The organism is Streptomyces sp. NPDC029956 (genome assembly GCF_055574655.1).
In genome coordinates, this window is sequence record NZ_JBVHZJ010000007.1 from 82703 (window position 1) to 139080 (window position 56378).

Genomic DNA, 56378 nt, shown 5'->3' on the forward strand with positions numbered 1-56378 from the left:
CCATCCAGGAGACAACCGGCCCGACAGACAGGATGGGGCGGGAAGAGTGGGTGGCTGCCACGTCTCCTCCTCCCCCCCCCCCCCCCCCCCCCCCCCGCCCATCTCGTCACGTCGAAGTCACTCGCGACCGGGAGGGTCGCTCAGCCGATCGCTCGGCCGACGACTCAGCCGATCACTCGGCCGCCGCGCGGGCGGCCATGCGGGCCTTGCGGGCGGCGAGCTTCTCGTCGAACTTGCTGGCCTCGGAGTCCAGGCCGTTCATGTACAGCCCCAGCTCCTCCTGCGCCTGCAGGCCCTCCGGCCCGAGGCCCTCGATCTGGAGGACCTTCAGGAAGCGGAGGACGGGCTGGAGCACGTCGTCGTGGTGGATGCGCATGTTGTAGATCTCGCCGATCGCCATCTGCGCCGCCGCCCGCTCGAAGCCGGGCATGCCGTGTCCGGGCATCCGGAAGTTGACCACGACGTCCCGCACGGCCTGCATGGTCAGGTCGGGGGCGATCTCGAAGGCCGCGCCGAGCAGGTTGCGGTAGAAGACCATGTGCAGGTTCTCGTCGGTGGCGATCCGGGCCAGCATCCGGTCGCAGACGGGGTCGCCGGACTGGTGGCCGGTGTTCCGGTGCGAGATGCGGGTGGCGAGCTCCTGGAAGGCGACGTACGCCACGGAGTGCAGCATCGAGTGGCGGTTGTCGGACTCGAAGCCCTCGCTCATGTGCGCCATCCGGAACTGCTCCAGCTTGTCCGGGTCGACGGCGCGCGAGGCGAGCAGGTAGTCGCGCATCACGATGCCGTGCCGGCCCTCCTCGGCGGTCCAGCGGTGCACCCAGGTGCCCCAGGCGCCGTCACGGCCGAAGAGGCTGGCGATCTCGTGGTGGTAGCTCGGGAGGTTGTCCTCGGTCAGCAGGTTGACGACGAGGGCGATCTTGCCGATGTCGGTCACCTTGGACTGCGCCGGGTCCCAGGCCTCCCCGTCCTCGAAGAAGCCGGGGAAGTTGCGGGCGTCGGACCACGGCACGTACTCGTGCGGCATCCAGTCCTTGGTGACCTTCAGGTGCCGGTTGAGCTCCTTCTCCACGACCTCTTCCAGCGCGTAGAGCAGCCGCGCGTCGGTCCACCCTGTCGAGCTGCCGAGGTGGGGAGAGGTGAGCGTCACGGGGACTCCTGGGGACGGAGAGGGGGCATACGGGCATACCTACGAATCCGTAGGTTACGAGACCGTAGGTTAAGGCTCCGTAAGGCGTCGGCCAAGCCCGTCCAGGCGATGTCCGGTTACGTTCCGTTATGTTCGCTGCTCCGGTGGGGTGCCGGAGACGCAGGTCACGTCCCGGGTGCTGTGTTTCGGGCCTTCGGACGACTACGCAGAGCGGATGCCCGGCGGCTCGGCGCAGTCGGCCGATGGCCCGAAGCGGATGGCTTTCCGGCGCTGGGACGGTGGTTCACGGCCCGAAGCGGATGGCTTTCCGGCGCTCGGACGGTGGTTCACGGCCCGAAGCGGATGGCTTTCCGGCCCTCGGACGGTGGCAAGCCGTCGGTCGGCGCGGACGGTCCGCCGTGGCGCGGTTCGACCCGCTCGGAGCGCGCCGGGACGAGCTCCGGCGGGGAGCCGAGCCCAGGGCGGGGCTCGGGGACGGGCTCCGCATCGGTCCTACCGCGTGCCCGACACCGCACCCCGCACGTCCTCCGCCGTCGTCGGCCGCAGCTCGCCGTCGAGCAGCAGCCAGCGGGTGATCCCCAGCGACTCCAGGAACGTCACGTCGTGGCTCGCCACGATCAGTGCCCCTTCGTACGCGTCGAGGGCCGCCGTCAGCTTCCGTACCGACGCCATGTCGAGATTGTTCGTCGGCTCGTCCAGCATCAGCAGCTGGGGAGCCGGCTCCGCGAGGAGCAGCGCCGCGAGCGTCGCCCGGAAACGCTCCCCGCCCGACAGGGTGCCGACGGGCTGATCCGCCCGGGTCCCCCGGAACAGGAACCGTGCCAGCCGCGCCCGGATCGTGTTCCCCGTCGCCGTGGGCGCGAAGCGTGCCACGTTCTCCACCACGCTCAACCCGTCGTCGAGGACGTCGAGCCGCTGCGGCAGGAAGCGGAGCGGCACCCGCGCCTCCGTCTCGCCCGACACCGGGTCGAGCTCCCCGGCGATCGTCCGCAGCAGCGTCGTCTTCCCGGCGCCGTTCCTGCCGACCAGCGCGATCCGCTCCGGTCCGCGCAGCTCGAACCCGCCTGCCACCCGGGCCCCGTACCGCAGCTCCAGGTTCCGCAGGAACAGCACCTCACGACCCGGTGGCACCGAGGTGCGCGGCAGTTCGACGCGGATCTCGTCGTCGTCCCGCACCGCCTCCACCGCGGCGTCGAGCCGCTCCCGGGCCTCCGAGAGGCGCTCGGTGTGCAGCGCCTTGTGCTTGCCGGCCGAGACCTGGGCCTCGCTCCTGCGGTTGTTCGCCACGATCTTCGGAACGACCTTGTTCTCGAAGCTCTTCTGCCCGTACCGCTTCCGGCGGGCCAACTTCATCTGGGAATCGGCGAGTTCCCTCTTCTGTCGCTGCACGTCCGCCTCGGCGACGCGGACCATCCGCTCCGCCGCGTCCTGTTCGGCGGCGAGCGCGGCCTCGTAGTCGGAGTAGGCGCCGCCGTACCAGGTGACGGCGCCGTCGCGGAGATCGGCGATCTGGTCGACGCGCTCCAGGAGTTCACGGTCGTGGCTGACCACGACCAGGACGCCGGACCAGTTCTCCACCGCCTCGTACAGCCGTGCGCGGGCCTGCAGGTCCAGATTGTTGGTCGGTTCGTCGAGGAGCAGCACATCGGGCCGGGCGAGCAGCAGAGCGGCGAGGCGCAGCAGGACGGACTCGCCGCCCGACACCTCGCCGACGGTCCGGTCGAGACCGACGGCGCCGAGCCCGAGCTGGTCGAGGGTGGCGCGCGCCCGTTCCTCGACGTCCCAGTCGTCGGCGAGGGCGGTGAAGTGCTCCTCGGCCGCGTCGCCCGCCTCGATGGCGTGCAGGGCCGCCCGCTTCGCGTCGATGCCGAGGATCTCGTCCACGCGCCGGGAGGTGTCCAGAACCAGGTTCTGGGGGAGGTAGCCGAGTTCGCCGGTCACCCGGACCGTGCCGGATGCCGGGGTCAGCTCGCCGGCGATCAGCTTCAGGAGCGTGGACTTGCCGGAACCGTTGAGTCCGACGAGCCCGGTGCGGCCGGGGCCGACGGCGAGCCGGAAGTCGTCGACGACCTCGGTGCCGTCGGGCCAGGAGAAGGAGAGCGAGGTACAGGTGATGAACGTGGGGTGATGCGCCATGGAGGCCTCCCGGATGCGTGAGCGCAGACGTGACGTGATGCGACGCGTGGAGACACCGGGGCGCGGGCTGTCTGTCGTCAGAACGGCTCGTACGCCGAGGTCGAGATCGGCACACGCGGCACAGGGGGCACGCGCGGCACGGTGTCTCGCAACCTCAGACGAGCAACGTCCTTCTCCGATCGGACGACGACGTGGACGTGATGAACGGTAGGCCGGGAGCGGGGGAGTGGCAAACGAATTACGGGCGGGGCCGTGGGTGGCGCGGGAACGGGTGCCTCCGCATGGACGCGCTGGGTCCTGACGCACGGACGCGCCGAAGTGCTGATGTTGGTGCCGGTGCCGGTGCCGGTGCCGGTGCCGGTGCCGGTGCCGGTGGCAGTGCCAATGCCGGTGCCGATGTCGGTGCCGGGTGCCCCGAGGGAGTCGCTACGGATGCTCGCGCAGCAGCTCCGCCAGATCCTGGTCCCAGTCCAGGTACTGGTGCTCGCGCCCGGCAGGCACCAGGTGCTGCGAGCGCTCCAGGAAGAGGCGCAGTTCCGACGTCCGGACATGGACCATGGCCACGCCCTCCGGGGCGTGGAACTCGACGACCGTGCGGTCGTACCCGTACGGACGGAGGCGTACGTCTCCGACGCCGGCCGGGCGCTCGACGCCCTGGACGAGCAGCTCGCGCGCGAAGGCCCAGGAGACCTCGACGCCCTCCAGGGTCGCCGGAGGAGGGAACGCCATGCTCACGGCGTACGGGTCCTCGCGGTCGTACCGCAGGGTGGCGGGGACGGTCTCCATCCGCGGAGCGGATGCGACCAGACGGGCCTGGACGGCCTGCTCGATGACGGCGGACACGACCGGCTCCTTTCACGCGGACTTCGGATCCCATGCGTCTCCCCGACACCAGGGCACCTGACACCTGACAAGACGAGCGGAGCGGCCGGAACGTGCACTCCGGATGTGCGTGAGCTGCGTCACGGAGGCGGCGGGGGCCGTGCACGGCGGCGCGCCGAACGGATCGCCGCAGGCCGGAAATGGCCGGAAGAGGTCAGCGCTCTTCGGGTTCGCCGTCGTCCGGCTCGGCGCAGGGACCGGAGTGGTCGCAGTACGGCTGGTTTCCGGAGGCTCCGCAGCCGCAGAGCATCACCCGCGTCTCGTGCCGGTCGCCGTACGCGCCGCTCACGAGCAGGTCCCCGCGCATCACGAGCTGACCGGGCGGCGACCGGCGGACGGAGGTGGGGGAGTCGGGGTGTTCGACGGAGCCGTCCGCCGGGTGGTACTGCAGCGCCCCGGAGGGGCAACGACGGACGACCTCCGCCACCAGACCGGCCTCGGCGGCGTCGGGCAGCACCCACGGACGCCGGGAGAGATCGAAGACCTCGGGCAGCCCGTGGACACATTCGGCCGCGTGCAGACACCGGCGCGGCTCGAACGTGACGGTGATGCCCTCGCCCTCGTACTCCTTGAGCTTCGGCGTCTCGTCGGGCGTCCGCTCGCTCGTACGGTCGGTCATGGCATCCAGCCTAGGAACGCCCGGCGGAGGACGCACCCTGGACGGGGAGGGGCCGGGGGGACTAGCTTCCGGCGCCATGACGTCCATGGGGAACACGAGACGAATGATGTCGGTGGGACTGATCGGGGCGGCGCTCGCGCTGACCCTGGCCGCGCCCGCGCGAGCCGGGGAGACCCCCACGGCAGCGGCCGACACGAACACGGCGGGCTGGCAGCTGACGCCGACCGGTACCGACGCGCGCTTCCGCGGGCTCGCGCCCGTCGACCGCAGAACCGCCTGGGCCGCAGGCTCCAAGGGCACGGTGCTGCGCACCACCGACGGCGGCCGGAGCTGGCGAGACGTCTCGCCGCCGGGCGCGGCCGAGCTGGAGTTCCGTGACGTGGAGGCCTTCGACGCCCGCAGGGCCGTCGTCCTCGCCATCGGGGAGGGCGAGGCCTCGCGGGTGCTGCGCACCGAGGACGGCGGTGCCACCTGGACCGAGTCCTTCCGCAACACCGATCCGCGCGCCTTCTACGACTGCATGACCTTCTTCGACCGCCGGCACGGACTCGCCATGAGCGACCCGGTCGACGGCAGGTACCGCATCCTCTCCACCCGCGACGGCGGCCGCTCCTGGCAGGTGCTGCCGAACGCCGGGATGCCGGACGCGCTCCCCGGAGAGGCGGGCTTCGCCGCGAGCGGCCAGTGCCTGGTGTCGTCCGGGCCGCGGGACGTATGGCTGGCGACGGGCGGCGGCGCCACCGCGCGCGTGCTCCACTCCGCCGACCGTGGGCTGACCTGGACCGCCACCGACACGCCGATCCCGGCGGGGGACCCGGCCCGAGGTGTCTTCGGCCTCGCCTTCCGCGACCGTGCGCACGGCATCGCCGTCGGCGGCGACTACCGCAAGGACCAGCCGTCCCCGCAGGCCGGCGCGGTCACCGGGAACGGCGGGCGCGGCTGGCGCGCCTCGGACACGCCGCCGCCCGCGTACCGCTCCGGCGTCGCCTGGCTCCCGCACAGCAGGAACGCGGCGCTCGCCGTGGGCCCGACCGGCACAGACCTCACCACCGACGGCGGCCGCACCTGGCGCACGGTCGACACCGGCTCGTACGACACGGTGGACTGCACGCCGGACGGCTCCTGCTGGGCGGCCGGAGAGAAGGGCCGGATCGCCCGACTCGGCCGTCGCTGAGGGGCGAGGCCGTCAGGAGGGAAGCTGCTCCCGGAACGCGGCGAGCTCTTCGGCGGTCCTGGTCGCGTAGAACTCCGTGATCCGGTACGCGCAGACGCCCTCGACGCTGAACGGGTCGGCCGCCACGATCTTCTCGATCTCCGCGCGGTCGACCCCGGCGGCCAGGATCACGCCGCCGTCGCGCGGGTTCTTACGCCCCGAGGCGACGATGACGCCGGCGGCGTACTGCGCGTCGAGCCACTCGATGTGGGCGTCGAGCAGCGCGTCCACGCGCTCGACCGGCGCGGTGTAGGTCAATTCCAGAACGAACATGGTCGCCAGGCTACCGGGGGAGGTCCGGCCCCCGGCGGCCCGTCCCAGCCCCCGGACGCCGTTCGGAACGCGCCACCCCGCGTCGCCCCGCGCTCTCCGAGCATGGTGCGACACGGGGCTGGGAGCGGGGCGACGGGCGAACATAGGGTGGCCCGCATCATGACGATCATCGAGATTCCGGCGGGCTGGCCCGCCGACGAGCCCGCCGCCCGGGCCGTCCAGCAGGAGTTGCGCGGACGCCTCGTGCGCGACGAGGAAGGGCCCGCGGTCGGCGTAGGCCATGTCACGGGGCTCGACGTGGCCTACGACGACGAGCGCGATCTCGTCGCCGCCGCGGCCGTCGTCCTGGACGCGCGGACCCTGGAGGTGGTGGAGCGGGCCACGGCGGTGGGCCGGGTCTCCTTCCCGTACGTCCCCGGGCTGCTCGCCTTCCGGGAGATCCCGACGGTCCTCGCCGCCCTCGACCGCCTGACCGCCGACCCCGGCCTGCTCGTCTGCGACGGCTACGGCCTGGCCCACCCGCGCCGCTTCGGCCTCGCCAGCCACCTCGGGGTGCTCACGGGCCGGCCGTCGATCGGCGTCGCGAAGAACCCGTTCACCTTCACGTACGAGCAACCCGGCCCGGAACGCGGCGACTTCGCCCCGCTCCTGGCCGCCGGCGAGGAGGTCGGCCGCGCCCTGCGCACCCGGGCCAAGGTGAAACCGGTCTTCGTCTCCGCAGGCCACCGGGTCTCCCTGCCCAACGCCTGCGCCCACGCTCTCCACCTCACCCCTCGCTACCGCATCCCGGAGACGACCCGTCACGCGGACTCCCTGTGCCGCAGCGCACTGAAGGCCGCCCTCGACGAGGCCTGACGCCCGAGGGGTCGCCGTCGCCCGCGCCCTGTCGGGCGGTGCCGGGCCGGTGAGCGGGTTTCAGAGGGGTCTTGCCGGACGCGCGACCACGCGGGCCCGGGAACCGTGCGCACCACGGGCTCCTGCCCGGCCGCACGTCACACCTCCCGGGTACGTCGAACGGCAAGCTGAGTACCTGTACGGATGTCGGCTCGTCCGGGGGAACGGCAGAGTGGGGCGCATGACAACACCCCTTTCCGTTTCGTCGCGTTCCGCCGACCGCGGCCCGAACCCGATCCTCGGCGGCGCCGTTCCGGCCGTCCCCGCCCGGGTCGGCCCCACACCGTACGTACGCGCGGACGGGGCCTCGATGTGATCGGTCGTCTGCGGTGCCTCGTTCTGGACTGTCCCGACGCCTGGGAACTCGCCGACTTCTACCGGCAGTTGATCGGTGGAGAGGTGGAGGACCCCGAGCCCCGGTGGGCCGTCGGCGAGGGGGCCGCCGTGTTGCGTGGCGGCGGCGGTCCCGTGCTCGCCTTCCAGGGAGTGGCCGACCACCGGCCGCCCGTCTGGGGTGCGCCCGAGCAGCAGTTCCATCTCGACGTGCGGGTCGACGACCTCGACGCCGCGCACGAGGCCGTCCTCGCGCTCGGGGCCGAGCCGCTCGACGACGGCGGTGATGACGCGGCCTGGCGGGTCTACGCCGACCCCGCCGGTCACCCCTTCCGTCTCGTACGGCCCTGACCCCTTCCCGTACAGCCGGCCCGCCCCGCTCAGCCCCGGTACGCCACCCGGAAGCGGATGCCCGCAGCCCGCAGCCGCTCGATGAGCGCGTCGCCCATCGCCACCGCCGTCGTCACCTGGCCCGATGTCTTCGGCAGCGGGTCGAAGGCGAGGCTGAGCGCCGACTCGGCGAGCATCTTCGCCGTCTCGTCGTACCCCGGGTCACCGCCCGAGACCTCGGTGAACACCCGGCGTCCGCCGCCCTCGCCGACGAAACGCACCGAGAACCAGCTGCGGGCCCGCCGCTCGGCGGACGGGCCCTGCCCCGCCTGGTATCGCTCCATCAGCCACGAGCGGACCGGGGGCAGTTGGGCCGCCGCCACGCTCGCACCGATGGCCGCGGTGCCCCCGAGGGCCATCGGGAGCGTCTTCACGGAGGCGTAGTGCCGGTAGCGGAAGTCCGGACCGTACCGGTCGAGGGCCGCCGCCGAACGGGCCACGACCTGCGGGTCGAGCGTCGGCAGCGGCAGCGCCCAGGTCCCGGTCTCCCGGCTGAACCGCGGCCCGCTCAGCGGCGCGCGGGCCCTGCGCCCGACCAACCGCGGTTCGTGCAGCCGCCGTTCGTGTGCCGCCCGCAGAATCTCCCGGCCCCGGCCGAACGCGGTCAGTGCGGACGCGAAGGTGCCGCCGGAGAACTGCGCCCCGGCCCGGACGAAGCCGTCCACCCGGAGCGGTACGTCCTCCGGCAGTTGCTGGACGGTGAAGTACGCGCCCAGGTCGTGCGGGACGGAGTCGAAGCCGCAGGCGTGCACGATGCGGGCGCCGGTCTCCCGGGCCCGCGCGTCGTGCCGCACATACGTCAGGTCGACGAACTCGGCCTCGCCGGTCAGGTCCAGATAGTCCGTTCCCGCCTCGGCGCACGCGCCGACGAGCCCGTCGCCGTACCAGATGTAGGGGCCGACCGTCGTGGCCACCACCCGGGCGGACTCGGCGAGTTCACGCAGCGATCCGGGGTCGGCGGCGTCCGCGACGACCAGCGGCAGCTCGGCGCAGTGCGGCCACCGGGCGGCGAGCCGCTCGCGCAGCGCAGTGAGCGCGGCCCGGTTGCGCCCCGCGAGCGCCCAGCGGCACTCCGCCGGCGCGTGTGCGGCCAGATACCCGGCGGTGAGCTCGCCGACGAATCCGGTCGCGCCGAAGAGGACCACGTCGTGAGCCCTGACCGCGTCGGCTCCGCCTTCCCGCCCCGCTCCTGTGTCCCGCCCCGCGTCCGCCCCTGTGTCCATACAGCCCCTCGTTTCGGCCGTACCGCGCCGCCGTGCGCGGTTCTCGTCGTCGGCGGAGGATAGCGGGTCCCACGCCGTCCCTCACCGTCGCCCTACTCCCGAGTACCCCTCTCGGGTAACCGTGAGTACGACCGTCTTCCCGCTCCGGTTATTTCCAAGCGCTTGCTCGGCCGGGGGGCTTGTGCCGAGTGGAACACGTTCCTAGCATCTCCGGTGTTACATCATTGGTGTCACACAGGCCTGGGGGCTCGATGAGCACGACGCACACCGCCGGGAACGGCCCGCTCACCGGGGTACGCGTGGTCGAACTCGCCGGCATCGGCCCCGGCCCCTTCGCCGCGATGCTCCTCGCCGACCTCGGCGCCGACGTCGTCCGCGTCGACCGCCCGGGCGGCCCCGGCCTGGGCATCGACCCGGCCCGCGACCTCACCAACCGGAACAAGCGCTCGGCCGTCGTCGACCTCAAGGCGGCGGACGGCCCCGCCACCGTCCTCGACCTCGTCGAACGCGCCGACATCCTCGTCGAGGGCTACCGGCCCGGCGTGGCCGAACGCCTCGGCGTCGGCCCCGACGTCTGCCTCGCCCGCAATCCGCGCCTCGTCTACGGCCGGATGACCGGCTGGGGTCAGGAAGGGCCCCTCGCCGCGACCGCCGGACACGACATCGGCTACATCGCGATCACCGGCGCCCTCGGCATGATCGGTCCCGACCCCGACGGACCGCCCACCATCCCCGCCAACCTGGTCGGCGACTACGCGGGCGGCTCCCTCTACCTCGTCGTCGGCGTCCTCGCCGCCCTCCAGCACGCCCGCGCGCACGGCGAGGGCCAGGTCGTCGACGCGGCGATCGTCGACGGCACCGCCCACCTCACCACCATGATCCACGGCATGCTCGCCGCCGGCGGCTGGCAGGACAGGCGCGGCGTCAACCTCCTGGACGGCGGCTGCCCCTTCTACGGCGTCTACGAGACCTCCGACGGCGGACACATGGCGGTCGGCGCCCTGGAGGAGCAGTTCTACGCGGAGTTCGTCCGCCTCCTCGGCATCGAGGAGGTCGCCCCCGCCCGCCGCGACTTCGGCCGCTGGCCCGAACTGCGCACGGCCGTCGCCGACCGTTTCCGGAGCCGTACCCGCGAGGAGTGGACGGCCGTCTTCGAGGGCAGCGACGCCTGCGTCGCCCCCGTCCTCTCGATGCGCGAGGCCCCGGCCCACCCCCACCTCGCCGCCCGGGGCACCTTCACCGAGCACGGCGGCATCGCCCAGCCCGCCCCCGCGCCCCGCTTCTCCGCCACCCCCGGCACCCTCCGCAGGGGACCCGCCCTGCCCGGCGCCGACACCGCCGAGGTCGCCCGCGACTGGGCCGTACCCGCCCTCGAGAGCCCGGGCAGGACCCAGGAGTCCGACGCGTGAACCGCCGGGCCCGGACTACCGGGGCAGTCCACCGCGTGAACCGACCGACCCAGACCCAGGAGACCGCCGTATGAAGCGCCAGCTCTACACCGCCGACCACGAGGCCTTCCGGGCCACCGTCCGCACCTTCCTGGAGAAGGAGGTGCTGCCCCACTACGAGCAGTGGGAGAAGGACGGCATCGTCTCCCGCGAGGTCTGGCTCGCCGCGGGCCGGCAGGGCCTCCTCGGCCTCGCCGTCGACGAGGAGCACGGGGGCGGCGGCAACCCCGACTTCCGCTACGCGTCGGTCCTCGCGGAGGAGTTCACCCGGGCCGGCACCCCCGGGTTCGCCATCGGCCTGCACAACGACATCATCGGCCCGTACCTCACCTCGCTCGGCACCGAGGAGCAGAAGCGGCGCTGGCTGCCCGGCTTCTGCTCCGGCGAGACCATCACCGCCATCGCCATGACGGAACCCGGCGCGGGCTCCGACCTCCAGGGCATCCGTACGACCGCCGAGGACCACGGCGACCACTGGATCCTCAACGGTTCCAAGACCTTCATCTCCAACGGCATCCTCGCCGACCTCGTGGTCGTCGTCGCCCGGACCACCCCCGAGGGCGGCGCCCACGGCCTCTCGCTCCTCGTCGTCGAGCGCGGCGCGGAGGGCTTCGAGCGCGGCCGGAACCTCGACAAGATCGGCCAGAAGTCCCAGGACACCGCCGAACTCTTCTTCAACGACGTCCGCGTCCCCAAGGAGAACCTGCTCGGCGAGCTCAACGGCGCGTTCGTCCACCTGATGACCAACCTCGCCCAGGAACGGATGGCCATCGCCGTCGCCGGCATCGCCGCCGCCGAGCACCTCCTGGAGATCACCACCACGTACGTCAAGGAGCGCGAGGCCTTCGGACGTCCGCTCTCCCGGCTCCAGCACATCCGCTTCGAGATCGCCGAGATGGCCACCGAGTGCGCCGTCACCCGTACGTTCATCGACCGCTGCATCGAGGAGCACAGCGATCCGGACGGGGCCGGACTCGACGCCGTCCACGCCTCCATGGCCAAGTGGTGGGCGACCGAGCTCCAGAAGCGGGTCGCCGACCGCTGTCTGCAACTGCACGGCGGGTACGGCTACATGAGCGAATTCCCGGTCGCGCGCGCCTACACCGACGGCCGGATCCAGACCATCTACGGCGGCACGACCGAGATCATGAAGGAGATCATCGGCCGTTCCCTCCTCGGCTGACGTCCCGCCTCCCCGTTCCACCCACCCTCATCGCCCTCATCGCGAAAGGCTTCCCGTGAGCACCGAAGCGTACGTGTACGACGCGATCCGCACCCCGCGCGGACGCGGCAAGGCCAACGGCTCCCTGCACGGCACCAAGCCGATCGACCTGGTCGTCGGCCTCATCCGGGAGATCCAGACCCGGAACCCCGGCCTCGACCCGGCCACCATCGACGACATCGTCCTCGGCGTCGTCGGCCCCGTCGGAGACCAGGGCTCCGACATCGCCCGGATCGCCGCCATCGCCGCAGGACTCCCCGACACCGTCGCCGGCGTCCAGGAGAACCGCTTCTGTGCCTCCGGCCTCGAAGCGGTCAACATGGCCGCGATGAAGATCCGCTCCGGCTGGGAGGACCTGGTCCTCGCCGGCGGCGTCGAGTCCATGTCCCGGGTGCCGATGGCATCCGACGGCGGCGCCTGGTTCGCCGACCCGATGACCAACCTGGACACCAACTTCGTCCCGCAGGGCATCGGCGCCGACCTGATCGCCACCATCGAGGGCTTCACCCGCCGCGACGTCGACGAGTACGCCGCCCTCTCCCAGGAGCGTGCCGCGGCCGCCGTCAAGGACGGCCGCTTCACCCGGTCGATCGTCCCCGTGAAGGACCGTGCCGGACTGACCGTCCTCGACCACGACGAGTTCCTGCGGCCCGGCACCACGGCCGACTCCCTCGCCCGGCTCAAGCCCTCCTTCGCCGACATCGGCGAGCTCGGCGGCTTCGACGCCGTCGCCCTGCAGAAGTACCACTGGATCGAGGAGATCGACCACGTCCACCACGCCGGCAACTCCTCCGGCATCGTCGACGGCGCCTCCCTCGTCGCCATCGGCTCGAAGGAGGCCGGCGAGCGCAACGGCCTGACCCCGCGCGCGCGGATCGTCTCGGCCGCCGTCTCCGGCTCCGAGCCGACCATCATGCTGACCGGCCCCGCGCCGGCCGCCCGCAAGGCCCTCGCCAAGGCCGGCCTCACCATCGACGACATCGACCTGGTCGAGATCAACGAGGCCTTCGCCGCCGTCGTCCTGCGGTTCGTCAAGGACATGGGCATCACCCTGGACAAGGTCAACGTCAACGGCGGCGCCATCGCGCTCGGCCACCCCCTCGGCGCCACCGGCGCGATGATCCTCGGCACCCTCGTCGACGAGCTGGAGCGGCAGGACAAGCGCTACGGCCTGGCCACCCTCTGCGTCGGCGGCGGCATGGGCATCGCCACCGTCGTCGAGCGCGTCTGACCGTCCCGTCCGAACCCCTCTTCACGGATCCACGGAGAAGCAGAGACATGAGCGAGAGCACCACCATCCGCTGGGAGCAGGACGCGACCGGGATCGTCACCCTCGTCCTCGACGACCCGAACCAGTCCGCCAACACCATGAACCAGGCCTTCCGGGCCTCGATCACCGCGATCGCCGACCGCATCGAGGCCGAGAAGGACTCCATCCGCGGCATCATCTACACCTCCGCGAAGAAGACCTTCTTCGCCGGCGGCGACCTCAAGGACATGGTCCAGGCGGGCCCCGAGCACGCCCAGGACATCTTCGACGGCGCCCTGGAGATGAAGAACGCGCTGCGCCGCATCGAGACCCTCGGCAAGCCCGTCGTCGCCGCCGTCAACGGCGCCGCGCTCGGCGGCGGCTACGAGATCGCCCTCGCCTCCCACCACCGCGTCGCCCTCGACGCCCCCGGCTCCAAGATCGGCCTGCCCGAGGTCACCCTCGGCCTGCTCCCGGGCGGTGGCGGCGTCACCCGTACCGTCCGCCTCATGGGCATCACCGACGCCCTGCTGAAGGTGCTGCTCCAGGGCACCCAGTACGCCCCGAAGCGCGCCCTCGACAACGGCCTCGTCCACGAGGTGGCCACCACCCCCGAGGAGATGATGGCCAAGGCCATCGCCTTCATCGACGCCCACCCCGAGTCCCGGCAGCCCTGGGACGTGCCCGGCTACCGGATCCCCGGCGGCACCCCGTCGAACCCGAAGTTCGCCGCCAACCTCCCCGCCTTCCCCGCCAACCTGCGCAAGCAGCTCAACGGGGCGCCCTACCCGGCGCCGCGCGCCATCATGGCCGCCGCCGTCGAGGGCTCCCAGGTCGACTTCGAGACCGCGGCCGTCATCGAGAGCCGCTACTTCACCGAGCTCGTCGTCGGGCAGACGGCGAAGAACATGATCCAGGCGTTCTTCTTCGACCTCCAGGCCGTCAACTCCGGCGCCAGCCGCCCGAAGGGCATCGAGCCCCGCCCGGTCCGCAAGGTCGCCGTCCTCGGCGCGGGCATGATGGGCGCCGGTATCGCGTACTCCTGCGCCCGCGCCGGCATCGAGGTCGTCCTCAAGGACGTCTCCGCCGAGTCCGCGGCGAAGGGCAGGGCGTACTCCGAGGCGCTCTGCGCCAAGGCGGTCAAGCGCGGCCGTACGACCCAGGAGAAGGCCGACGCCCTCCTCGCCCGGATCACCCCGACCGCGGAGGTCCGGGACCTCGCGGGTTGTGACGCGGTCATCGAGGCGGTCTTCGAGGACACGGCGCTCAAGCACAAGGTGTTCCAGGAGATCCAGGCCGTCGTCGAGCCCGACGCGCTGCTCTGCTCCAACACCTCGACCCTGCCGATCTCCGTCCTCGCCGAGGGCGTGGAGCGGCAGAGCGACTTCATCGGGCTGCACTTCTTCTCGCCCGTCGACAAGATGCCGCTCGTCGAGATCATCAAGGGCGAGCGGACCGGCGACGCGACGCTCGCCCGAGCCTTCGACCTGGTCCGGCAGATCAACAAGACGCCGATCGTCGTCAACGACTCGCGCGGCTTCTTCACCTCCCGGGTGATCGGCCACTTCATCAACGAGGGCGTCGCCATGGTCGGCGAGGGCATCGAGCCCGCCTCCGTCGAGCAGGCCGCCGCGCAGGCCGGCTACCCGGCCAAGGTCCTCTCCCTGATGGACGAGCTGACCCTGACCCTCCCGCGGAAGATCCGCAACGAGACGAAGCGGGCGATCGAGGAGGCCGGCGGAACCTGGACCAGCCACCCGGGCGAGGCCGTGATCGACCGCATGGTCGACGAGTTCGGGCGGCCCGGACGCAGCGGCGGCGCGGGGTTCTACGAGTACGGCGAGGACGGCAGGCGCGGCAAGCTCTGGCCCGGCCTGCGCGAGCACTTCGCCAAGCCCGGGTACGAGATCCCGTTCCGCGACATGCAGGAGCGGATGCTGTTCTCCGAGGCGCTGGACACCGTCCGGCTCCTGGAGGAGGGCGTTCTCGCCTCGGTCGCCGACGCCAACATCGGCTCCATCATGGGTATCGGCTTCCCGGCCTGGACGGGCGGCATCCTTCAGTACATCAACGGCTACGAGGGCGGGCTGCCCGGCTTCGTCGCCCGCGCGCGCGAGCTGACGGAGACGTACGGCGAGCGGTTCACCCCGCCCGCGCTCCTGGTGGAGAAGGCCGAGCGGGGCGAGGTCTTCACCGACGCGTGACGTCCCCCGGGGTCGGCGCCCGGCCGACCCCTTCACCGGCGCCCGAACGCCGTCCTCACCGGCGCCTGAACGCCGTCCTCAGCTCCTCGCTCAGCGAGCGCTGGAAGGCCGTGAGGAGGGCCTGGACCACCATCGGCTGCATGTGCGCCGAGAGCGACCTCATCGCGCTCAGGTGGTCCGGGTCCTCCCCGCTCTCCCGGTACGGGCTCCACACCTCGTCCCGGAAGAGCCGGGAGAGCTCCTGCGCGGCCGCGCGCGCGTGCTCCAGGAGAACGGTGCGGGAGGCGAGGATCGTCTCGTGCTCGATGGGCACGTCGAGCAGCTCGACGCCGAGCCTCAGCAGGGCCCCGTCGAGACGGAAGGTGTCGTCGTCGGCGGTCCGGTCGAGCACCCCCATCGCGGCCAGCCGGTCCACGTCCCGCTCGGTCAGCTCCCGCCCGGCCCGTCGCTCCAGCTCCCGGCGGGTGATGGACTCCGCGGACTCCGGCGCCCAGGAGGCCACCAGGGCCCGGTGGATCGCCAGGTCCTGCGCGCTGAGGTCGGGCGGCAGCTGCTCCAGGTACCGCTCGATCGCGGCCAGCGTCATCCCCTGCCGCTGGAGCTCCTCGATGAGCGCGAGCCGCGACAGATGGCCCTGCCCGTAGTGCCCGACCCGGCGCGCCCCGATGACGGGCGGCGGCAGGAGTCCGCGGGTCCCGTAGAACCGTACGGTCCGCACCGTGACGCCGGCCCGTGCGGCCAGCTCGTCGACGGTGTAGCTGGGCCCGCCCTCCTCGTCGCTCCCGACGTCCATCCGAGGTGCCTCGCTTCCGATCCACAGCCGAATCCGGCCGCTGAGGCCGACCGGGACAGTATTGCTGTCTCACCAGAGCTGTAAAAGACCGTTCACGGTTCCGTCCACGGTTCCGTCCGTGGTCGTCGTCCGCCGGCTCGAGGTCGGCCACATCCTCGGCGTGGGCCGGGAACGGGGCGCTGTCGGACCCACCCCGTAGCGTGATCGTCATGAACGGGATCACGTACGTCCGGGGGGACGCGACCGCGCCGCACGGCAAGGGCATCAAGATCGTCGCGCACGGCTGCAACGATCTCGGGGGCTGGGGGAAGGGCTTCGTCCTGGCGATCTCACGCCGCTGGGTCGAGCCGGAGACGGCCTACCGTCGGTGGCACCGCGAGCGCGCGCACAACGACTTCGGCCTCGGCGCCGCGCAGTTCGTCCAGGTCGAGCCGTACATCTGGGTGGCCAACCTGGTGGGCCAGCGAGGGATGCGCACCGGGCGCAGCACCGGCGTGCCCGTCCGGTACGAGGCGATCGACTCCGCCCTCGGGCTGCTCGCCGACAAGGCGGCCGCCCTGGGCGCCTCCGTGCACATGCCGCGCATCGGCTGCGGGCTCGCGGGAGGCTCCTGGGAGCGGGTCGAGCCCCTCGTGGTCCGGCGGCTCGTGGAGCGGGGGACACCGGTCACCGTGTACGACTTCGGCGCGTAACGGGCGGTGGGGCGGGGTGTCGTGGGGAACGTCGGTGCAGGGGGCTAGAGTCGGCCGCTGTTCGAACTGGGGGAACGGGAACAGGGGAGTCAGATGTACACGCAAATCAGGGAGACGGCCGACGAGTTGGCCAGAATCCTGTGGCGGGAGCACACCGTCTACCGGGAGCGGGGCGGCGGTGTGGTCATCCGGGGCGAGCATGTGCGCCGCTGGATAAGCCTCGGTCCCACCGGGGGCAAGGACCAGGCGCTGCTGCGTGCCGGGCGGCTGCTCGACGGGGGCACCACCGCGCCTGCCCGTACCGAGGTGGTCGTGGACCTGAAGGCCGGGACCGCCGAGCTCGCGGCGGTCTGCCGGCGGATGCTCGCCGAGGTCGCCGCGGCCGCCGAGCCCGCCCCGGCGCAGACGGCGCGCGCGGGACGGACGGTCGGGTCCGGCAGGCCGGGAAAGCCGGGTCGCGCGGCGCGGGCCGCGAGACCCGGCCGGCCCCGCAGAGGGCGTCACACGAGCCTGGGTTCCTTCGTCGTGCTGCTCTGTGTCGCCGGGGTCCTCGGTGCCTGGCTCTACAGCCTCTTCGGCGGCGGATACGGGTACTGACGTCCGTATCCGCCGCCCGCCGGTCGGCTCAGAAGCCGGTGACCGGGTAGTGGTCGCTGAGGTTGGTGTACGTGTAGCTCGTGCCCCAGCTGGAGACCGTCCACGGGGCGCTCTTCTCCAGGACCACGTGGTTGGTCCAGTTCGCGGGCCGGGCGTTCCCCGAGCGGTAGAGGACGTAGTCGAGGTCCTCGCGGGGGTCGTCCGGGTAGCGCTCGGAGGCGATCGAGTTCAGGTCGGTGTCGAAGGAGTACGGGTGGCCGGTGCGGGCGTCGGCCCCCGCCAGGCCCGCGTCGGCGAGCATCGTGCCGTACTCGGGCGTGTGCGAGTCGACGTTCATGTCTCCGGCGACGATCACCTGCTCGTTCGCCGGGATGTTCCGGGCGTCGAGGAAGGCGTCGATCGCCTTGAACTGCCGGCTGCGCATCTGCGCCGCCTCGCCCGCCGAGCAGCCCGGGTCGGTGGACTGGGCGTGGGTGCCGACGACGTGGACCTTGCTGCCGTTCACGTCGAGCACGGCGTACGCGAAGCCCTTGTTCGACCACCAGTCGGCGCCGCAGGCGTCCTTGTAGACGTGCTGCTCCTTGCGGACGATCGGCCACTTGCTGAGGATCGTCACCCCGCCGTCCTCGGGGGTGGTCGAGGAGTAGGAGCCGCCGGTGGCGTCCCAGCCGCTCTTGCTGCGGCCCACGATCGGGGTCTGGTAGGGGTACTGACCTGCGGAGTTCGCCTTGAGAGCGTCCGAGGCGGAGTTGTCGAAGGCCTCCTGGACGACGACGACGTCCTGCCCCTGGTACCAGGGGGCGGCGGGGATCGCCTTGGCCCGGTGGTCCTGGCCCCAGTTCGGGTACAGCGTCTTCGAGAACAGGAACGCGTTGTAGGTGAGCACCTTCAGCCGTGGGGCCTCGGCGGCCGCCCCGGCGGAGGCGGCGGTCGCGCTCGGGGCGGTCGCGGCCAGAGTGGCGGCGGCGAGGGCCAGGGACAGGGCGGCGCCAGGGGCGCGGCGGAGCGCGGCGAGCGACACAGGAACTCCCATGAGGGTGTGGGGGGTTGTGCTGGCGCGGCACATACAATCAGCCGTGGTTACCTTCCGGTAGCCTTTGGGTGCCGGGAATCTGGCCGGGTTCGCACGAAAACGACAACTCTCGTCAGGCAGCCCGAAATGTCGCTTTTTCTAGCAGGTAGAATGCGCGCATGACCCTCGCTTCGAACTCGACTGTCTTCAATATGGACCTTGGTCCGCTCAACCCTGTCTGGGCGGAGCTCATCCTCGGCCTGGTGCTGTTCGCCCTCACCTTCCTCATCCTGGCGAAGGGCATCCTGCCGAAGATCCGGCGCACCCTCGACGAGCGCGAGGACGCCATCGACGGCGGCACCGAGCGCGCCGACGACCTGCGCTCCGAGGCCACGCAGATCCGTGAGCAGTACGAGGCGGAGCTGGCCGAGGCCCGCCACGAGGCCGCCCGTATCCGCGCCAAGGCCGTCGAGGAGGGCTCGGTCGCCATCGCCGCCGCCCGCGCCGAGGGCAACACCGAGCGCGAGTCGATCATCGCCGCCGGTTCCGCGAAGATCGCCGAGGAGCGCGCCGCCGCCGAGCGCGAGCTCAACGCCGATGTCGACGCCTGGGCCCACGCCCTCGCCGCCCGTATCGTCGGCGAGCCGGTCGGCGCCGACCGCGGCTGACCCGTACTCCCCGGAAGGGGCCGTCACCAGGGGCCGAAACGCCCCGGTGACGGCCCCTTCGTCGTGGGTGCAGCCTGGAGTGTGAGGAGAGAGCCCCATGGAGCATGTGACATCAGGCGATCAGGTACCCGTCGGCGGCGATCCGGTGCCGCCGCCCGTCGGCGGCGTGCTGTGGAGCGTCGCCGGAGACGTCCGGGCGCTCCTGATGCTGCCCGCCGCCCTCACGATGCAGGTCGCCCACCCCGCCATCGGCGCCGGCGTCGACGCCCACTCGGTCTTCCGCACCGACCCCTGGGGTCGCGGCGAACGCTCCCTGCGCTCGGTCCAGCTGTGGATCTACGGCGGCGAGGACGCCGCGCGGGAGGGGCGGCGCCTCCGGCAGCTGCACCGAGACATCCAGGGCACCGACGCCCACGGGCGCCGCTACCACGCGCTGACCCCCGCCTACTACTCCTGGGTGCACGCCACCGGCTTCCCCGTCTACGCGCACGGCCTCCGCCTCCTCGCCCGCCCCCTCACCGAGGCACAGGAACGGCAGCTGTACGCCGAGTGGCTCCAGGTCGGCAGGATCCTCGGCATCCACGACCGGGACATGCCACAGACGATCGAGGAGTTCTGGCCGTACTACCGGAAGGTCCTCGCGGACGAGCTGGAGGCGACCGTCGTCGTCCGCGAGCTGCTGGACCCCGACCAGCCCGTGCCCGCCCCCGACCGGGGCCCGCTGCCGCTCCGGCTCGCCCTCCGGCTGCTCTGGCCGGTCCTGCGCCGGCCGTTCCTGCGGCTGCGCGCCTTCCTCACCGTCGGCATGATGCCGCCGGACGCCCGGGAGGCCATCGGACTCACCTGGACGGACGCGCAGGAGCGCGCGCTGCGCCGGTTCGCCCGGGTGGTCCGGCTGGTGGTCCCCGTCCTGCCGGAGCGCCTGCGCTATCTGCCGCAGGCCCGGAAGGCCCGAGCGGCCGCCCGCCGCGCGAGGCGCTGACGGACGGCCGCGGTGACCGGGCCCGACTCGGCCGGGGTGACCGTACGAGCCGGGGTGTCGAAGCCGTACGGCCGGGATGACCGGGTCCGTACGGCGCGACCGGTACGGACCCGGTCACCGCACTCCTCAGTGGCCGCCGTGGCGCTCCGACTCGTGGACCGTGTTCGTCGCCGCGATCTTCTTCCACGACTTCGGCTGGGCCGGCTTCGGCTGTGCGGCCCGCGGCGCCGCCGCACGCGCGGCCGGCGCGGACAGACCGGCCGCCGCCGCGGTCGACGCGGCCGGCTTCGACGGTTCGTACAGCCAGGTGTCGAAGAGCTCTGCCAGCGGCTTGCCGGAGACCTTCTCCGCGTACCGCACGAAGTCGGCGACCCGCGCGTTGCCGTGGGCGAACTTCTGCGGCCAGCCCTTCAGGACGGCGAAGAAGTCCTCGTCGCCGATCTCGTTGCGCAGCGCCTGGAGGGCCAGCGCGCCCCGGTCGTAGACGGCGATGTGGAACTGGTTCTCCGGGCCGGGGTCACCCGGCTTCACCGTCCAGAACGGGTCCTCGGCCGTCCGCGTGGCGTACACGTAGTCCGCCAGCTCCTGCGCCGTGCCCTCGCCCTCCTTCTCCGACCACAGCCACTGGCTGTAGCGGGCGAAGCCCTCGTTGACCCAGATGTCCTTCCAGTCGCGGACGGACACGCTGTCGCCGTACCACTGGTGCGCCAGCTCGTGGACGACCACCGACACGTTGGCGCCGTTGGCGAACTGCCGAGGGCTGTAGAACGGACGGGTCTGCGTCTCCAGCGCGAAGCCGCTCGTCACGTTCGGCACGTACCCGCCGAGGGCGTTGAAGGGATACGGCCCGAAGACCCCCTCCAGCCACTCCGCGACCTCGGTCGTGCGCTCGATCGAGGCGCGTGCCGCACCGTCGTTGTCGCCGAGGTCCTTGCTGTACGCGTTGAGGACCGGCAGCCCGTTCGCCGTCCTGTCCGTCGTGATGTCGAACTTGCCGACGGCCAGCGTGGCCAGGTACGTCGCCTGCGGCTTGTTGGAACGCCAGTTGAAGCGGGTCCAGCCGAGGCGCGAGGACTGCGACTGCAGCACGCCGTTGCTGATGGCCTGCGTGCCGTCCGGCACCGAGACGGAGACGTCGAACGTGGCCTTGTCCAGCGGGTGGTCGTTGGACGGGAACCACCAGGCGGCCGAGTCCGGCTCCTGCGCGGCGACACCGCCGTCGGGGGTGCGGGCCCAGGCGGTCCAGCCGTCGATCTTCACCTCGGAGGGCTTGCCCGCGTAGCGGACGACGATCGAGAGGGACCTGTCCTTCTCCAGCGGGGCGGCCGGGGTGACCTCCAGCTCGTGGGAGCCCGAGGTGGCGAACTTCGCCACGCGGCCGTTGACCCGCACCTCGCTGACCTTCAGACCGAGGTCGAGGTTGAACCGGGAGAGGTTCTGCCGGGTGGTGGCGACGATCGTCGCCGTGCCCTCCAGCAGGTCCGTCGCGGGCTGGTACGTCAGACGCAGGTCGTAGTGGGAGACGTCGTAGCCGCCGTTGCCACTGGTGGGGTAGTAGGAGTCGCCGATGCCCGGGGCCCCAGGTGTGAAGTCGGCCGCCGATGCCGGGATCGCCAGCAGCAGGGAGGCCGCGAGGGCGCTCGGAACGATGATTCTGCGGTGCACAGGTGCTCCCCAAGTCATAAGAAAGTAAGACGCGCGGGTGGTCGTCGGTCCTTAGTCCGGACACTATTCAGAGCCCCGACGCACCGTCACGTCCAGAGGACCCCCTGTCACACGATCGCCATTCGGCCGACATGAACCCATCCGGCTCTGGAATCAACCGGAATCACCCCTGATTGCCTCCGGCACTCTTTTGCACGGGAGTTGACCGGGGTACGTTCCCGCCCATGCCGATGCGAATGCGGAGAACCCGCGGAGCCCGACTGCCGTACGGAACCCTTGTGGCCGCGGCCACGGCCGCCCTCCTCGCGACCCTGGTCACGCCCGCCGGCGCGCAGCCGGAGCCCGCCGGGTCCGTGGCGTCCGCCGGGTTCGCGGGGCAGCCCGCGACCCTCGCGACGGCGGCACGGGAGTCCCGGCCCGTCCACTCGTACTCCGACGCCGTCCGCGAGTCCGTCTGGGTCGACACCGGGCTCGACGGCGACGGCGACGGGCGGGCGGACCGGGTCGCCGTCGACATCGTCCGCCCCCGGGAGACCGCCGCAGCCGGCCGGAAGGTCCCGGTCATCATGGACGCCAGCCCGTACTACGCCTGCTGCGGACGGGGCAACGAGAGCCAGAAGAAGACCTACGACGCCGACGGGAACCCGGTCGGGTTCCCGCTGTTCTACGACAACTTCTTCGTCCCGCGCGGGTACGCGTTCGTCGCGGTCGACCTCGCCGGCACCAACCGCTCCGACGGCTGCGACGACGTCGGCGGCCGCTCCGACGTCCAGTCGGCCAAGGCCGTCGTCGACTGGCTGAACGGCCGGGCCCGCGGCTACACCTCCCGTACCGGTGAGGCCCGGTCCCGCGCCACCACGTGGAGCACCGGGAACGTCGGCATGATCGGCAAGAGCTGGGACGGCACCATCGCCAACGGCGTCGCCGCCACCGGCGTCGAAGGGCTGAGAACGATCGTCCCGATCGGCGCCATCTCCTCCTGGTACGACTACTTCCACTCCCAGGGCGCCCCGCTGTACGACGCCAACCCGAGCTGGCTCTCCGCGTACGTCAACAGCCCCGAGGCGCAGGCCCGCTGCGGGGCCGTCCAGGACCGCATCACCGCCGGCACCCCGTACAGCGGCGACCGCACGGCCGCCTGGACCGAGCGTGACCACGTACGGAACGCCGCCAGGGTGAAGGCGAGCGTCTTCGTCGTGCACGGCCAACAGGACCTCAACGTGCGCGCCAACCAGTTCGGCCGGTGGTGGGACGCCCTCGGTGCCCAGGGAGTCGAGCGGAAGATCTGGCTCTCCCAGACCGGTCACGTCGACCCCTTCGACTTCCGGCGCGCCGACTGGGTCCGCACCCTGCACCGCTGGTTCGACCACTACCTCCTCGGCTACGAGAACGGCATCGACCGCGAACCGGTCGCCGACATCGAGCGCGCCCCGGACCGCTGGACCACCGACCGCCAGTGGCCGCCGCGCGGCACCACCGACACCACCCTGCGCCCCGCCCCCGGCGCGGCGCCCGGGCCCGGCGTCCTCGGCCGTGTGCCCGCCGCCTCCGGCTCCACCGCCGCCTTCACCGACGACCCCGGTCTCGGCGAGCTCGACTGGGCGGCCGGGATCGACGGCGCGACCCCCGAGAAGGCCGGGTTCGTCACCCGTCCCCTCTCCCGCGACCTGCGGATCTCCGGCTCCTCGAAGGTGACGGTCACCGCCACCCCGACCACCGCCACCGCGCACCTCTCCGCCGTTCTCGTGGACCTCGGACCGGACACGATCCGCGACTACGGGGCCGCGGGCGAGGGCATCACCACCCTCACCGACCGCACCTGCTGGGGCGCGAGCACCGCCGGTGACAGCGCCTGCTTCAAGGAGACCGAGGCGCGCACGACGGACGTCAAGTACACGGTCGTCAGCCGTGGCTGGGCCGACCTCGGGACCTGGGCCGACCCGGGCAGGGAACGCCCGCTGACCCCCGGCAGGACGTACGCGATGACCCTGGACCTCGCCGCCGCCGACCACGTCGTCCCGGCCGGCCACCGGCTCGCCCTGATCGTCGGCGGCACCGACAAGGACCTGCTCGACCCTCCGTCGACCACCCCGACCCTGACCCTCGACCTCGCCCGCACCTGGGCGAAGCTGCCGCTGGTCGGCGGCGCCGCGGCCTTCGGCCGGGCCACCTCGGGTCCGTACCAGGCCGTGCCCTCGCTCACCCCCGTCGCCCCCTCGCTGATCGGTGCCGCACCGCCGGCCGCCGTCGCCGGTCCGCGCCTGCCGGGAATCGGAGTCGCCCGATGAACCCCCGTACCGCACACCGGAGTTCCCGGCGTGCCCTCGCCCTCGTGGCGGGCGCCGCCGCCCTCGCGCTGCCGCTCGTCACCGTCCCGGCGAAGGCGGCGGACAGCGCGCCCGTGAAGCCGCTGCCGCGCACCGGGTTCGAGAGGAGCGGGGGCGCCCGATGGACCACCGAGGCCGAGGAGCGGGACTTCCTCGCGGCCGTCGACCGGGCCGGTGCACGGCTCTCGATGCGGGTCGTCGGCACCACCGCCCAGGGGCGCCCGCTCCGGCTCGCCACCCTCGGTACGGGCCGCACCACGGTGCTGCTCGTCTGCAGCCAGCACGGTGACGAGCCCGCGGGCCGGGAGGCCTGTCTGAGCACGGTGCGCGACCTCGCCCACGCCCAGGACCGGGAGACCCTGCGCTTCCTCGCCCGGACGACCCTCCTCGTCGTGCCCACCGCCAACCCCGACGGCCGGGAGGCCGACACCCGGGGCAACGCCGACGGCATCGACATCAACCGGGACCACATCGCCCTGCGCACAGCCGAGGCGCGCGCGGTCGCCGCCGTCATCCGCGACCGGCGCCCCGAACTCGTCTACGACCTGCACGAGTACGGTGCCACTCCCCAGTACTACGACAAGGACCTGCTCGCCCTCTGGCCGCGCAGCCTCGACGCCGACCCGCACGTCCACGACGAGTCCCGGACCCTCTCCGAGGAGTACGTCCGCCCCGCCGCCGGGCTCGCCGGATACAGCAGCGGTGTCTACGGCATCTGGACCGATCCCCTCACCGGCAAGCCGATCAAGCAGGTCGCGGGCGACGGGCAGGAGCGGATCCTGCGGAACACCGTCGGGATCAAGCACTCCGTGGGCCTGCTCGTGGAGACCCGGGTGGACGCCTTCGACGAGGCCGAGCAGAACGACCCGGCCCTCAACCACCGACGTCGGGTCGCCACCCAACACGCAGCCCTGGAAGGTGCCTTCGACTACCTCGACGAGCGGCGCGGACCCCTCACGGCGGCCACCTCCGCGGCCCGGCGCGCCGGATACGCCGACCAGGGCCCGGTCTTCCTCGGCGGAGCCGACAACGACCCGCCGGAGCCGTCGGAGATCCTCGCCGACCCGCCCTGCGGCTACCGGCTGTCCGCCGCGCAGTACGGGGAGGTGGGCGACGAACTCGCCCTGCACGGAGTCGCCGTGCGGCACCAGGGCGAGGGAGTGCTGGTCCCGCTCGCGCAGTCGCGGCGCGCGCTCGTGCCGCTGCTCCTGGACGGACGGGCGACCTATCACCTCGTCAGTGGGAGTCCTGCGGAGGAGTGTTGACGATCACGTGCCGTTCGGACCGAGGTGGCGTGAATCGATCGTTTGCCGAGGTAAAGTTACCCACTGGTACTGACCATGCCTCGAACAGGTCCCCACGGCCTGGAAGTTGGAGAACACCATGCGCACCACCACGACCGCACGTCGTGTCCTCACGTCCGTGCTCGCCACGACGCTGCTCGCCGGCGGCGTGCTGCTCGGCCAGACGGTGACCGCCGAGCCCGCGGCTGCGGCCAAGATGACCTGCAACATCGGCCAGCTGCGGCACGACGCCAACAAGGAGCGCAACCGCGCCGCGCAGCTCAGGGGCCTCGGCGCCCACGCGGAGGCCCGCAAGGCCCTCGCCCACGCCAACGCCCTGGAGACGCGCGCCCGCCAGTGCGAGGACGCGGAGAACAACAACAAGCCGCCGCTCTGGAAGTAGGAGAACGCACCGGGGAAGCGATCCGGTGAGCAAACGCGGGGCGGGTGCTGTCCGAATCGACAGCATCCGCCCCGCGGCCGTTCTCACGCCTCCACGAGCTCCGCCGCCCGCTCCGCGCAGCCCCAGGCCACCGTCACGCCCGCGCCCCCGTGCCCGTAGTGGTGCACCAGGCGCCCGCCGCCCGGCAGCGGCACCGCCTCGATCCGGACCCCGCCCACCCGCGCAGGCCGCAGGCCCACCCGGTGACCGAGCACCCGCGCCCCCGCGATCTCCGGCCGCACCCGCGCGCACCGCGCCACGATCGCCGCCGCCGTGGCCGGATCGGGCTCCGTCCGCTCGTCGTCCTCCTCGGCCGTCCCGCCCAGGATCAGCCGGCCCGGCTGCGGGAAGAAGTACGTCGTCTCGCTGGACCCCGCGTCGGCCGAGGTGAACCACTCCTCGATCCCCGGGTTCTCGACCAGGACCAACTGCCCGCGCACCGGACGCAGTCCGGGATCCGGTGCGAGCTCCCGCGCCGCGGCGCCCGTGCAGTCCACGACCACCCGCGCCCCGGCCGCCGCCTCCCCGAAACCGGTGACCGTACGCCGCTCGAAGACCCCGCCCGCCGCCTCGAACCGGCCCCGCAGCCACGCCAGATGGACCGGCATGTCGATCAGCGGCAACCGCGCCGCGAGACCCACGTCGTACGGCCCCGGCACCTCGTCGGGCGCCAGCTGCCGAAGGCCCGGCACCTCCCGCGCCCAGGAGCCGAGCCCGTCGAGGACGGTGTCCGCGTGGACCCCGTCCACCCACCGCACCCCCGTGCGCTCCGGATCGGCGGCCAGTTCCCCGTACACCCGCAGCGAGACCGAGGCCCAGGCGCCCGCCTCCTCCACCGGCTCGATCCGATAGGGCCACCACAGCGCTCCCGCCACCGCCGAGGTCGTCGCCGACACCTCGTCCCGCGACCAGACCCGCACCCGAAGGCCGCGCTCCGCCAGCGTCACCGCGGTCGTCAGACCGACGACCCCGCCACCCACCACGATCACGTCGCTCTCCATGCCCGGGACCGTACCGGGACCGGGACATTTCCGGGACGGACCAGCCATGGAACGAGGACCCCGACGGGGGAATGCTGGAGGCATGCCGGCCGTGTACACGACTCTCGACCTCGCCCCCGCCGTCCTCCCGGACGGTGGCGGTGTCCATCCCGGGGCCTTCGCCCGCCCCCGCCCCCGCCCCGAGGACGTCGACCTCGTCGTCGACGGCAGGGCGCTGCTCCACCGGCTCGACGAGGCCGAGGGCGTCGACACGGTCTCACCGCTGGCGGGCGACCTCCCGCCCGCCCTCCGCGCCGAGCACGTCCGCGCGCTCCTCGAACCGGACGAGGCCGCCGGCCCCGGGGCCCCGCTCCCGGGCGGCCGCCGGGTGATCTACTCCTGCCCCGACTGCGAGGACCTCGGCTGCGGAGCCGTGACCGCCGTGGTCGAGCACGACGGCGAGGACGTCGTCTGGCGCGACTTCGCCTGGCAGACGGGCCCCACCGCGGACCCGGCCCGCGAGGGCTACCCCGGCGTCGGCCCGTACCGCTTCCGCGGGGCGGCCTACCGGACCGTGCTGGGGCGCCTCGTGACGGAACCCCGCACGGAGCCCCCCACCGAGCGCCGCCCCGGGCCGCCGACCGAGCCCAGGACGGCGGCGTCCACGGGGCGCCTGACCGAGGCCCGCAGGTAACCACGACGGAGGCCGCGGGGGAGCCCCGCGTCGAGGCCCGGACCGCGACGTCCGCGGAGCGCCTGACCGAGGCCCGCAGGTAGTCCCGGACGGAGGCCCGCGGGGAGCCTCGCGTCGAGGCCTGTGTCCTTCCTGGGACGGAGGCCTCGACGGAGTGCCCGACCCAGGCTCGCGGTGGTCCCGGACGAGAGGCCCGCGCGGCCCCGGGCCGAGTCCCGGCGGAGGTCTCCGCGGAGCCCCTGAGGGGACCTCGCACCCGTCCCCGGGCGGAGTCCTGCCCGGGGGACGCCCGTCCCACGCCCCTGACCGGGGCGGAGCCGGTCCGCCGTCGCCTAGGATTCGTACCCTGATGACTGCAACCCTCGTCGCCAAGGACCTCGCCGCCGGCCACGGCGAACGCACCCTCTTCGCCGCGCTCGACCTCGTCGTCGCCCCCGGCGACGTCATCGGCCTCGTCGGCGTCAACGGCGCCGGCAAGTCGACCCTGCTGCGGCTGCTCGCCGGGCTCGACACCCCGGAGGAGGGCGAGCTCCGGCTCTCCCCGCCCACCGCCGCCGTCGGCCACCTCCCGCAGGAGCCGGAGCGGCGCGTGGGGGAGACCGTGCGGGAGTTCCTCGCCCGGCGCACCGGCGTCGCCGCCGCCCAGACGGCGATGGACGAGGCCACCCAGGGCCTCGTCGACGGCACGCCCGGCTCCGACGACGCGTACGCGATCACCCTGGAGCGCTGGCTGAACCTCGGCGGCGCCGACCTCGACGAGCGCGCCGAGGAGGTCGCCGACTCGCTCGGTCTCACCGTCGGCCTCGACCAGCCGATGACCTCGCTCTCCGGCGGCCAGGCCGCCCGCGCCGGTCTCGCCTCCCTCCTGCTCTCCCGCTACGACGTCTTCCTGCTCGACGAGCCCACCAACGACCTCGACCTCGACGGGCTCGAGCGCCTCGAAGGCTTCGTGAAGGGGCTGCGCGCCGGAACGGTCGTCATCAGCCACGACCGCGAGTTCCTCACCCGTACGGTCACCAAGGTCCTCGAACTCGACCTCGCCCAGCAGCAGATCACGCTGTACGGCGGCGGATACGAGGCCTACCTGGAGGAGCGCGACAGGGCCAGGCGGCACGCGCGCGAGGACTTCGAGGAGTACGCCGGCAAGAAGGCGGCCCTCGAGGCGCGCGGTCACATGCAGCGGTCCTGGATGGACAAGGGCGTCAGGAACGCCCGCCGTAAGTCCACCGACGGCGACAAGCTCGGCCGCAACGCACGCAGCGAGGCCAGTGAGAAGCAGGCCTCGAAGGCCCGCCAGACCCAGCGCATGATCGAGCGCCTCGACGTCGTCGACGAGCCCCGCAAGGAGTGGGAGCTCCGCATGGAGATCGCGGCCGCTCCGCGCTCCGGCTCGGTCGTCGCGACCCTCCGCGAGGCCGAGGTGCGCCGCGGCGACTTCTCCTTCGGCCCCGTCACCCTGCAGATCGACTGGGCCGACCGGGTCGCCGTCACCGGTGCCAACGGCGCCGGGAAGTCCACGCTGCTCGCCGCCCTGCTCGGCCGGCTGCCGCTGGACTCCGGGGACGCGGTCCTCGGCTCGGGCGTCGTCGTCGGCGAGGTCGACCAGGCCCGCAAGCTCTTCCACGGTACGGAGACGCTCCTGGAGGCGTTCTGCGCGGCCGTGCCGGAGACCGAGCCCGCCGAGGTCCGTACCCTGCTGGCCAAGTTCGGCCTCAAGGCCGTCCACGTGATGCGGCCGGCCACCACGCTCTCCCCGGGCGAGCGGACCCGCGCCGCGCTCGCCCTGCTCCAGGGCCGGGGCGTGAACCTGCTCGTCCTCGACGAGCCGACGAACCACCTGGACCTGCCGGCCATCGAGCAGCTGGAGTCCGCGCTCGACTCGTACACCGGCACGCTGCTGCTCGTCACCCACGACCGGCGGATGCTCGACGCGGTCCGCACCACGCGGCGCGTCGAGGTCGCCGACGGCAAGGTCACCGAGCTCTGATGGCGTCCTCGCACACGGCGGGCCGGGGACGCGCGACGTCGGCCGCACACGCGGCGCGGCGGGCCGCGAAGGCGGTCCCGAGCGCCCGCCGGGGGCCGGCGATGACGGGCTCGTGCGCCGATCGGGGCTCGCGGTGACCGTCTCACGCTCCGGCCGGGGCTCGCGGTGCCCGTCTCGGTGCGCCGGCCGGGTCTCGCGGTGACCGTCTCGTTCGGCTGGGGCCCGCGGTGACCGTCTCGTTCGGCTGGGGGCCCGTCGAGGCGCGGGTCCTCGCCCCCTCGGCCGCCTGCGTGGTCGTCGTCGACGTGCTGTCCTTCACCACCGCCGTGGGCGTCGCCGTCGAGGCCGGCACGGCCGTCCACCCGTACCGGTGGCGGGACGCGACGGCCGTCGCGTACGCGGAGAGCGTCGGCGCGACCCTCGCCGTCGGGCGCCGCGAGGCGACCCCCGAGCACCCGTGGTCGCTCTCCCCGGCGGCCCTGCGCGCCGCCCCGGGGCCGACGCGCCTGGTCCTGCCCTCGCCGAACGGCTCCACCATCGCCGCGGAGGCCGGTGACGCGACCGTCGTCGCCGCGTCCCTGCGCAACCACTCGGCCGTCGCCCGCTGGCTCGCGCGCCAGGGCTACGGCTCCGCCGAACGCCCGGTCGCGGTCATCGCGTCCGGCGAGCGGTGGCCGGACGGTTCGCTGCGCCCGGCGCTGGAGGACCTGCTCGGCGCGGGCGCCGTCCTCGCCGGGCTGCGGGCGTCGGGCCCGCACACCCTCACCCCGGAGGCGACCGCGGCGGCCACGCTGTGGGCGGCCACCGAGGACCCGGTCGCCGCCTTGCACGGCTGTGACTCGGGTCGTGAACTGTACGAGTACGGCTTTCCGCAGGACGTGGCCGTGGCCGCCGAGAACGACAGCTCGACGACCGTCCCCGTTCTCGTGGACGGCGCATTCCAGGAGGCACCATGACCGACCTACTGACCCGGCTGACCGAGATGCTGGACGATCTCGACTCCGACGTGGACGAGACGATCGACCTCGCCGACGAGATCGCGGCCTCGGGTGACGCCGGCCTCCTGCCGCGTCTGCAGGCGGAGCTGGATCGCGCCCTCACCGAGCGGAACGCCTACGCCCGTGAGCTCCTCGGCGGTGTCCTCGCGGCGATCGGCGGCCCGGAGGCCCTGCCGACCCTGATCCGGGCCTCCGCCGTCGACCTCGGTGACGACCAGGACGGTCTGGCCGCCGAGATCGTCGATCTGGTCCAGGCCGACCCGAAGGCGGCCCGGGACCTTCTCCAGCCGCTGACGGAGGACGGCGACCTCTCCGTCGCCAACCGCGCCGACTGGGCCCTGCGCTTCCTGCCGTAGCGGGTGCCACCGGAGGAGCCGGTGACACGGACCCGGGGGCCTGACACGCGGGATCGCCCGCCCCGCCGAGGAGGCCGGGGCCGATCCCGGTCGTCCGGCGTGTGCGCGTCGCCGGACGAATCGGGCGACTCGACGGCGGGCTCGCCGGGCGGAGGCCGTCCCCGCGGCCCGAACGGGGCACACGGGGACGACTCCGACGACGCGTCCGGTCAGCGGCGCTTGCCGCCGCCCTCGCCCAGCAGACCCGCCTTGCGGAGGGCGTCGGCCATCGCGCTGTTCGCGGGCGCGGGAGCGGACGACCGGTCACGCCCACCCCGTTCGGGCTGTTCGCCGCGACCGCCCTGACCGCCCTGACCGCCCTGGCCGCCCTGGCCGTTCCGGCCGCCGCGGTCCCCCTGGCCGCCACGGTCCCCGCGCTCGGCCCGGCGGCCACCGCCGCCACCGCCGCCGCCCTGCCGCTGCTGCGGCGGCCGGCCGGAACGCTCGCCCCGGTCGCCGCGCTCGCGCTTGGGCGCCCCGTCCGCGGTCTCCGCACCGGACTGGTCGTCGAGCCGCAGCGTCAGCGAGATCCGCTTGCGCGGGATGTCGACGTCGAGGACCTTCACCTTGACCACGTCGCCGGGCTTCACCACGTCGCGCGGGTCCTTGACGAAGGTCTTCGACATCGCGGAGACGTGCACCAGACCGTCCTGGTGCACACCGATGTCCACGAACGCCCCGAACGCGGCCACATTGGTGACGACGCCCTCCAGCACCATCCCGGACGCCAGGTCGCCGATCTTCTCGACTCCCTCCGCGAAGGTCGCGGTCCGGAACGCCGGACGCGGGTCGCGGCCCGGCTTCTCCAGCTCGCGCAGGATGTCCGTCACGGTCGGCAGACCGAAGGTCTCGTCCACGAAGTCGTTCGCCCGCAGCGAGCGCAGCGTCCCCGTGTCGCCGATGAGCGCCGCGACCTCGCCGCCCGTCGCCTTCACCATCCGGCGCACGACCGGATACGCCTCCGGGTGCACGGAGGAGGAGTCGAGCGGGTCGTCGCCGCCCCGGATGCGAAGGAAGCCCGCGCACTGCTCGTACGCCTTCGGGCCCAGTCGGGCCACGTCCTTGAGCGCCCGGCGGGAACGGAAGGGGCCGTTGGCGTCCCGGTGCGCGACGATGTTCTCCGCGAGGCCCGAGCTGATGCCCGAGACCCGCGAAAGGAGCGGCGCAGAGGCGGTGTTGACGTCGACGCCGACACCGTTCACACAGTCCTCGACGACCGCGTCGAGCGAGCGGGAGAGCTTCACCTCGGCCAGGTCGTGCTGGTACTGGCCGACGCCGATGGACTTCGGGTCGATCTTCACCAGCTCGGCGAGCGGGTCCTGGAGTCGGCGGGCGATGGACACCGCACCGCGCAACGACACGTCCAGGCCCGGGAGTTCCTGCGAGGCGAACGCGGAGGCCGAGTAGACGGAGGCGCCCGCCTCCGAGACCATCACCTTGGTCAGATTCAACTCGGGGTGTTTGGCGAGGAGTTCGGCCGCCAGCTTGTCGGTCTCGCGGGAGGCCGTGCCGTTGCCGATCGCGACCAGCTCGACCGCGTGCTCCTTGGCGAGGCGCGCGAGACTCTCCAGTGCCCGGTCCCACTTGTTGGCCGGCACGTGCGGGTAGATCGTGTCGGTGGCCACGACCTTGCCGGTCGCGTCGACCACGGCGACCTTCACGCCGGTACGGAAGCCGGGGTCGAGGCCCAGGGTCGCCCGGGTGCCGGCCGGTGCGGCGAGCAGCAGGTCGCGCAGGTTCGAGGCGAAGACCCGGACCGCCTCGTCCTCGGCGGCCGTCCGCAGCCGCAGCCGCAGGTCGATCCCGAGGTGCACGAGGATCCGGGTCCGCCAGGCCCAACGGACCGTGTCCTGCAGCCACCTGTCCCCGGGGCGTCCCCGGTCGGCGACCCCGAAGCGACCCGCGACGATCCCCTCGTACGAGGAGGGGCCGGGGAGCTCGGAGGGCTCCTCCGGCTCCAGGTCGAGGCTGAGCACGTCCTCCTTCTCACCGCGCAGCATGGCGAGGATCCGGTGCGAGGGCAGGGCCGTGAAGGGCTCGGTGAAGTCGAAGTAGTCGGCGAACTTCGCCCCCGCCTCCTCCTGCCCGTCCCGCACCTTCGCCACCAGCCGGCCCCGGCCCCACATGCGTTCGCGCAGCTCGCCGATGAGGTCGGCGTCCTCGGAGAACGTCTCGGCGAGGATCGCCCGCGCGCCCTCCAGGGCCGCGGCGGCGTCCGCGACGCCCTTGTCCGCGTCCACGAAGGCCGCCGCGGCCGCCGCCGGCTCCACGGAAGGGTCGGCGAGCAGCCCCTCCGCCAACGGCGCCAGACCGGCCTCACGGGCGATCTGGGCCTTCGTCCGGCGCTTCGGTTTGAAGGGCAGGTAGATGTCCTCCAGGCGCGCCTTGGTGTCGGCGGCCCGGATGCTCGCCTCCAGCTCCGCCGTCAGCTTGCCCTGCTCGCGTACCGAGTCGAGGATCGCCGACCGGCGGTCCTCCAGCTCGCGCAGATAGCGCAGCCGCTCCTCCAGGGTGCGGAGCTGCGCGTCGTCGAGCATCTCCGTCGCTTCCTTGCGGTAGCGCGCGATGAACGGCACGGTCGAACCGCCGTCGAGCAGCTCGACGGCTGCCTTCACCTGTCGCTCGCGTACGCCGAGTTCCTCGGCGATCCTTGCTTCGATGGACGTCGTCACGGTGTCCCGACTCGCCTTCTCGTGCCTCAAGCTTGCGAGTGCATTGTGCCGGGTCGGTCACCCGTACGCGGTAACCGACCCGTCCCGCGCGCGTCCCGGGCGCCCCGAGGTCACCCCTTGCCGACGAGATCCGCGGGGAAGGCGCCCGCGACGGCGGCCGTGACCAGGAAGCCTCGCCCCAGCTCGGTGAGCCGCTCGACCCCGGCCGCGCCGAGGTGCTCGTACGGTGCGGCGTCGAGCCGGTCGGTGTGCTCCTCGAGCTCGGCACGGAGGGCCGTGCCCGCCTCGGTCAGCTCGCCCTCTGCGTCGAGCAGCCCGCGGCCGCGCAGCCGCTCCGCCGCGGCGTCCCAGTCGGCGCGCCGCCAGCCGCGGGAGCCGAGCACCCAGCGGGGGGCCATGCCCTTGCCGGTGGCGGTGTGGGAGACCAGGGCCTCGACGGGGTCGAGCCCGGCCGAGAGCAGGGCCGAGAGGTGCCCGTCGCCCCGGTGCTCGCGCAGCAGGGTGGCGGCGTGCCAGTAGGCGAGGTGGGGCTCCTCGGGCACCGGCAGGTCCGCGTGGGCCGAGTAGAGCGGCCGGGCGTGCCGGGTGCAGGCCTCCGTGGCGCGCAGCGCGAGCTCCGCCGCCTCGGCCATCTCCGCGGAGGCGACCGTCTCCTCGCCGAGCAGCCGGCGCAGGGTGGCGTCGGCGGTGCGCAGCCGCGCGTCCAGGACCTGGGCGGGGGAGGCGGTGTCCCAGACGGCCGGGAGGTGCCGGGCCAGCAGCTCGTGGTTGTAGTTGTAGAAGGTGGCCGCGACGGTGCCGGGGCCCACCGCGCCGAGTGCGGCGCTGCGCGAGGCGAGCCGCATCGCGCTCTGGTCGGTGAAGCCCAGGGCGCCGAACTCGCGGTCCAGATCGGGCGAGAAGTAGACCGTGGAGTGCAACGGGTTGAGGGCGTTGTGGCAGCGGCGTCCCGCGCGGGGCGGCAGAGCAGTCGTCGTCATGCCCGAAGGTTACCGACTGGTCGGTACGACGGGAACAGCCGGGAAGGGGCGGGACCCGTTCCGGTACCGCGCCCAGGTGGCGCCGCCGCGATGGCAGAAAAGGTGGGGTCAGCGTCATTGCGGCCGTCCCGCACCCCTCCCAGGATGGAGGCATGACGCAGCGACCCGTACTCGTCGTCCTCTTCGACGGCGTGCAGAGCCTCGACGTCACCGGCCCCTACGAGGTCTTCGCCGGTGCCGGCCGCGCCTCCGGCGACCCGGACGCGTACCCGATCCGCACCGCCTCCCTGGACGGCGGACCCGTCCGCACCCACAGCGGACTCCGTCTGCTCCCCGACACCACCCTCGCCGAGGCGGTCGCCGACGGTGCACCGCACACCCTCGTCGTCCCCGGCGGCGAGGGAACCCGGGAACCCGATCCGGCCCTGATCGACTGGCTCCGCAGCCGAGCCCCGGGCGCCGGGCGGCTGGTCTCCGTCTGCACGGGGGCGCTGCTCCTCGCCGAGGCGGGGCTGCTCGACGGGCACCGGGCGACCACCCACTGGGTGGCCTGCGACCACATGGCCCGCTGCTACCCCGAGGTCGAGGTGGACCCGGACCCCATCTTCGTCCGGGACGGACGGCTCTCCACCTCTGCCGGGGTCACCGCCGGCATCGACCTGGCCCTCGCGCTGGTCGAGGAGGACCTCGGCCGGGACGTCGCCCTCACCGTCGCACGCCACCTGGTCGTCTTTCTGCGCCGCCCCGGCAACCAGGCCCAGTTCAGCGTCCAGCTCGCCGCCCAGACCGCCCGCCGGGAGCCGCTGCGCGACCTCCAGCAGTGGATCGCCGAGCACCCCGAAGGAGACCTCTCCGTGGAGGCGCTCGCCGCCCGTGCCCGGCTCTCGCCCCGCCACTTCGCCCGCGCCTTCCAGGCGGAGACGGGCACGACCCCCGGCCGCTACGTCGACCGGATCCGGCTCGAACACGCCCGCCGCCTCCTGGAGGAGACCTCCCGCGGCGTCGAGGAGGTCGCCCGCGCCTCCGGCTACGGCACGCCCGAGGCGATGCGCCGCGCCTTCACCAAGACCCTCGGCACCGCGCCCGCCGACTATCGCCGTCGCTTCCACTCGCCCGTCAACTGAAAGGCAGCAGCATGCAGATCGCCGTCCTGCTCTACCCGGGCTTCACCACGCTCGACGCCGTCGGCCCGTACGAGCTCCTCGCCCGCATCCCCGGGGCCGAGACCGTCTTCGTCGCCAAGGAGAGCGGTCCCGTCCGCAACGACCAGGGCAGCCTCGCCCTCGTCGCCGACAAGACCCTCGCGGAGGTACCGCGCCCCGACATCGTGCTCGTCCCCGGCGGACCGGACTCCCGCGAGGCCATGAACGACCCGGAGACCCGCGCCTGGCTCCGTACGGCCGACGAGACCAGCACCTGGACGACCTCGGTCTGCACCGGCTCCCTGATCCTGGCCGCGGCGGGCGTCCTCGACGGCCGCCGCGCGACCACCCACTGGCTCGCCTTCGAGGAGCTGCGGCAGCTGGGCGTCGAGCCCACCGGCGAGCGGGTCGTCTTCGACGGCAAGTACGTCACCGCCGCCGGGGTCTCCTCCGGTATCGACATGGCGCTGCACCTGATCGGCCGGATCGCCGGGGACGAGGCCGCCCAGACCATCCAGCTCCTCACCGAGTACGACCCGCAGCCGCCCTACGACGCGGGCTCGCCGGAGAAGGCCCCGGCCGAGATCGTCGCGCGGTGGCGGGGCGTGAAGGCGGAGGACCTCCCTCAGGGGCGCTGAGCGAAGGCCCTCCGGGCCGAGGAGCTGTCCGGTGGGTCGAAGCCGTCACCGCGGCGCCCGCCGGAGCCCTGCCCTAGCTCCCGTACGTGAAGCGGGGCGTCCTGCGCTCCAGGAAGGCGGCGACCCCCTCCGCGGTGTCGCCGCTGCCGCGTGCCTGCTCCGCCCAGTGGGCGTCCCGGTCCAGGCGCCCGTCGGCGAACTCCTTGGCCGCCGACTGGGTCAGCAGCGAGCGCGAGGCGAGCACCCGGGCGAACTCGGCGACCCGCTTGTCCAACGCGCCCACCGGGTGCAGCTCGTCCACGAACCCGGTCCGCAGGGCCCGCTCCGCGTCGATCAACTCACCCGAGAACAGGAGGTACTTGGCGGTCGAAGGACCCACCAGGGCGGCGAGCCGCCGGGTCGACGAGGACGGATAGACGATGCCGAGCTTCGACGGGGTGATCCCGAAGCGGGCGCCCTCCTCGGCGAACCGCAGATCGCAGGCGGCGGCGAGCTGGCTGCCGCCGCCGACACAGAAGCCGCGGACGGCCGCCAGGGTCGGCCGGGGGAACGCGGCGAGCGCCTCCTCGGCCCGTACCGCGAGCGTCTGCTGCTCGTCGCCGGGCTCCCGGAGCGCCGAGATGTCGGCCCCGGCGCAGAAGGTGTCGCCCTCACCGGTCAGCACCAGGACCCGGACGGCGGGGTCGGCGGCGAGCCGGTCCAGGACGCCGGGCAGCGCGCGCCACATGCCGGCGCTCATCGCGTTGCGCTTGGCGGGGTTGGCGATGACGACGGTGGCGATCCCGTCCGTGACGCTGTCCTTCAGCTGCGGCTCCATGGGCCGGATGCTATCCGCCGTATCCGAACGTACGACCAGGAAGGGGTCGTCCCGAGGAGGCGCGCACGGCCGGGGACGCCCACGAGCCGGACGTACTCGGGGTCTTCTTCTCGCTCCGCTGCTCTTCGCCGGCCTCGGTCGATCGCCATCGGAGTGGGCGGGCGGCGGATCGTCGGTAGGGTGGCGCCGACTCCCGTGGCCGGCGTGCCCCCGGAGCGGTCGAAAGGCGTGCCCGATCAGTCGAACAACTGACATCGGCATACTCACCCGATCGGAAAGCGGCCGATAAGTGTCGACTTCTGGTCAGTAGGCCGGTCCGCCTGCGCGCATTGCCAAGACTCGATCCGTGGCGAGAATCGAGCACGAGGGTGGGAACCGTACCGTGGAGAACCACGGAGGTGGCCCCGCCCGGCAACCGTCCTACGAAGGAGTCTGGCGCTTCACCGCTGCCGCGGTCGACGTCTCCGTCCCGCAGGCCCGGCACGCCGTACGCGACCTGCTGGTCCGCCAGGGCGTCCCCGTCCATGAGGAGATCATGGACGGCCTGCTGCTGATCGTCTCCGAGCTGGTGACCAACGCCGTGCGGCACGCGGCGCTGCTGTCCCCGGAGATAGCGGTGGAGGTGGCCATCGGGCCCGAGTGGATCAGGGTGTCCGTCGAGGACAACCATCCGTACCGTCCCAAGGCCCTCGAGGCGGACTACGGGCAGACGGGCGGCCGGGGACTGCTCCTGGTCCGCGAGATCGCCCAGGAGTCCGGCGGCGCGTGCGACGTCGAGCACACCGCGAGCGGCGGCAAGATCATCTGGGCGGCGCTGCCCCTGGCCCCGATGGCACCGGGGCCGGGAGCGGCGATCCACCAGCCGGTCGTCACCAGCCCCCGGACGGACCCGTCAGTTCCCTGACCGCCGGACGCGCCGCGTCGAGCACCGTCATGAACCAGGCGGAGAACGGCGCGGCGGCATGGCGCTCGGCCAGCTCGGAGGCGGTGACGAAGACGGTGTCCTCGATCTCCTCCGGGTCCGGCCGCGGCGCGGCCTGGACGAGGCCGACGAAGAGGTGGTTGAACTCCTGCTCCACCAGGCCGGACGCCGGGTCCGGGTGGTTGTAGCGGACGGTGCCGGCCTCCGCGAGCAGCGTGGGCGAGACGCCGAGCTCCTCGAAGGTCCGCCGGGCGGCGGCGGCGAACGGCGCCTCGCCCGGGTACGGGTGGCCGCAGCAGGTGTTCGACCAGACACCGGGGGAGTGGTACTTGCCGAGCGCCCGGCGCTGGAGCAGCAGCCGGCCCGCCTCGTCGAAGAGGAAGACGGAGAAGGCACGGTGCAGCAGCCCGGGCGCCTGGTGGGCGGCGAGCTTCTCCGCCGTACCGATGGTCGTCCCGTCCTCGTCGACCAGTTCGAGCATGATCGGCGCCGGGGCCTCGGACGGCTGGACACCGTTCGACATGATCTCCGGCATCTCCGGCGAGATCTGAGCCGCGGTGGCTGGTGTGGTCGACATACCCATCCTTCGCTTCGGTCCTCGCCCCGGTGGGGCCACCTCAGTCTGCCGTACAAAAGCGGCTTGTCCGTACTTCGGAGGCCGGACGTGGCCGCTCCCACCGCACCGGAGTACTTCCGGCGCGGCGGGAGCGGAGAGACGGCACGGGGCGACTACACCCCGAAAGCCGCCGGATAGGCGATGGTGCCGGGCGGAACGGGGACGGAGTCGTCCAGGACGAGCGCCATCATGGCCTCGTCCGGAACCTCGAAACCTGGCTTGATTCCATACTCGGACGCCCGTACGAACCCGAACTTCGGGTAGTACTCCGGGTGCCCCAGGACGAGCACGAGCGGCTCACCCCGCAGCCGTGCCGCGTCGAGCACCGCCCGGACGACTGCCTTTCCGGCCCCCGTCCGCTGGTACGCCGGCGCCACCGCCACCGGAGCGAGCGCCGCCGCGGGGGAGCCGTCCACCAGGCAGCGGGTGATGAGGGCGTGCGCCGCGATCGAGCCGTCCGGGGCCTCGGCCACGTACGACAGGCCCGGGAGCCAGGCGTCGGGGTCCCGGCGGAGCGCGTCGACCAGCTCGGCCTCCGCCTCCGAGCCGAAGGCGGCCGCCACGAGCGGCCGGACCGCCGAGGCCTCCCGGGGGGTCTCCGGACGGGTGCGCCAGCGCGGATCCGCGGGCCGCAGGACGAATCCCGCGTACCCGTACTCGGAGCCGTGCTCGCGCCGCATCGCGATCTCGGCGCGGGCCCCCGCCACCGCCTCGGCCATACCGGGGACGGTGGTGTCCGCGGCGTCGGCGTGCGCGGCGAGCGGACCGTAGTACTCGGCCCAGTCGCCCTCCGGCTGGAGAACGGTCCCCAGCACGTGGTAGCCGGCCGCGACCGACGCAGCCGAGAGCTCGGCGACCGTGCGGAGCGGGTAGTGCTCCTCCCAGAAGGCGCGGGCCGCCGGGCCGGGCTGCCCGGTGGTCCAGACGCACTCGGTGAGCACCAGGGTGCCTCCGGGTGCCAGCAGCCTGCGCCACTCGGCGAGCGCCCGGTCGAAGCCGATCACGAAGACCGAGCTCTCGGCCCAGACCAGGTCGAAGGAGCCGTCCGGGAACGGCAGTGCGCCCATGTCGGCGCGGAGGGTGTGGACCGAGCCGTCGAGCCCGCGGGCGGCGGCGGACCGCCGCAGTTCCGCGAGGAACGGTTCGTGGAGATCGACGGCGGTCACCTCGGCACCCGCCTCGGCCGCCAGGAGGAGCGCGGAGCGGCCGGGGCCGCAGCCCAGGTCGAGCACGCGCGGACGCTCGGGCAGCGGCCCGGTGAGCGCGAGGAGCCGACGCGTGGTGGCGTCGGAGCCGGGGCCCTGCCGCGGAAGACCGTGGTGCAGGGCGAAGAAGGAGTCGTGCGAAGCGTTGTCGGACAACGTGGGAAACCCTTTGTGAGAGGGCCCCGGCCGACGACGTGACGGACCGGTGGGAACCGGGATCAGGTCAGCCGGAGACCCGGAAGCTGAGGAAGGACCGGGTGCTGCCGCTCGGGGCAGCCTCCATCGCGACGGTCATCAACCTCAGCTCCTCTCTCCACGCGTTCGTACGAAAAGACTAACAGGCGGCCGTGCTCAGAGGCACAGCTTGGCCTCGTGCTCCGCGTGCCCCACCGGCTCCAGCTGGAAGGTGCAGTGCTCCACGTCGAAGTGCGAGCCCAGGCATCCCTGGAGCGAGTGCAGCATCTTCTCGTGCCCGACCGAGTCGAGCGCGTCCTGGTCCACGACGACGTGGGCCGAGAGCACCGGCATGCCCGAGGTGATCGTCCAGGCGTGCAGGTCGTGGACGTCCTCGACACCGGGCAGGGCCAGGATGTGGGCCCGTACCTCCCTCATGTCGACGCCCTTGGGAGCGGCCTCCAGGAGGACGTCCAGCGTCTCGCGCAGCAGCTTGACCGTCCGGGGGACGATCATCAGACCGATCAGGATCGAGGCGATCGGGTCGGCGTACTGCCATCCCGTGACCAGGATGATGCCGGCCGCGACGATCACGGTGACCGAGCCCAGCGCGTCGGCGAGCACCTCCAGATACGCCCCGCGCACATTGAGGCTGTCCTTCTGACCCCGCATGAGCAGCGACAGCGAGATCACATTGGCGATCAGGCCGATCGCCGCGACCGTGATCGCCAGACCGCCCTTGGTCTCGGCCGGCTCGAAGAACCGCTGGACCGCCTCGTACAGCACGTAGCCGCCGACGCCGAGGAGCAGCAGGCAGTTGGCGAGCGCCGCGAGGATCTCGGCCCGCGCGAACCCGAAGGTGCGGTTCCCCGAGGGGGGCCGGTTGGCGAAGTGGATCGCGAGCAGTGCCATCGCGAGGCCGACCGCGTCGGTCGCCATGTGTGCCGCGTCGGCGATCAGCGCGAGCGAGTCGGAGAGTACGCCGCCGATGATTTCGATCACCATCACGGAGAGCGTGATGCCGAGCGCGATGCGCAACCGGTTCTTGTACGCGGCCCCGGCCGTACCCGTCGGCGCAGGGCCGCCGTGACTGTGCCCGTGGTCGTGTCCAGCCCCCATGACATGGCCTCCAGATCGTCTGTTCGCAGGTGCCCCGAGTCGCAAGTCAACTACGGGTGGGGGGTATGTGCAACACGGTACTGAACACCGTTGTCATATGCTCTGACCTGCGGCGATGTGGTGACGGCGCATTCCGGACCGACCGTGGCGAGAAGGTGTCACCCGGGTTGCCGTCCGGGCTCCGGGCGGGGTCCCCGCCGGAGGGCGCGGCCGTCGTCCTGTGAGGCGGGGCCGCCGAACGCCCATGGTGATCTCCACGAGGCCGCCCGCACCCGTGCGGACAGGGGTGGGCCCGGGGGAGTCCGGCCCGCAAAGCCTCGGTGAACTCGTGCTCTGTTTCATCCGATAGCCTCAGCCGACGTGTCGCCGCCCCGTGCCGGGCCGCACCGCCGCGCCCGGGGCCGCCATGGGTCCCGCCGGCCCCTCCGTCAGCTCCAAGGAGTGAGTTCGTCTGTCGACCGCCATCCTCACCGGCCCGCCGGCACCCGGATCCTCGCTCGACGGAGATCTGCGGTCGCTCGGCTTCGACGTCCGGACCGCAGCCGGCCCCGATGAGACCGGGGCACTGCTCGCCGCGGTCCCCGCGGGCGAGCGCGTCGCGGTCGTCGACCCCCGGTTCGTCGGCCATGTGCACGCGCTGCGCCTCGCCCTCACCGACCCCCGGTTCCCCGCCGCCGCCGCACCCGGCGCGCTCACCGTGCAGAACGGGGCCCGCCCCGCGCTCGCCCGCGCCCTGACCGCCGCCGGCGCCCCCGGAGCCGACGGCGCCGACCTCACCGGGACGCTCGCCGACGCCCTCGACGCCGACGGCGTCGCCGTGCACCGGCCCCAGCTCGGCACCCTCGTCGCCACCGTGCCCACCGACGCCGAGGCCCGCCACGAGGCCCGCGCCGCCGTGGACGCCGTCGACGAGGAGGCCGTACGCCTCCGTTCCGCCGTGAAGGCCCAGGACGGCTTCTTCACCACCTTCTTCATCAGCCCGTACTCGCGCTACATCGCCCGCTGGTGCGCGCGCCGCGGTCTGACCCCCAACCAGGTCACCACCGCCTCGCTGCTCACCGCGCTGATCGCGGCCGGCTGCGCGGCGACCGGTGAGCGCGGCGGCTACATCGCCGCCGGCGTCCTGCTCCTCGTCTCCTTCGTCCTCGACTGCACCGACGGGCAGCTCGCCCGGTACGCGCTGAAGTACTCGACGATGGGCGCCTGGCTCGACGCCACCTTCGACCGCGCCAAGGAGTACGCCTTCTACGCCGGTCTCGCGCTCGGCGCGGCCCGCAACGGCGACGACGTGTGGGCGCTGGCGCTCGGCGCGATGACCCTCATGACCTGCCGGCACGTCGTGGACTTCGCGTTCAACGAGGCCAACGCCGAGAGCACGGGCGCCACGGCCAAGACCAGCCTCGCCGTCTCCAGCCGGCTCGACAGCCTCGGCTGGACCGTCTGGGCCCGCCGGATGATCATCCTGCCGATCGGCGAGCGCTGGGCCATGATCGCGGTCCTCACCGCCGTCACCACCCCGCGGATCGTCTTCTGGGCCCTGATCATCGGCTGTGCCTTCGGGGCCTGCTACACCACGGCGGGGCGCGTCCTGCGCTCCCTGACCCGCAAGGCGCAGCGCACCGACCGGGCCGCGCAGGCCCTGGCGGACCTCGCGGACTCCGGGCCGCTCGCCGCGCTGACCGACCGCGTCCTCGGCCGCACCGGCATCCTGATGATGCCGCCGCTGGTCCTCGCGCTGATCGCCACGGGCGCGATGCTCTCCGCGGCCCTCGGCCGCCCCTTCGGGTCCGAGCAGACCGTCGTCGCCGCCGTCTTCTACGTGGTGTTCGCCGGCGCCGCCGTCGCCCGCCCCCTCAAGGGCGCCCTCGACTGGCTGCTCCCTCCGCTCTTCCGGGCCGCCGAGTACGGCACGATCCTGATCCTCGCGGCCCGCTCCGAGGTGAACGGGGCCTTGCCCGCGGCCTACGGACTGGTGGCCGCCGTCGCCTACCATCACTACGACACGGTGTACCGCATCCGCGGTGGCACCGGCGCGCCGCCCACGTGGCTGGTGCGCACGATCGGCGGTCACGAGGGCCGCACGTTGCTGGTGACCGTCCTCGCCGCCCTGCTGGCGAGCCGTGGCAACGATTTCACCCTGGCGCTCACCGCCCTGGCGGTCACCATCGCGCTTGTGGTGCTCGTGGAGTCCATCCGTTTCTGGGTGTCCTCCGGAGCACCAGCCGTACATGACGAAGGAGAAACAGCATGATCGGTCTCGTACTGGCAGCCGGTGCCGGACGGCGTCTGCGCCCCTACACCGACACGCTTCCGAAGGCCCTCGTGCCCGTCGACGGTGAGACCACCGTCCTCGACCTCACGCTGAAGAACTTCGCCGAGATCGGCCTCACCGAGGTCGCGATCGTCGTCGGCTACCGCAAGGAGGCCGTCTACGACCGCAAGGAGGCCCTCGAGGCGAAGTACGGCCTCAAGCTCACCCTCGTCGACAACGACAAGGCCGAGGAGTGGAACAACGCCTACTCCCTGTGGTGCGCCCGTGAGGTCCTCAAGCGCGGTGTGATCCTCGCCAACGGCGACACCGTCCACCCGGTCTCGGTCGAGAAGACCCTGCTCGCCGCCCGCGGCGACGGCAAGAAGATCATCCTCGCCCTCGACACGGTGAAGAACCTCGCCGACGAGGAGATGAAGGTCATCACCGCCGAGGGCAAGGGCGTCCAGCGCATCACGAAGCTGATGGACCCGGCCACCGCCACCGGTGAGTACATCGGTGTCACCCTCATCGAGGCCGAGGCCGCCGAGGAGCTCGCCGACGCCCTCAAGGCCACCTTCGAGCGCGACCCCGACCTGTACTACGAGGACGGCTACCAGGAGCTGGTCAACCGCGGCTTCACCGTCGACGTCGAGCCCATCGGTGACGTCAAGTGGGTCGAGATCGACAACCACGACGACCTCGAGAAGGGCCGTGGGATCGCGTGCCAGTACTGACCCGACTGATCCCGTCACCGGTCGTCGTCGACATCCGCAGGGGAGCGCTGGACGACCTGTCCGCGCTCCTCGCGGACCAGCGGATCTCCAGCAACGGCAAGATCGCCGTGGCGATCAGCAGCGGCTCGGGCCTGAAGCTGCGTGACCACTTCGCGCCCGAGCTGCCCGGCGCCGACTGGTACCCGGTCTCCGGCGGCACCATCGACGAGGCCGTGAAGCTCGCCGACGCCATGCGCGGCAAGCGGTACGACGCCGTGGTCGCCCTCGGCGGCGGCAAGATCATCGACGTGACGAAGTACGCGGCGGCCCGGGTCGGGCTGCCGCTGGTGGCCATCGCCACCAATCTCTCGCACGACGGGATCTGCTCCCCGATCTCGACCCTGGACAACGACAACGGCCGGGGTTCGTACGGTGTGCCCACCCCGATCGCCCTGGTCATCGACCTGGACGTGATCAGGGACGCGCCGGTCCGCTTCGTGCGCTCCGGCATCGGTGACGCGATCTCCAACCTCTCCGCCATCGCCGACTGGGAGCTCTCCCACGAGGTGACGGGCGAGCCCGTCGACGGCCTCGCGGCCGCGATGGCCCGCAGCGCCGGAGAGGCCGTGCTCCGCCACCCCGGCGGCGTCGGCGACGACGACTTCCTCGTCACCCTCTCCGAGGGTCTCGTGATGTCCGGCATCGCCATGTCGATCAGCGGGGACAGCCGCCCCTCCTCGGGCGCCTGCCACGAGATCAGCCACGCGTTCGACCTGCTCTTCCCGACCCGCGCCGCGAGCCACGGCGAGCAGTGCGGTCTCGGCGCGGCCTTCGCCATGCACCTGCGCGGAGCCCTCGACGGGTCCGGCCGGATGGTCGAGACGCTGCGTCGGCACGGGCTTCCCGTGACGCCGGAGGAGATGGGATTCAGCGTGGACGAGTTCGTCCAGGCGGTGTCCTTCGCCCCGCAGACCCGGCCGGGCCGCTTCACCATCCTCGAACACCTCGACCTGTCCGACGACGAGATCAGGGACGCGTACGCCGACTATGCCAAAGCCATCGGTAGCTGAGCTCCGCCCGGTCGTGCACCCCCCGGGTGTGAAGGACCGGCGCAGCGGAGAGCACTGGGGCGGCCGCCTGTACATGCGGGAGATCTCGCTCAGGATCACCCGGCAGCTCGTCGGCACCAGGATCACGCCGAACCAGCTCACGTACGTGATGACCCTCGCGGGCGTCCTCGCGGCACCGGCCCTGCTGGTGCCCGGGATCCCCGGGGCGCTGCTCGGCGCGCTCATGGTCCAGCTCTACCTGCTGCTCGACTGCGTCGACGGCGAGGTGGCCCGCTGGAAGAAGCAGTTCTCGCTGGCGGGCGTGTACCTGGACCGGGTCGGCGCCTACCTGTGCGACGCGGCGGTGCTCGTCGGCTTCGGCCTGCGCGCCGCCGACCTGTGGGGCTCGGGCCGGATCGACTGGCTCTGGGCCTTCCTCGGCACCCTGGCAGCCCTCGGCGCCATCCTGATCAAGGCCGAGACCGACCTCGTCGGCGTCGCCCGGCACCAGGGCGGTCTGCCGCCGGTCAAGGAGTCGGCCTCCGAGCCGCGCTCCTCCGGCATGGCGCTGGCCCGCCGTGCGGCCGGTGCGCTGAAGTTCCACCGGCTCGTCCTCGGTATCGAGGCCTCGCTGCTGATCGTGGTCCTCGCCGTCGCGGACCAGATCAGGGGCGACCTCTTCTTCACCCGTCTCGGGGTCGCCGTCCTCGCCGGCATCGCGATGCTCCAGACCGTGCTGCACCTCGTGTCGATCATGGTTTCGAGCAGGCTGAAGTGAGGCCGGCCGTGAGCATGCCGCTCAGGGTGGGAGCCGTCGTCATCACGATGGGCAACCGCCCCGACGACCTGCGCGCGCTGATCGACTCGGTCGCCGGGCAGGAGGGCGACCGCATCGAGGTCGTCGTCGTCGGACAGGGCACCCCGGTCTCCGGGGTGCCCGACTGGGTGCGGACCGTCGACCTGCCGGAGAACGTCGGCATCCCCGCCGGCCGGAACATCGGCATCGAGGCCTTCGGCCCCGGCGGCACCGACGTCGACGTCCTGCTGTTCCTGGACGACGACGGGCGGCTCGCGCACCCGGACACCGCCGAGCTGGTCCGGCAGGCCTTCACCGCCGACCCGCGCCTCGGCATCATCACCTTCCGGATCGCCGATCCGGTGACCGGGGTGACCCAGCGCCGCCACGTGCCGAGGCTCCGTGCCTCCGACCCGATGCGCTCCTCACGGGTGACGACCTTCCTCGGCGGCGCCAACGCCGTCCGCACCAAGGTGTTCGCCGAAGTCGGCGATCTGCCGGGCGAGTTCTTCTACGCGCACGAGGAGACCGACCTCGCCTGGCGCGCGCTCGACGCCGACTGGATGATCGACTACCGTGCGGACATGGTGCTGTTGCACCCCACCACAGCCCCCTCCCGGCACGCCTCGTACCACTTCAACGTGGCCCGCAACCGAGTCTGGCTGGCACGCCGCAATCTGCCCGCGCCCCTGGTGCCGGCGTATCTCGGCGTCTGGCTTCTGCTCACCCTGGCCCGTCGGCCCTCGTTCCCCGCACTGAAGGCTTGGTTCGGCGGATTCCGCGAAGGCTGGAAGACCCCCTGCGGACCGCGCCGCCCCATGAGGTGGCGTACGGTGTGGCGGCTGACCCGGCTGGGTCGCCCCCCGGTCGTCTGACATCGTGGTACCGACGTGCCGCGCATCTTGAACACGAAAGTTTCGACTTGTGAGTGACACACAGCAGGGCGGGGCGGTCGCGACGAGCGCGCCCCCGTCCGTCGACGAGGGCCTCACGCCGGCCGCGCTGGCCGCGAAGTACGGCCTCTCGGTCAGCGGCGCCAGGCCCGGACTGTTCGAGTACGTCCGTGAGCTGTGGAGCCGCCGCCACTTCATCCTGGCCTTCTCCTCGGCGAAGCTGACCGCCCAGTACAGCCAGGCCAAGCTCGGCCAGGTGTGGCAGGTGGCGACCCCGCTGCTGAACGCCCTGGTGTACTACCTGATCTTCGGGCTCATCCTCGGCGCGAGCCAGGGCATGACCAAGGACGTGTACATCCCGTTCCTGGTCACCGGCATCTTCGTGTTCACCTTCACCCAGAGCTCGGTCATGGCCGGCGTCCGGGCGATCTCCGGGAACCTGGGGCTGGTCCGGGCCCTGCACTTCCCGCGGGCCTCCCTGCCGATCTCGTTCTCGCTCCAGCAGCTCCAGCAGCTGCTGTACTCGATGATCGTGCTCGTGGCGATCGTGGTCTCGTTCGGCAGCTACCCCTCCCTCCGGTGGCTGCTGGTGATCCCGGGCCTGTTCCTCCAGTTCGTGTTCAACGTCGGACTGGCCATGATCATGGCCAGGATGGGTTCCAAGACCCCCGACCTGGCCCAGCTGATGCCGTTCGTGATGCGCACCTGGATGTACGCGTCCGGCGTGATGTTCTCGCTCCGCACGATGCTGGCCGACAAGCCGGCGTGGATCAGCGACATCCTCATGTACAACCCGGCGGCCGTCTACATGGACCTCATCCGGTTCGCGCTGATCGACGGCTACGGCTCCGAGAACCTGCCGGCGCACGTCTGGATGACCGCGCTCGCCTGGGCCCTGGTCTTCGGCATCGGCGGCTTCGTCTACTTCTGGAAGGCCGAGGAGAGGTACGGCCGTGGCTGACACCGACTCGAACACCAAGCGGTCCGACGTTCCCACCGTCATCTGCGACGACGTCCACATCGTCTACCGGGTCAACACCGGTGGCGGCGGCAAGGGCAGCGCCACGGCGGCGCTCAGCCGGATCGTCGGCCGCGGCAAGGCCGAGGTCAGCCGGGGCGTCCGCAAGGTCCACGCGGTCCGCGGCGTCACCTTCACCGCCTACCGCGGCGAGGCCATCGGCCTCATCGGCTCCAACGGCTCCGGCAAGTCCACGCTCCTGCGCGCCGTCGCCGGGCTGCTCCCCACCGAGAGCGGCAAGGTCTACACGGACGGTCAGCCCTCGCTCCTGGGCGTCAACGCCGCCCTCATGAACGACCTCACCGGTGAGCGCAACGTGATCCTGGGCGGCCTCGCCATGGGCATGAGCCGCGAGGAGGTGCGCTCGCGCTACGAGGGGATCGTCGACTTCTCCGGCATCAACGAGAAGGGCGACTTCATCAGCCTGCCCATGCGCACGTACTCCTCCGGCATGGGCGCCCGGCTCCGCTTCGCCATCGCGGCCGCCAAGAACCACGACGTCCTCCTCATCGACGAGGCCCTGGCGACCGGTGACCGCAAGTTCCAGATCCGCTCCGAGGAGCGCATCCGCGAGCTCCGCAAGGAGGCCGGCACGGTCTTCCTGGTGAGCCACAGCAACAAGTCCATCCGGGACACCTGCGACCGGGTGCTCTGGCTGGAGAAGGGTCAGCTCCTGATGGACGGGCCCACGGACGAGGTCCTCAAGGCGTACGAGCGGGAGACCGCCCGCTGATCCCGCGCCCGCAGCGTCCTGCCGCCCCCGCCTTCCGGTGGGGGCGGTTCCGTTTTCCGCGCGTCGTGCCGCCACCTGGAATGTTCATGCTGGCAACATCGGGCAGGATGAGCCCATGGCAGCGATCTCGGGGGGAAAGACCTACCACCACGGCGATCTGCGCAACGCGCTGATCTGCGCCGCCGTCGACCTCGCCACCGAGGGCGGCCCCGAACGGGTCGTCCTGCGCGAGGCGGCCCGCCGGGTGGGCGTCTCGCCCACCGCCGCCTACCGGCACTTCGACGGACGCGGCGAACTCCTCCGCACCGTCAGGGCGCACGCCCAGTGCGTGCTGGCCGACGCCATGGAGCGGGCCGCGCATCGCGAGCCCGGGGCCGACGACCCCGCCCTCGCGGCGGAGCGCCGGCTCGCCGCCCTCTGCCGCGGGTACGTCGGCTTCGCCGTCGACCAGCCCGGCCTCTACCGGGCCGCGTTCTGCGTGTCCCGCCCGGGCGGAACGACCGGGGGGGCGCCCGAGCGGCAGGCGCCCGAACCCGAGATCCGCGCCTTCACCCTGCTCCGGGACGCCCTGGAGGGCCTCACCCGCGCCGGGACCCCCCGCCCGGCCGTCCGCCCGGCGTCAGGTGCCGCGGCGTGGTCGGCCGTGCACGGACTGTCACTTCTGCTGCTCGACGGGCCCCTTCGGCGCCTTCCGGTGCAGCGCAGGAACGCCGTCGTCGAGAGCACCCTCGCCATGGTCGTCTCCGGCACGCGTGCCCTCTGACCTCCACCGGAAGTCGAACTCCCTTGTGGTGCGGGCGGGTTGACGGTTCGTACGGGTGAGGTCCGGGATGCCCGGCACCCCGGAATGGCGACGGCCGTCGTGCAACGTAAGCTGGACCGGTCTGTTTCGCGGCAAGTAGGGCGATACCCCACGACCATCGGGCCTCCTGGCGGTGGCTCTACGGGCAGGGGTCGGCGGCGTGTCCGAAATAGGATGGATTGACTCGGCAGTGTAGAACGGGAGACGTGACGGCCATGACGCAGAATCTCCAGCTCCACGAGGGTCTCGCCGTCCCTCCGTCAGGCAGTGGCCTGTGACGGACACCCGGCAGGCGCGCATCGACGCCTCCTCGCGCGCCACCCTCGGCAAGGCCGCGGACGAGAACTTCCCCGTGGCCCCCTTCTTCCTGCCCCGGGCCTGGCGCGACGACCTGATGGCGGTCTACGGCTTCGCCCGCCTCGTCGACGACATCGGAGACGGCGACCTCGCCCCCGGCGGAGCCGACGCCCGCCACCTCGGCCTCGACCCGGCGACGGCACAGGACCGGCTCGCCTTCCTCGACGCCTTCGAGGCCGACCTCCGCCGCGTCTTCGACGGCACCCCCCGCCACCCCCTCCTCCAGGGCCTCCTGCCGACGGTGCGCCGGTGCGGGCTCACCCCCGAGCCGTTCCTCGGTCTGATCGCCGCCAACCGCCAGGACCAGCAGGTCGCCCGCTACGAGACGTACGACGACCTCCTCGCGTACTGCGAGCTCTCCGCCAACCCCGTCGGGCGGCTCGTCCTCGCCATCACCGGCACCGACACCCCCGAACGGATCAGGCGCTCCGACGAGATCTGCACCGCCCTCCAGATCGTCGAGCACCTCCAGGACGTCGCCGAGGACCTCGGCAACGACCGCGTCTACCTGCCCGCCGAGGACCTCAAGCGGTTCCACGTCACCGAGAGCGACCTCGCCCGGCCCACCGCCGGCGCCTCCGTCCGCGCCCTGATCGCCTTCGAGGCCGGGCGGGCCCGTGACCTGCTCCATGCGGGCACCCCGCTCGTCGGCAGCGTCCAGGGCCGGCTCCGCCTCCTCCTGGCCGGCTTCACCGCCGGGGGACTCGCGGCGCTCGACGCGATCACCGACGCCGGGTACGACGTGCTGACCGGCCCGCCGAAGGCCACCAAGCCGAGCCTGATGCGCCAGGTGGGAGCGGTTCTGCTCCGGGCGCGGAGAGAGGGGTGAGCGCGACCGTGGAGGCACAGCCCCAGCCGTCCGCACCGGTACTGGCCGCCTACAGCTACTGCGAGGCGGTCACCGGACAGCAGGCGCGGAACTTCGCCTACGGAATCCGGCTGCTGCCGACCGAGAAGCGACAGGCGATGTCCGCGCTGTACGCGTTCTCCCGGCGCGTCGACGACATCGGCGACGGCACCCTCGCGCCCGAGGCCAAGCGGGAACGCCTGGAGTCCACCCGCGAGCTGCTCGACCGGGTCCGCGCGGGGAAGATCGACGAGGACGACACCGACCCGGTCGCCGTCGCCCTCGCCGACTCGGCCCGTCGTTTCCCGATCCCGCTCGACGGCCTCGACGAACTCATCGACGGCGTCCTCATGGACGTGCACGGTGCGACGTACGAGACCTGGGACGACCTCAAGGTGTACTGCCGCTGCGTCGCCGGGGCGATCGGCCGGATCTCGCTCGGCGTCTTCGGCACCCAGCCCGGCGCCCCGGGCGCCGACCGCGCCCCCGAGTACGCCGACACCCTCGGCCTCGCGCTCCAACTCACCAACATCCTCAGGGACGTACGCGAGGACGCGGGGAACGGGCGGACCTATCTGCCGGCCGACGACCTCGCCAAGTTCGGCTGCGGTGACGGCTTCGGCAGCGGACAGCCGCCCGCCGGCGCCGACTTCGCCGGGCTCGTCCACTTCGAAGTGCGGCGCGCCCGCGCCCTGTTCGCCGAGGGCTACCGGCTGCTGCCCATGCTCGACCGGCGCAGCGGCGCCTGTGTCGCCGCCATGGCCGGCATCTACCGCCGTCTCCTCGACCGGATCGAACGCGACCCCGAGGCCGTGCTGCGCGGCCGCGTCTCGCTGCCGGGCCGGGAGAAGGCGTACGTCGCGGTGCGCGGCCTCTCCGGTCTGGACACCCGCACCGTCGCCCGGCGCGCCGTCAGGAGGCGTGCCTGATGCCTCCGTACGCCGCAGCCTCCGCCCGCCGGGCAACCCCCGGTGCCGCACCGGCGTCCCTGACGTGGGCGGCCCGGGCCACGGCCCCGCCCGTGACGATCCCGCCCGCGACGACCCGAACGGAGGCCGTGTGATCCACGAAGGAACCGGACGGCAGAACCGGCAGCCGCAGGCCGTCGTCGTCGGCGGCGGGCTCGCCGGAATCACCGCAGCCCTCCAGCTCGCCGACGCCGGCGTCGGTGTCACCCTCCTGGAGGGCAGGCCCCGGCTCGGCGGCCTCGCCTTCTCGTTCCGCCGGGGCGACCTCACCGTCGACAACGGACAGCACGTCTACCTGCGCTGCTGCACCGCCTACCGCTGGTTCCTCGACCGGGTCGACGCCGCCCGGCTCGCCCCCCTCCAGGACCGCCTCGACGTCCCCGTCCTCGACGTCGGCCACCCGCGCGGGCCGCGGCTGGGCCGGATCCGCCGCGACAACCTCCCCGTGCCGCTGCACCTGGCACGCAGCCTCGCGACCTACCCGCACCTCTCGCTCGCGGAGCGCGCCTCCGTCGGCCGGGCCGCGCTCGCCCTGAAGAAGCTCGACCCCGCCGACCCGGCGCTCGACGGCATCGACTTCGCCACCTGGCTCGGCCGGCACGGCCAGTCCCCGAGGACCGTCGACGCCCTCTGGGACCTGGTCGGCATCCCCACCCTGAACGCGCCCGCCCCGCAGGCCTCCATGGGGCTGGCCGCGATGGTCTTCAAGACCGGTCTCCTCTCCGAGCCCGGCGCCGCCGACATCGGCTGGGCCCATGTGCCGCTCGGCGAACTCCACGACACCCGGGCCGCGAAGGAGCTGGACGCCCTCGGGGTGCGCACCGCGCTCCGTACCAAGGCCGAGCGGATCTCCCGTACCGACGACGGGCGTTGGACCGTCGAGGTGCCCGGTGAGACGCTCGTCGCGGACGCCGTCGTCCTCGCCGTGCCGCAGGAGGAGACCCACGGCCTGCTGCCCGAGGGCGCCCTCGACGACCCCGACCGGCTCCTCGACATCGCCACCGCGCCCATCCTCAACCTGCACGTCGTCTACGACCGCAAGGTGCTGAAGCGGCCGTTCTTCACCACGCTCGGCTCCCCCGTGCAGTGGGTCTTCGACCGTACGGAGTCCTCCGGGCTGACCGGCGGCGGCCAGTACCTCGCCGTCTCCCAGTCCGCCGCCCAGGACGAGATCGACGAGCCCGTCGCCGCCCTGCGCGCGAAGTACCTCCCCGAGCTGGAGCGGCTGCTGCCCGCCGCGCGCGGCGCCGGGATCCGCGACTTCTTCGTCACCAGGGAGCGGACGGCCACGTTCGCCCCCACCCCGGGCGTCGGCCGGCTCCGCCCCGGCGCCCGCACCCAGGCACCGGGGCTCTTCCTGGCCGGGGCCTGGACCGCCACCGGCTGGCCCGCGACCATGGAGGGTGCCGTCCGCAGTGGTTTCAGCGCCGCGGGTGCCGCGCTCTCCGCCCTCGGCCGCCGCCATGACCATCCGCTGCAGGAGGCGGCATGAGTGTGAGTACCGGAACAAGAGGAGAGACCGTGCCGACTGTGCCGCCGGGTAATCCGGCCGTCGACACCGCGGACGTGTCCGCACTGCTGGAGCGGGGGCGGACCCTGTCCACCCCCGTACTGCGGGCGGCCGTCGACCGCCTCGCGCCGCCCATGGACACCGTGGCCGCCTACCACTTCGGCTGGATCGACGCGCAGGGCAACCCTGCGGAGGGAGACAGCGGCAAGGCCGTCCGCCCCGCGCTCGCCCTGCTGTCGGCCGAGGCCGCGGGCGTCGCCCCCGAGGTCGGGATCCCCGGCGCCGTCGCCGTGGAGCTCGTCCACAACTTCTCGCTGCTGCACGACGACCTGATGGACGGTGACGAGCAGCGCCGCCACCGCGACACGGTGTGGAAGGTGCACGGCCCCGCGCAGGCCATCCTGGTCGGCGACGCCCTGTTCGCCCTGGCCAACGAGATCCTGCTGGAGCTCGGCACGGTGGAGGCCGGCCGGGCGACCCGCCGGCTCACCACCGCGAGCCGCAAGCTCATCGACGGCCAGGCCCAGGACATCTCCTACGAGCACCGCGAGCGGGTCACCGTCGAGGAGTGCCTGGAGATGGAGGGCAACAAGACCGGCGCCCTGCTCGCCTGCGCGGTCTCCATCGGTGCCGTCCTCGGCGGGGCCGACGACCGCACCGCCGACAAGCTGGAGGAGTACGGGTACCACCTCGGGCTCGCCTTCCAGGCCGTCGACGACCTGCTCGGCATCTGGGGCGACCCCGAGGCCACCGGCAAGCAGACCTGGAGCGACCTGCGCCAGCGCAAGAAGTCCCTGCCGGTCGTCGCCGCCCTCGCCGCCGGCGGCCCCGCGTCCGAGCGTCTCGGCGAACTCCTCGCCGCGGACGCCAAGTCCAACGACTTCGACACCTTCTCCGAGGAGGAGTTCGCCACCCGCGCGGCCCTCATCGAGGAGGCCGGAGGACGCGAGTGGACCTCCCAGGAGGCCCGCCGCCAGCACACGATCGCCATCGACGCCCTCGACGAGGTGGACATGCCCGCCCGGGTGCGGGCGCAGCTCGTCGCGCTGGCCGACTTCGTGGTCGTACGGAAGAGATGATCACCATCACCCTGATATGAGTTCGCGGTCGCCGGCCGGTGCCACCCGGCGCCGGCCGACGGCAGACCCGTAGAAGCAGAAGTAACCGACTGCGCAAAGGGGAAGCCATGACAGCGACGACCGACGGAAGCGCCGGGGCCGTGGGCCCCCGGGCAGCCGCGGCCAGCACGACGAACGAGGCCCGACACGGTGGTGTCGCCGCGTCGGGGCCCGGCGGGACCGCCCCGCCCGACGCGTCCGGCCTCGACGGGGCCGCCGCCCGGGCGGCGGAACGGGCCGCCGGGCATCTGCTCGCCCGACAGGACCCCGAGGGCTGGTGGAAGGGCGACCTGGAGACCAACGTCACCATGGACGCCGAGGACCTCCTCCTCCGCCAGTTCCTCGGCATCCTCGACGCCGACACCACGCACGCCGCGGCTCTCCACATCCGCCGCGAACAGCGCGAGGACGGCGCCTGGGCCACCTTCTACGGCGGGCCCGGCGACCTCTCCGCCACTGTCGAGGCCTATGTGGCCCTGCGGCTCGCCGGAGACCCGCCCGAGGCGCCGCACATGGCCCGGGCCTCCGCATGGGTCCGCGCCGGCGGCGGCATCGCCTCCGCCCGCGTCTTCACCAGGATCTGGCTCGCCCTCTTCGGCTGGTGGCGCTGGGAGGACCTGCCCGAGCTGCCCCCGGAACTGCTCTTCCTGCCCAAGTGGTTCCCGCTCAACATCTACGACTTCGGCTGCTGGGCCCGGCAGACCATCGTGCCGCTCACCGTGGTCTCCGCCAAGCGCCCGGTCCGCCCCGCGCCCTTCCCGCTCGACGAGCTCCACACCGACCCGGCCCTGCCCGACCCGCCCCGGCCGCTCGCCCCGGCCGTCGGCTGGGACGGGCTCTTCCAGCGCCTCGACAAGGCGCTGCACCTCTACCACCGGGTGGCGCCACGCGCCGTGCGCAGGACGGCGATGAACCAGGCCGCGCGCTGGATCATCGAGCGTCAGGAGAACGACGGCTGCTGGGGCGGCATCCAGCCACCCGCCGTGTACTCGGTCATCGCCCTCCACCTCCTCGGCTACGACCTCCAGCACCCCGTGATGCGGGCCGGACTCGAATCGCTCGACCGGTTCGCCGTATGGCGCGAGGACGGCTCGCGGATGATCGAGGCCTGCCAGTCGCCGGTCTGGGACACCTGTCTCGCCACCATCGCGCTCGCCGACGCCGGGCTCGAACCCGACCACCCGGCCCTGGTGAAGGCCGTCGACTGGATGCTCGACGAGGAGATCACCCGGACCGGGGACTGGGCCGTACGACGGCCCGGACTGCCCCCGGGCGGCTGGGCGTTCGAGTTCCACAACGACAACTACCCGGACATCGACGACACCGCGGAGGTGCTCCTCGCCCTCCGCAGGGTCAGGCATCCCGACCCCGCCCGGCTGGAGGCCGCCGTCGTCCGGGGCGCGCGGTGGACCCTCGGCATGCAGTCGAAGGGCGGTGCCTGGGGCGCCTTCGACGCCGACAACACCAGCGCCCTCCCCAACAAGCTGCCGTTCTGCGACTTCGGCGAGGTGATCGACCCGCCCTCCGTCGACGTCACCGCCCATGTGGTGGAGATGCTCGCCTTCGAGGGACTGGCCCAGGACCCGCGCACCCGCCGGGGGATCGACTGGCTCCTCGCCGAACAGGAGCCGAACGGCGCCTGGTTCGGCCGCTGGGGCGTCAACCACGTGTACGGAACGGGGTCCGTGCTCCCCGCGCTCACCGCGGCCGGGCTGCCCGTCTCCCATCCGGCGATCCGCCGGGCCGTCCGCTGGCTCGGGTCCGTCCAGAACGAGGACGGCGGCTGGGGCGAGGACCTCCGCTCGTACCACGACGACAAGTGGATCGGGCGCGGCGTCTCCACCGCCTCCCAGACCGGCTGGGCGCTGATCGCGCTCCTCGCGGCCGGCGAGCGGGACTCCGAACCCGTCCGGCGGGGCGTCGCCTGGCTGGCCGAGACCCAGCGCGAGGACGGCTCCTGGGACGAGCCGTACTTCACGGGCACCGGCTTCCCCTGGGACTTCTCGATCAACTATCACCTCTACCGTCTGGTCTTCCCGCTCACGGCGCTCGGACGCTACGTGTACGGGGAGCCCTCGCCCGGCAAGGCCCTCTGATGGGGAGCGAGCCGGGCCCGGGCGCCCCGTCGCCGCTGCTGATCGCCTGCGCCCTCGGGATCGAGCAGCTCGCCCTGCGCAGCGGGGACCGGGCGGGTGCCCCCGGGCGCGTCACCGTGCTCCGTACGGGCATGGGTCCCGACCGGGCCCGCCGGGCCGTCTCCCGGGCCCTCGGCGCCCCCGGATGGCAG

Annotated in this window: 52 protein-coding genes (1 of these 52 cut by a window edge); 36 read left to right on the top strand and 16 right to left on the bottom strand. The window is 72.6% G+C overall.

Translation table 11 applies throughout. The features are described from left to right. Window positions 1-172: 172 nt before the first annotated feature. The 4 genes from ACZ4XX_RS07635 to ACZ4XX_RS07650 form a co-directional block, all read right to left on the bottom strand. Window positions 173-1150 (bottom strand): acyl-ACP desaturase, encoded by a 978-nt coding sequence (locus tag ACZ4XX_RS07635; RefSeq protein ID WP_468507017.1) that lies wholly within the window; start codon window positions 1148-1150, stop codon window positions 173-175. 492 nt (window positions 1151-1642) lie between these two features. After that, window positions 1643-3286, bottom strand: a complete 1644-nt coding sequence (locus tag ACZ4XX_RS07640; protein WP_468507018.1) for an ABC-F family ATP-binding cassette domain-containing protein — start codon at window positions 3284-3286, stop codon at window positions 1643-1645. Window positions 3287-3712: 426 nt separating this feature from the next. Next, on the bottom strand, window positions 3713-4129 hold the full coding sequence (gene ssgD, locus ACZ4XX_RS07645) for a spore wall synthesis regulator SsgD (protein WP_229313581.1): 417 nt from the start codon (window positions 4127-4129) through the stop codon (window positions 3713-3715). Window positions 4130-4322: 193 nt separating this feature from the next. Further along, a complete protein-coding gene (locus tag ACZ4XX_RS07650; protein ID WP_468507019.1) occupies window positions 4323-4787 on the bottom strand; it encodes a (4Fe-4S)-binding protein in 465 nt (154 codons plus the stop codon). Window positions 4788-4863: 76 nt separating this feature from the next. Between ACZ4XX_RS07650 and ACZ4XX_RS07655 the strand changes: the two genes are divergently transcribed. Next, window positions 4864-5961, top strand: coding sequence for a WD40/YVTN/BNR-like repeat-containing protein (locus ACZ4XX_RS07655; protein WP_468507020.1), 1098 nt, complete (start codon window positions 4864-4866; stop codon window positions 5959-5961). A gap of 12 nt (window positions 5962-5973) precedes the next feature. Here ACZ4XX_RS07655 and ACZ4XX_RS07660 read toward each other — a convergent pair whose 3' ends face one another. Then, window positions 5974-6273 (bottom strand): YciI family protein, encoded by a 300-nt coding sequence (locus ACZ4XX_RS07660; protein ID WP_468507021.1) that lies wholly within the window; start codon window positions 6271-6273, stop codon window positions 5974-5976. A 159-nt stretch (window positions 6274-6432) separates the two neighbouring features. Here ACZ4XX_RS07660 and ACZ4XX_RS07665 point away from each other — a divergent pair, with 159 nt between their 5' ends. The 3 genes from ACZ4XX_RS07665 to ACZ4XX_RS07675 all read left to right on the top strand — a co-directional run bounded on the left by ACZ4XX_RS07665 (window position 6433) and on the right by ACZ4XX_RS07675 (window position 7851). After that, complete coding sequence (locus ACZ4XX_RS07665) at window positions 6433-7128, top strand: endonuclease V (RefSeq protein ID WP_468507022.1); 696 nt, start codon at window positions 6433-6435, stop codon at window positions 7126-7128. A 220-nt stretch (window positions 7129-7348) separates the two neighbouring features. Then, window positions 7349-7483 (top strand): hypothetical protein, encoded by a 135-nt coding sequence (locus ACZ4XX_RS07670; protein ID WP_468507023.1) that lies wholly within the window; start codon window positions 7349-7351, stop codon window positions 7481-7483. Then, on the top strand, window positions 7480-7851 hold the full coding sequence (locus ACZ4XX_RS07675) for a VOC family protein (RefSeq protein ID WP_468507024.1): 372 nt from the start codon (window positions 7480-7482) through the stop codon (window positions 7849-7851). Before ACZ4XX_RS07670 ends, ACZ4XX_RS07675 begins: the two co-directional genes overlap by 4 nt. 29 nt (window positions 7852-7880) lie before the next feature. On the opposite strand, the gene ACZ4XX_RS07680 is transcribed toward ACZ4XX_RS07675, so the two are convergent. After that, window positions 7881-9113, bottom strand: a complete 1233-nt coding sequence (locus ACZ4XX_RS07680) for a saccharopine dehydrogenase family protein (protein ID WP_468507025.1) — start codon at window positions 9111-9113, stop codon at window positions 7881-7883. Window positions 9114-9364: 251 nt separating this feature from the next. On the opposite strand from ACZ4XX_RS07680, the gene ACZ4XX_RS07685 reads away from it, so the two are divergent. The 4 genes from ACZ4XX_RS07685 to ACZ4XX_RS07700 all read left to right on the top strand — a co-directional run bounded on the left by ACZ4XX_RS07685 (window position 9365) and on the right by ACZ4XX_RS07700 (window position 15236). Then, window positions 9365-10522, top strand: coding sequence for a CaiB/BaiF CoA transferase family protein (locus ACZ4XX_RS07685; protein ID WP_468507026.1), 1158 nt, complete (start codon window positions 9365-9367; stop codon window positions 10520-10522). Between the two features lie 70 nt (window positions 10523-10592). After that, the gene (locus ACZ4XX_RS07690; protein WP_468507027.1) at window positions 10593-11744 is read left to right on the top strand and encodes an acyl-CoA dehydrogenase family protein; all 1152 of its coding nucleotides are present in this window, start codon (window positions 10593-10595) and stop codon (window positions 11742-11744) included. Window positions 11745-11799: 55 nt separating this feature from the next. After that, complete coding sequence (locus ACZ4XX_RS07695) at window positions 11800-13014, top strand: acetyl-CoA C-acetyltransferase (protein WP_468507028.1); 1215 nt, start codon at window positions 11800-11802, stop codon at window positions 13012-13014. Window positions 13015-13061: 47 nt separating this feature from the next. Next, window positions 13062-15236 carry a 3-hydroxyacyl-CoA dehydrogenase NAD-binding domain-containing protein gene (locus tag ACZ4XX_RS07700; protein ID WP_468507029.1) on the top strand — a complete coding sequence of 725 codons (2175 nt, stop codon included), beginning with the start codon at window positions 13062-13064 and terminating at the stop codon, window positions 15234-15236. A 55-nt stretch (window positions 15237-15291) separates the two neighbouring features. Here ACZ4XX_RS07700 and ACZ4XX_RS07705 read toward each other — a convergent pair whose 3' ends face one another. After that, a complete protein-coding gene (locus tag ACZ4XX_RS07705) occupies window positions 15292-16029 on the bottom strand; it encodes a MerR family transcriptional regulator (protein WP_468507030.1) in 738 nt (245 codons plus the stop codon). A gap of 209 nt (window positions 16030-16238) precedes the next feature. Here ACZ4XX_RS07705 and ACZ4XX_RS07710 point away from each other — a divergent pair, with 209 nt between their 5' ends. Together ACZ4XX_RS07710 and ACZ4XX_RS07715 are read left to right on the top strand one after the other, a co-directional pair. Continuing rightward, on the top strand, window positions 16239-16721 hold the full coding sequence (locus tag ACZ4XX_RS07710) for a macro domain-containing protein (protein ID WP_468507031.1): 483 nt from the start codon (window positions 16239-16241) through the stop codon (window positions 16719-16721). Window positions 16722-16814: 93 nt separating this feature from the next. Further along, a complete protein-coding gene (locus ACZ4XX_RS07715; protein WP_468507032.1) occupies window positions 16815-17318 on the top strand; it encodes a hypothetical protein in 504 nt (167 codons plus the stop codon). 28 nt (window positions 17319-17346) lie between these two features. Here ACZ4XX_RS07715 and sph read toward each other — a convergent pair whose 3' ends face one another. Then, window positions 17347-18351 carry a sphingomyelin phosphodiesterase gene (gene sph / locus ACZ4XX_RS07720; RefSeq protein ID WP_468507033.1) on the bottom strand — a complete coding sequence of 335 codons (1005 nt, stop codon included), beginning with the start codon at window positions 18349-18351 and terminating at the stop codon, window positions 17347-17349. Between the two features lie 158 nt (window positions 18352-18509). On the opposite strand from sph, the gene ACZ4XX_RS07725 reads away from it, so the two are divergent. Continuing rightward, on the top strand, window positions 18510-18998 hold the full coding sequence (locus ACZ4XX_RS07725; protein ID WP_468507034.1) for a F0F1 ATP synthase subunit B family protein: 489 nt from the start codon (window positions 18510-18512) through the stop codon (window positions 18996-18998). A gap of 97 nt (window positions 18999-19095) precedes the next feature. Continuing rightward, the gene (locus tag ACZ4XX_RS07730; protein ID WP_468507035.1) at window positions 19096-19980 is read left to right on the top strand and encodes an oxygenase MpaB family protein; all 885 of its coding nucleotides are present in this window, start codon (window positions 19096-19098) and stop codon (window positions 19978-19980) included. A gap of 126 nt (window positions 19981-20106) precedes the next feature. Here the strand turns inward: ACZ4XX_RS07730 and ACZ4XX_RS07735 are convergent, their stop codons facing one another. After that, entirely contained in the window at window positions 20107-21645 is a 1539-nt protein-coding gene (locus ACZ4XX_RS07735; protein WP_468507036.1) for a M1 family metallopeptidase, read from the bottom strand. A 224-nt stretch (window positions 21646-21869) separates the two neighbouring features. On the opposite strand from ACZ4XX_RS07735, the gene ACZ4XX_RS07740 reads away from it, so the two are divergent. The 3 genes from ACZ4XX_RS07740 to ACZ4XX_RS07750 all read left to right on the top strand — a co-directional run bounded on the left by ACZ4XX_RS07740 (window position 21870) and on the right by ACZ4XX_RS07750 (window position 25658). After that, window positions 21870-23933, top strand: coding sequence for a Xaa-Pro dipeptidyl-peptidase (locus ACZ4XX_RS07740; RefSeq protein WP_468507037.1), 2064 nt, complete (start codon window positions 21870-21872; stop codon window positions 23931-23933). Next, window positions 23930-25237, top strand: coding sequence for a M14 family metallopeptidase (locus ACZ4XX_RS07745; RefSeq protein WP_468507038.1), 1308 nt, complete (start codon window positions 23930-23932; stop codon window positions 25235-25237). Before ACZ4XX_RS07740 ends, ACZ4XX_RS07745 begins: the two co-directional genes overlap by 4 nt. A gap of 118 nt (window positions 25238-25355) precedes the next feature. Further along, window positions 25356-25658, top strand: coding sequence for a hypothetical protein (locus ACZ4XX_RS07750; RefSeq protein WP_468507039.1), 303 nt, complete (start codon window positions 25356-25358; stop codon window positions 25656-25658). An 83-nt stretch (window positions 25659-25741) separates the two neighbouring features. On the opposite strand, the gene ACZ4XX_RS07755 is transcribed toward ACZ4XX_RS07750, so the two are convergent. Then, on the bottom strand, window positions 25742-26698 hold the full coding sequence (locus tag ACZ4XX_RS07755; protein WP_468507040.1) for an FAD-dependent oxidoreductase: 957 nt from the start codon (window positions 26696-26698) through the stop codon (window positions 25742-25744). 82 nt (window positions 26699-26780) lie between these two features. On the opposite strand from ACZ4XX_RS07755, the gene ACZ4XX_RS07760 reads away from it, so the two are divergent. The 4 genes from ACZ4XX_RS07760 to ACZ4XX_RS07775 all read left to right on the top strand — a co-directional run bounded on the left by ACZ4XX_RS07760 (window position 26781) and on the right by ACZ4XX_RS07775 (window position 30712). Then, entirely contained in the window at window positions 26781-27371 is a 591-nt protein-coding gene (locus ACZ4XX_RS07760; protein WP_468507041.1) for a hypothetical protein, read from the top strand. A 349-nt stretch (window positions 27372-27720) separates the two neighbouring features. Further along, window positions 27721-29358 (top strand): ABC-F family ATP-binding cassette domain-containing protein, encoded by a 1638-nt coding sequence (locus tag ACZ4XX_RS07765; protein WP_468507042.1) that lies wholly within the window; start codon window positions 27721-27723, stop codon window positions 29356-29358. A gap of 227 nt (window positions 29359-29585) precedes the next feature. Then, on the top strand, window positions 29586-30314 hold the full coding sequence (locus tag ACZ4XX_RS07770; RefSeq protein WP_468507043.1) for a 2-phosphosulfolactate phosphatase: 729 nt from the start codon (window positions 29586-29588) through the stop codon (window positions 30312-30314). Next, window positions 30311-30712, top strand: coding sequence for a hypothetical protein (locus ACZ4XX_RS07775; protein WP_468507044.1), 402 nt, complete (start codon window positions 30311-30313; stop codon window positions 30710-30712). The genes ACZ4XX_RS07770 and ACZ4XX_RS07775 overlap by 4 nt, the downstream gene beginning before the upstream one ends. Before the next feature lie 209 nt (window positions 30713-30921). Here the strand turns inward: ACZ4XX_RS07775 and ACZ4XX_RS07780 are convergent, their stop codons facing one another. Then, window positions 30922-33423 carry a Tex family protein gene (locus ACZ4XX_RS07780; protein WP_468507045.1) on the bottom strand — a complete coding sequence of 834 codons (2502 nt, stop codon included), beginning with the start codon at window positions 33421-33423 and terminating at the stop codon, window positions 30922-30924. 110 nt (window positions 33424-33533) lie between these two features. Then, window positions 33534-34403 (bottom strand): SCO6745 family protein, encoded by an 870-nt coding sequence (locus ACZ4XX_RS07785; protein ID WP_468507046.1) that lies wholly within the window; start codon window positions 34401-34403, stop codon window positions 33534-33536. Between the two features lie 152 nt (window positions 34404-34555). Here ACZ4XX_RS07785 and ACZ4XX_RS07790 point away from each other — a divergent pair, with 152 nt between their 5' ends. Both ACZ4XX_RS07790 and ACZ4XX_RS07795 read left to right on the top strand, forming a co-directional pair. Beyond that, window positions 34556-35527, top strand: coding sequence for a GlxA family transcriptional regulator (locus ACZ4XX_RS07790; protein ID WP_468507047.1), 972 nt, complete (start codon window positions 34556-34558; stop codon window positions 35525-35527). 11 nt (window positions 35528-35538) lie between these two features. Continuing rightward, entirely contained in the window at window positions 35539-36183 is a 645-nt protein-coding gene (locus ACZ4XX_RS07795; protein ID WP_468507048.1) for a DJ-1/PfpI family protein, read from the top strand. 73 nt (window positions 36184-36256) lie between these two features. Here the strand turns inward: ACZ4XX_RS07795 and ACZ4XX_RS07800 are convergent, their stop codons facing one another. Continuing rightward, the gene (locus ACZ4XX_RS07800) at window positions 36257-37000 is read right to left on the bottom strand and encodes an enoyl-CoA hydratase/isomerase family protein (protein WP_468507049.1); all 744 of its coding nucleotides are present in this window, start codon (window positions 36998-37000) and stop codon (window positions 36257-36259) included. Between the two features lie 346 nt (window positions 37001-37346). Between ACZ4XX_RS07800 and ACZ4XX_RS07805 the strand changes: the two genes are divergently transcribed. After that, window positions 37347-37904: an ATP-binding protein gene (locus ACZ4XX_RS07805; protein ID WP_374115437.1), complete on the top strand. Its 558-nt coding sequence runs from the start codon at window positions 37347-37349 to the stop codon at window positions 37902-37904. On the opposite strand, the gene idi is transcribed toward ACZ4XX_RS07805, so the two are convergent. From idi to ACZ4XX_RS07820, 3 genes are all read right to left on the bottom strand, one after another. After that, window positions 37870-38499, bottom strand: a complete 630-nt coding sequence (idi, locus tag ACZ4XX_RS07810; protein WP_468507050.1) for an isopentenyl-diphosphate Delta-isomerase — start codon at window positions 38497-38499, stop codon at window positions 37870-37872. The genes ACZ4XX_RS07805 and idi overlap by 35 nt on opposite strands. A 152-nt stretch (window positions 38500-38651) precedes the next feature. Then, window positions 38652-39899, bottom strand: a complete 1248-nt coding sequence (locus ACZ4XX_RS07815; RefSeq protein WP_468507051.1) for a GNAT family N-acetyltransferase — start codon at window positions 39897-39899, stop codon at window positions 38652-38654. 195 nt (window positions 39900-40094) lie between these two features. Continuing rightward, window positions 40095-41036 carry a cation diffusion facilitator family transporter gene (locus ACZ4XX_RS07820; RefSeq protein ID WP_468507052.1) on the bottom strand — a complete coding sequence of 314 codons (942 nt, stop codon included), beginning with the start codon at window positions 41034-41036 and terminating at the stop codon, window positions 40095-40097. Between the two features lie 451 nt (window positions 41037-41487). Here ACZ4XX_RS07820 and ACZ4XX_RS07825 point away from each other — a divergent pair, with 451 nt between their 5' ends. The 14 genes from ACZ4XX_RS07825 to ACZ4XX_RS07890 all read left to right on the top strand — a co-directional run. Continuing rightward, complete coding sequence (locus tag ACZ4XX_RS07825; RefSeq protein ID WP_468507134.1) at window positions 41488-43287, top strand: DUF5941 domain-containing protein; 1800 nt, start codon at window positions 41488-41490, stop codon at window positions 43285-43287. Beyond that, window positions 43284-44021 (top strand): phosphocholine cytidylyltransferase family protein, encoded by a 738-nt coding sequence (locus tag ACZ4XX_RS07830; protein ID WP_468507053.1) that lies wholly within the window; start codon window positions 43284-43286, stop codon window positions 44019-44021. The genes ACZ4XX_RS07825 and ACZ4XX_RS07830 overlap by 4 nt, the downstream gene beginning before the upstream one ends. Beyond that, window positions 44009-45070 (top strand): iron-containing alcohol dehydrogenase family protein, encoded by a 1062-nt coding sequence (locus tag ACZ4XX_RS07835; protein ID WP_468507054.1) that lies wholly within the window; start codon window positions 44009-44011, stop codon window positions 45068-45070. The genes ACZ4XX_RS07830 and ACZ4XX_RS07835 overlap by 13 nt, the downstream gene beginning before the upstream one ends. Beyond that, window positions 45048-45827 (top strand): CDP-alcohol phosphatidyltransferase family protein, encoded by a 780-nt coding sequence (locus ACZ4XX_RS07840; protein ID WP_468507055.1) that lies wholly within the window; start codon window positions 45048-45050, stop codon window positions 45825-45827. Before ACZ4XX_RS07835 ends, ACZ4XX_RS07840 begins: the two co-directional genes overlap by 23 nt. A gap of 14 nt (window positions 45828-45841) precedes the next feature. After that, entirely contained in the window at window positions 45842-46720 is an 879-nt protein-coding gene (locus ACZ4XX_RS07845) for a glycosyltransferase family 2 protein (RefSeq protein ID WP_468507135.1), read from the top strand. 49 nt (window positions 46721-46769) lie between these two features. Beyond that, window positions 46770-47699, top strand: coding sequence for an ABC transporter permease (locus tag ACZ4XX_RS07850; RefSeq protein WP_468507056.1), 930 nt, complete (start codon window positions 46770-46772; stop codon window positions 47697-47699). Further along, window positions 47692-48489 (top strand): ABC transporter ATP-binding protein, encoded by a 798-nt coding sequence (locus ACZ4XX_RS07855; protein WP_468507057.1) that lies wholly within the window; start codon window positions 47692-47694, stop codon window positions 48487-48489. The genes ACZ4XX_RS07850 and ACZ4XX_RS07855 overlap by 8 nt, the downstream gene beginning before the upstream one ends. Window positions 48490-48604: 115 nt before the next feature. After that, window positions 48605-49252 (top strand): TetR/AcrR family transcriptional regulator, encoded by a 648-nt coding sequence (locus tag ACZ4XX_RS07860; RefSeq protein WP_468507058.1) that lies wholly within the window; start codon window positions 48605-48607, stop codon window positions 49250-49252. Between the two features lie 313 nt (window positions 49253-49565). After that, entirely contained in the window at window positions 49566-50477 is a 912-nt protein-coding gene (gene hpnC / locus ACZ4XX_RS07865) for a squalene synthase HpnC (RefSeq protein WP_468507059.1), read from the top strand. Continuing rightward, on the top strand, window positions 50474-51424 hold the full coding sequence (hpnD, locus tag ACZ4XX_RS07870) for a presqualene diphosphate synthase HpnD (protein ID WP_468507060.1): 951 nt from the start codon (window positions 50474-50476) through the stop codon (window positions 51422-51424). Before hpnC ends, hpnD begins: the two co-directional genes overlap by 4 nt. Window positions 51425-51554: 130 nt before the next feature. After that, window positions 51555-52955: a hydroxysqualene dehydroxylase HpnE gene (gene hpnE, locus ACZ4XX_RS07875; protein ID WP_468507061.1), complete on the top strand. Its 1401-nt coding sequence runs from the start codon at window positions 51555-51557 to the stop codon at window positions 52953-52955. Next, on the top strand, window positions 52952-54052 hold the full coding sequence (locus ACZ4XX_RS07880) for a polyprenyl synthetase family protein (protein ID WP_468507062.1): 1101 nt from the start codon (window positions 52952-52954) through the stop codon (window positions 54050-54052). The genes hpnE and ACZ4XX_RS07880 overlap by 4 nt, the downstream gene beginning before the upstream one ends. A 107-nt stretch (window positions 54053-54159) precedes the next feature. After that, complete coding sequence (gene shc / locus ACZ4XX_RS07885; RefSeq protein ID WP_468507063.1) at window positions 54160-56187, top strand: squalene--hopene cyclase; 2028 nt, start codon at window positions 54160-54162, stop codon at window positions 56185-56187. Beyond that, window positions 56187-56378, top strand: the start of a protein-coding gene (locus ACZ4XX_RS07890) for a phosphorylase family protein (protein WP_468507064.1). Its footprint extends 468 nt past the window's final position; the window shows 192 of its 660 coding nt (coding positions 1-192); its start codon is at window positions 56187-56189; its stop codon lies off the right edge, out of view. The genes shc and ACZ4XX_RS07890 overlap by 1 nt, the downstream gene beginning before the upstream one ends.

Bases quoted from the DNA above. Each gene is read 5' to 3' on its own strand.
- ACZ4XX_RS07685 (WP_468507026.1), top strand. From the start codon at position 9,365: ATGAGCACGACGCACACCGCCGGGAACGGCCCGCTCACCGGGGTACGC.
- ACZ4XX_RS07730 (WP_468507035.1), top strand. From the start codon at position 19,096: ATGGAGCATGTGACATCAGGCGATCAGGTACCCGTCGGCGGCGATCCG.
- ACZ4XX_RS07790 (WP_468507047.1), top strand. From the start codon at position 34,556: ATGACGCAGCGACCCGTACTCGTCGTCCTCTTCGACGGCGTGCAGAGC.
- ACZ4XX_RS07840 (WP_468507055.1), top strand. From the start codon at position 45,048: ATGCCAAAGCCATCGGTAGCTGAGCTCCGCCCGGTCGTGCACCCCCCG.
- ACZ4XX_RS07785 (WP_468507046.1), bottom strand. From the start codon at position 34,403: ATGACGACGACTGCTCTGCCGCCCCGCGCGGGACGCCGCTGCCACAAC.
- ACZ4XX_RS07775 (WP_468507044.1), top strand. From the start codon at position 30,311: ATGACCGACCTACTGACCCGGCTGACCGAGATGCTGGACGATCTCGAC.
- ACZ4XX_RS07845 (WP_468507135.1), top strand. From the start codon at position 45,842: ATGCCGCTCAGGGTGGGAGCCGTCGTCATCACGATGGGCAACCGCCCC.
- ACZ4XX_RS07765 (WP_468507042.1), top strand. From the start codon at position 27,721: ATGACTGCAACCCTCGTCGCCAAGGACCTCGCCGCCGGCCACGGCGAA.
- ACZ4XX_RS07700 (WP_468507029.1), top strand. From the start codon at position 13,062: ATGAGCGAGAGCACCACCATCCGCTGGGAGCAGGACGCGACCGGGATC.
- ACZ4XX_RS07665 (WP_468507022.1), top strand. From the start codon at position 6,433: ATGACGATCATCGAGATTCCGGCGGGCTGGCCCGCCGACGAGCCCGCC.
- ACZ4XX_RS07710 (WP_468507031.1), top strand. From the start codon at position 16,239: ATGAACGGGATCACGTACGTCCGGGGGGACGCGACCGCGCCGCACGGC.
- ACZ4XX_RS07880 (WP_468507062.1), top strand. From the start codon at position 52,952: ATGAGTGTGAGTACCGGAACAAGAGGAGAGACCGTGCCGACTGTGCCG.
- ACZ4XX_RS07660 (WP_468507021.1), bottom strand. From the start codon at position 6,273: ATGTTCGTTCTGGAATTGACCTACACCGCGCCGGTCGAGCGCGTGGAC.
- ACZ4XX_RS07800 (WP_468507049.1), bottom strand. From the start codon at position 37,000: ATGGAGCCGCAGCTGAAGGACAGCGTCACGGACGGGATCGCCACCGTC.
- ACZ4XX_RS07740 (WP_468507037.1), top strand. From the start codon at position 21,870: ATGCCGATGCGAATGCGGAGAACCCGCGGAGCCCGACTGCCGTACGGA.
- ACZ4XX_RS07860 (WP_468507058.1), top strand. From the start codon at position 48,605: ATGGCAGCGATCTCGGGGGGAAAGACCTACCACCACGGCGATCTGCGC.
- ACZ4XX_RS07755 (WP_468507040.1), bottom strand. From the start codon at position 26,698: ATGGAGAGCGACGTGATCGTGGTGGGTGGCGGGGTCGTCGGTCTGACG.
- ACZ4XX_RS07830 (WP_468507053.1), top strand. From the start codon at position 43,284: ATGATCGGTCTCGTACTGGCAGCCGGTGCCGGACGGCGTCTGCGCCCC.
- shc (WP_468507063.1), top strand. From the start codon at position 54,160: ATGACAGCGACGACCGACGGAAGCGCCGGGGCCGTGGGCCCCCGGGCA.
- ACZ4XX_RS07760 (WP_468507041.1), top strand. From the start codon at position 26,781: ATGCCGGCCGTGTACACGACTCTCGACCTCGCCCCCGCCGTCCTCCCG.
- sph (WP_468507033.1), bottom strand. From the start codon at position 18,351: ATGGGAGTTCCTGTGTCGCTCGCCGCGCTCCGCCGCGCCCCTGGCGCC.
- ACZ4XX_RS07795 (WP_468507048.1), top strand. From the start codon at position 35,539: ATGCAGATCGCCGTCCTGCTCTACCCGGGCTTCACCACGCTCGACGCC.
- ACZ4XX_RS07745 (WP_468507038.1), top strand. From the start codon at position 23,930: ATGAACCCCCGTACCGCACACCGGAGTTCCCGGCGTGCCCTCGCCCTC.
- ACZ4XX_RS07680 (WP_468507025.1), bottom strand. From the start codon at position 9,113: ATGGACACAGGGGCGGACGCGGGGCGGGACACAGGAGCGGGGCGGGAA.
- ACZ4XX_RS07650 (WP_468507019.1), bottom strand. From the start codon at position 4,787: ATGACCGACCGTACGAGCGAGCGGACGCCCGACGAGACGCCGAAGCTC.
- ACZ4XX_RS07690 (WP_468507027.1), top strand. From the start codon at position 10,593: ATGAAGCGCCAGCTCTACACCGCCGACCACGAGGCCTTCCGGGCCACC.
- ACZ4XX_RS07655 (WP_468507020.1), top strand. From the start codon at position 4,864: ATGACGTCCATGGGGAACACGAGACGAATGATGTCGGTGGGACTGATC.
- ACZ4XX_RS07705 (WP_468507030.1), bottom strand. From the start codon at position 16,029: ATGGACGTCGGGAGCGACGAGGAGGGCGGGCCCAGCTACACCGTCGAC.
- idi (WP_468507050.1), bottom strand. From the start codon at position 38,499: ATGTCGACCACACCAGCCACCGCGGCTCAGATCTCGCCGGAGATGCCG.
- ACZ4XX_RS07715 (WP_468507032.1), top strand. From the start codon at position 16,815: ATGTACACGCAAATCAGGGAGACGGCCGACGAGTTGGCCAGAATCCTG.
- ACZ4XX_RS07670 (WP_468507023.1), top strand. From the start codon at position 7,349: ATGACAACACCCCTTTCCGTTTCGTCGCGTTCCGCCGACCGCGGCCCG.
- ACZ4XX_RS07640 (WP_468507018.1), bottom strand. From the start codon at position 3,286: ATGGCGCATCACCCCACGTTCATCACCTGTACCTCGCTCTCCTTCTCC.
- ACZ4XX_RS07725 (WP_468507034.1), top strand. From the start codon at position 18,510: ATGACCCTCGCTTCGAACTCGACTGTCTTCAATATGGACCTTGGTCCG.
- ACZ4XX_RS07820 (WP_468507052.1), bottom strand. From the start codon at position 41,036: ATGGGGGCTGGACACGACCACGGGCACAGTCACGGCGGCCCTGCGCCG.
- ACZ4XX_RS07750 (WP_468507039.1), top strand. From the start codon at position 25,356: ATGCGCACCACCACGACCGCACGTCGTGTCCTCACGTCCGTGCTCGCC.